Raw genomic sequence first — 57,671 nt, forward strand, 5'->3', positions numbered from 1 at the left:
CGTCATGTCGTCGTCTTCATCGTGCACCCACAGGATCGGGAATGTGAGGTGCGGAAGGGCCCGCGGCACGGAGAACCATTCAGCCGGATGACCGCCCTGCGTAGCGATGAATTCGTCGAAGGCGGGGCGCAGGGACCCGGGGATCTTCAGGAAATCGAAATACATATCGATCGCCGTTCGTGTCTCTGTGGCCGGGGCGATGAGCACCGCGCGGGTGTCGGCTGTGTAGCCCTGGTCTTCGAGGGCAAGGCAAACCGAGAGGCCGCCGAGCGAGTGCCCAAGGAAGCATTGTACCGGCCCGAAGCGGTCGCGGATGGCCTCGATGAACTCCATGTAGATCCGCACGTTCATCTGCTCGCCCGTGCTGCGGCCGTGTGCCGGCGCATCGAAGCCAAGCACGCAGAACCCCCGATCGACCAGCGGCTGTATGTATTGCTCGAAGTTGACGATACCCGACTCGAATCCATGCAGGATCAGCACCCTGCGTGACCCGCTTGCATTCCAGCGATAGCCCTGGATATCGAAGTCCTGGAAACGGAACTGCAGCGACTCGGCCTGGCGGTAGCGTTCCGGCAATTCCTTGCGGTTGCGGTACTGCGGTGTTGTAAAAAGCTGGAAAGCCGCCCTGGCCGCGCGCTTTTTCGAAAGCAGCGTCAGCACGCGGAAACGGAGCCGGACAAGCGAAAGGGCGAGCTTTTTCTGGAAAGACATGTAGATCGATTCGGGGCCAAAACTAAGCCTAGAATCATGGAACTTCGCAGAATGCGCATCGTCATCATCGGCACCGGCAATACAGCCACCATTCTTGGAAGAAAACTGAAGGCGGCAGGCCACCAGATCGTACAGGTCTTCGGACGAAACGCCGCGGCGGCCAGCGCACTTGCGTACGAGCTTGGCTGCGCCTCGGCGAATTACTGGACCATTGTGGACCGTACCGCGGATCTGTACCTGCTGGCCGTTTCGGACCTGGCGGTGGAAGAGCTGCGGAAGGAGCTCGATCTTCCCGATGCCACGCTGGTGCACACTGCGGCCTCGGTGCCGCTCGACACTCTGAAAGGAGCCGCCGGGCACCACGGCGTTTTTTACCCCCTGCAGAGCCTCCGGAAAAACAGCAGCCGCCTTCCCGATATCCCGGTGCTGGTGGATGCCGGCGACAGCGACACGCTGCAGCTCCTCGAGGAGCTCGCCCACAGCATCAGCGGGCAGGTAGCCACCGCCGACGACGCAGCCCGGCTCCGCCTGCACCTCGCGGCTGTTTTCTGCAACAACTTCGTCAACCATATCTATACATTGATGGAAGACTGGTGCGCGCGGCAGGGGCTTGACTTTGGCCTGCTGCGCCCGCTCATCCGCGAAACGGCGGAACGTGCGCTTGAGGGCTCGCCGCGGCAAAGCCAGACGGGGCCGGCGCTTCGGCACGATACAGCCACGATCGGGCGCCACCGGCGTCTCCTCGCCGGCGAGCCGCGGCTGCTGGCGCTCTATGACCTGTTTACGGAAAGTATCCAGGCATCCGGCCGGTAGTTTGTGACCGTAGTTCGGGAAGTGCGGCGCGGAGGGCGTACTTTTGCCGCCGAAACGAACGACTGATGTATACGATCAAATTCAACTTCGAGCAGGCAGGCCTCCAGCCGGTGACGCTGGAGAACGTACAGCCCGGGCACAGCCTGCTGGAAGTGGCCCTCATGAACGATATCGACCTGCACCATAACTGCGGCGGCGTCTGCGCCTGCAGCACCTGTCATTTATATGTGAACAAAGGAGAGGACTTCCTCGAAGAGCTGAGCGACCGCGAGGAGGATTTCATCGACCGCGCCGTCAACCCGCGCCTCAACTCGCGTCTTGGCTGCCAGTGCCTGCTGCTCGAAAACAGCGGTACCGTAGAAGTAACCCTGCCCGATCAAACCCAGTTCCTGGGCGAATAATCACCGAATCGCTATTTTCATCCCCCTGTTATGAGCCATTTCGAGCCCCCCATTAACTGGTCCGACTACGAAGACATCGCGCTGAAGCTGTACGAAAAGTTCGGCGATGACTTTACCGAGAGCAAAATCTACCGCATCCGCTTCACCGACCTGCTGGAATGGGTGCTGACCCTGCCCGGCTTCGTCGGCACACGCGAGCAATCGAACGAAGGCCACCTCGAGCGCATCCAGAGCGAATGGGTGTACGAGTGGCGCGACAACCAGAAATAGATCGCGGATCTCTGATGCAGGATGTCTGATGTAAAAGATGTCTTTCAAATCAGACACCCGACATCCTACATCCGACATTATATATGGAGCTGCTCGATCAATTCAAGACTGTTAAGACCTTTGTCTTCGACGTGGACGGTGTGCTGACCGACAGCACCGTGCTGCTGCTCGAGAACGGGCTACAGGCGCGGCGTATGAGCATCAAGGACGGCCTGGCGCTGCAGCTCGCGCTCCGTAACGGCTACCGCGTGGTGATCCTTTCGGGCGCCTACTCGGCACCGGTGGTGGAGCGGATGCAATACCTCGGGCTCACCGATATCTACACGGCGATCAAGGACAAGAAAGCCTTTCTCGAGCGCTTTGCCGCGGAGCAGGGACTTGAGCTGGGCAACCTGCTGTTCATGGGCGACGACCTGCCCGACCTGCCGGCGCTCGGGGTTGCCGGGCTGCCGTGCTGCCCCGCCGACGCGGTGCCTGAAATACGGGCCGCGAGCCGCTATATCTCCACGCAAAAAGGAGGGGAGGGCTGTGTGCGCGAGGTGATCGAAAAGGTATTGCGTCAAAACGGGCACTGGCACTACGAGGCCGGGCTCACCTCCAAATAATCCGGCATGAAATCGATCGCTGCGTTTTTCCGACTGGTGCGCTGGCAGAACCTGCTCTTCATCGTGCTGACGCAGCTGCTGTTTTATTTCTGCGTGTTCGTTCCCCTGTACCATCCTGTTGTACCGCCGGTGCGCCTTGCCTGGCTTATCGCCGCATCGGTATTCATCGCGGCCGCGGGCTACATCATCAACGATTACTTCGACCTGAACATCGACCAGGTAAACAAGCCGAATAAGAACGTCATCAACCGCATCATCCCGCGGCGCTGGGCCATTCTGTGGCATGCGGTGCTGAGCGGGCTGGGTATCGTGGCAACGGTATACGCGGTGGGCTTTCACAAAGGCTACCTGATCTTCGCCAACATCGCGGTGGTGCTGCTGCTCTGGCTTTATTCGACCTCGCTGAAGAAGAAGCTTCTCGTGGGCAACATTCTTATCTCGGTGCTCACAGCCTGGTCGATCCTCATCCTCTTTTTTGCGCAGGTTCCGTTCCGGGCTGCCTTCGGCGCCACGCAGGACGCTGCCACGGTCAAGTATTTCCGCATCGCCTTTCTGTACGCGGGCTTCGCCTTTGTGCTGTCGCTCATTCGCGAAGCCATCAAAGACGTGGAAGACATGGAAGGCGATCGCCGCTACGGCTGCCGCACGCTGCCGATCGTTACGGGTCTCGTTGCTACGAAGGTGTATACAACGGTCTGGATCGTGGTGCTGCTTGGCGCGCTGATCATCCTGCAGCTGTATATACTGCAGTTCCGCTGGTGGACCGCGGTGATTTACTCCGTTTTGTGCGTGATTTTTCCCCTGATATTCCTGTTCTTTTCCCATTTGCGGGCCAGCACGACGTCCGACTTTAGCAGCCTGAGCCGCCTGGCGAAAGGAATCATGCTGGCGGGGATCCTGTCGATGCTGTTCTTCCGTCTGTATTTTTGAGCCCTATGACGGAACGCTACATCCTGGCCTCGCAGTCGCCGCGCCGCAAGCAATTGCTGGAGTGGGCCGAGATTCCCTTCGACATCCGCGTGGCCAATACCGACGAAAGCTATCCCGAAGGCCTCGAGCCTGAGCAGGTGGCCGAGCACATCGCCCGTGACAAGGCCGCGGCCATAGTGCCCGGAGCACCCGGCCGGACCGTAATCGCCGCCGACACCATCGTGGTGCTCGACGGCGACATCATCGGCAAGCCGGCGGGCCGCGACGAAGCCATCGCCACCCTGCTGCGCCTCAGCGGCCGCACCCACCGCGTCATCACCGGCGTGGCCCTGCGCCGCGATGAGCGGGAGGAGCTTTTCCACGACGTGACCGAGGTGGAATTTCACCCGCTCACGGAGGAGATGGCGACCTTTTATGTAGACAAGTACCGCCCCTACGACAAGGCCGGCGCCTATGCCATCCAGGAATGGATCGGCGTGGTGGGGATCAAGTCGATCCGCGGTGACTTCTACAACGTCATGGGATTACCGGTAAGCCGCGTGGTGCAGGCACTCAGCTCGTTCTGAGTACCAAAGCACCCTTATATGAATGAGCGACTTCTCCACTTTTTGTGGCAGTTCGGCTATTTCAGCCAGCAGGACCTCCAAAGCATCAGCGGCGAAGCGATCCAGGTCCTCAACCGTGGCCGCTACAACGTCGATGAAGGTCCCGATTTTCTGGAAGCCCGCATCCGCATCGGGCCGGCGCTTCTCGCCGGGTCGGTGGAACTGCATCTGCGCAGCTCCGACTGGGACCGGCACCGCCACAGCGGCGATCCGAACTACCGCAACGTGATCCTGCACGTGGTGTACGAGCACGACCGTCCCGCGGGCGATCCCGCCGTTCCGATCCTCGAGTTGCAGCCACGCGTATCGACGATGCTGCTGGAGCGCTACCAACAGCTTCTCAGCCAGGAAGGTTTCATCGCCTGCGAAAAGGAGGCGCTGCTGGTGCCGGAGTTGGTCTGGACCTCTTGGAAGGACCGGCTGCTGGTGGAGCGGCTGCTGCAGAAGACCGAGCGCATAGCGGGCTTGCTGGCCGAAGCACGGAATAATTGGGAGGATGTTTTCTGGTGGCTGCTGGCACGCAACTTCGGGATGACCGTCAATGCCGACGCTTTCGAGGAGGTGGCGCGAAGCATCCCGCTGTCTTTGCTGCTTCGCTATCGGGGGAGCATACACAAGCTCGAGGCCCTGCTGCTGGGGCAGGCAAACCTGCTCCATAGCCGTTTTTCCGAAGATTACCCACAACTGTTGCAGCGTGAATACCGGTACCTGCAGAAGCTCCATCCGCTGCCACAGGTGCACCGCGCCGTGCATTTTCTACGGATGCGCCCACCCGCCTTTCCAACGCTGCGGCTTGCCCAGCTGGCGGACCTGCTCCAGCAAGGTGAGCAGCTGCTGCCACGCCTCCTCGAAATGGAAAACCTGGAATCGGCGCGGGAGCTGTTTGCCGTAACGGCCAACGACTACTGGCACTATCATTACCGCTTCGACGAGGCATCGGCCTTTGCGCCAAAGAAGCTTGGCGCGGCCATGATCGAAAGTCTTTTCCTGAATACGATCGTGCCGGTTGTGTTTGCCTATGGCCACCTGCAGGGACGTCCCGAGCTCAAGGAGCGGGCGCTCTCGGTGTTGCGCACACTGCCTGCCGAGGACAACAAGGTGCTGCGGCGCTTCGCTTCGATCGGTATCCCTGCGGCCGGCGCGGCCGATGGCCAGGCATTACTCTTCCTCGAAAAAAATTACTGCCGCGAAAAGCGCTGCCTCGACTGTGCCATTGGCTGCGCGCTGCTGAAGCGCCCGTCGGCTGTTTCAGGCTGAGCGGAAAGAGCTTATTGCGATTTGTAATGTTGAAGCCGCGAGGGATCCATCAGCTCCAGGCGCCCCAGTCGACCGTTACCTCGATATCCGGGTGCAGGCTTTTGGCTACCGGACAGGTATTGCCGGTAGTCTTCAGGATGTCGCGCGATTTGGCGTCGAGTTCTTTGAGGCTGTCGGGAATATGAAACGTGAGGTTGATGCCGCCGACGCGCCGCGGCTCGGCCTTCATGATCTTCTCCACGTCGACGGAAAGGCCATCGAGGTCGAAGCCCATGGTGCGCGCCTTGATACCCATGACGGTGGCCATGCAGGTAGCAAGCGAGGTCGCCATGAGGTCGGTGGGCGAGAAGCGCTCGCCGAGGCCGTTGTTGTCGACCGGGGCATCGGTCTCAAACGAGGAGTCGGATCGGGTGTGCGTGCAGGTGGTGCGTAATGCTCCTTCGTAGCGAACCGTTGACGTCATAATTTTTTTATACGTTTTGTACATAAATTTACGGTTACAACCGTTTTGATGACTGTGAAAAAACTGATCCCGCTCCTTTGCCTGACCCTGCTGGCCGTCAACGGCTTCGCGCAAAAGCAGCAACGTAAAGACAAGCGTACTGAGAAGTCCAAGAAGATCGATGCCATGATCAAGCAGGAAGAGGAAGGCGTGCTGGTATACCGCAAGCAAAGCGCCTTCGGCCTGCAGCTTCGCTCGAACGGCTATGGCCTGTTCTTCGAGCTGGGCCGCCGCAAAACGCCGCGCTGGACCAATGTCTATGCCGCCGAGCTCACGGAGATCAAGCATCCGAAGGAAGAAAAAGGCAGCAATAATACGGGCGCCTTCAACAGCTCGTATATCTACGGGAAGATCAACAATTTTTACCAGTTCAAGCTCGGTTTCGGGCGCGAATATATCCTCGGCCAGAAGGGCAACAAGAACGGCGTTGCCGTGATCGCCTTCGGGCAGGGCGGTCTTTCGCTCGGGCTGCTGCGTCCGTATTACATCGATATTCAGGAAGGCGCCGAAAAGCGCTCGATCAAGTACGAAAGCGCCGACAGCCTGAAGTTTCTTGGTTTTACCTCGTCGCCCATTCTCGGAAGCTCCGGCATCGGCAAAGGCTGGAACGAGATGCAGGTGCGTCCCGGCGCCTACATCAAGATGGGCCTGCGCTTCGACTTCAACCGCTATAACGAGCGGATGCAGGCTGTCCAAATCGGCTTCAGCCTTGAAGGCTATGGCCAGGGCATCGAGCAGCTCGTGTACAACGATCCGAAGAAGCTGTTCTTCCAGCTCCACCTCGCCTACGTTTTTGGGGGCCGGAAGTAGATACTGCCTATCCTCATTATTTACGGAAGCCCGGACCGCGCTGCGATCCGGGCTTTTTGCTTCAAAACGGGCCGAAAGTCAGCATCCAGTAAAATTGTCACGGGCAGGTGTCCCGGTGGGGTAAGGGGGCTTAACTTTGCACCCATGTCGTGTAATTCGGTCAGTGATCAACCCGTAAAGAGAAACAAGCCCGACTGGCTTCGCGTGAAGCTCCCGATCGGCGAAAGCTACAAGCACGTGCGCAGCCTCGTGGATACCCACAAGCTGCATACGATCTGCGAAAGCGGCAATTGCCCCAATATGGGTGAGTGCTGGGGTGCCGGCACCGCCACCTTCATGATCTTGGGCAACGTGTGTACCCGCAGCTGCGGCTTTTGCGCCGTCGCCACCGGGCGCCCGCCCGAGCTCGACTGGGACGAGCCGCAGCGTGTGGCTGAAGCCATTCACCTCATGAAGGTGAAGCACGCCGTGATCACCTCGGTTGACCGCGACGAGCTGAAGGACGGCGGCTCCACGATCTGGCACAACACCATCAAGGCCGTCAAGTCGCTCAACCCGGATACGACGCTCGAGACCCTCATCCCCGATTTTAAAGGAAAGAAAGAAGATATCCAGCGGATCATCGACGCCGCCCCCGAGGTGGTGTCGCATAACATCGAAACCGTGGAGCGCCTCACGCGGCAGGTGCGGATCCAGGCAAAATACTGGCGAAGCATGGACGTGATCCGCACGCTGAAAGCAGGCGGGATGCGCACCAAGAGCGGGATCATGCTCGGCCTCGGCGAAACCAAGGAAGAAGTGCTGCAAACGATGCGCGACCTCAAGGACGCCGGCTGCGACGTGGTCACTATCGGCCAGTACTTGCAGCCCACGCGCCGCCACCTCCCGGTGGAGCGCTTCGTGCACCCCGATGAATTCGCGGCCTACCGCGACGCCGGCTACGAAATGGGTCTCGACTACGTCGAAAGCGGCCCGCTCGTTCGCTCTTCCTACCACAGCGAGCGGCATGTATTTGCCGGCCTCGGACGGAAGGAGTGGGAGATGGCTCGCGCCAATCAAACCTTAGACAGTTTGTAGTTTGGAGTTTGGGGTTTCGAGTTTGTAGTTAACGAAGAAAGTACAAGTTCGAACTCTATAAAGAAAGGCCGCTCGATGAGCGGCCTTTCCTGTTGCCGGCGCAAGCCAACCACAAACTCCAGACTGCAAACCCCAAACTACTCTTTTATCTCCCACACAAGCGCGCTGGCGCCCAATATCGCGGCGTCGGCTTCCTTGAGCTCGCTGAAGACGAGCTTAACCTTGTTGCGGAAGATCGGGAGCAGGTTGGCTTCCATATGCTCGCGGGTGGGATTCATCAGCATGTCGCCGGCCTTGATAACGCCGCCGAAGAGGATGATGGCCTCGGGCGAGGAGAACATAACGAAGTTGGCGAGCGCCTCACCCAGCACCTGGCCGGTAAAGCGGTACACCTCCATGGCGATCGGGTCGCCCTTGGCGGCGCACTCGTATACTTTTTTCGAATCGAGATCGTCGGCTGCGATAGCGCGGAGCAGGCTATCTTCTTTTGATGCCTCAAGCAGCTCTTTGGCCGTAAGCACGATACCGGTGGCCGAGCAATAGGCTTCCAGTGAGCCGCGCAGGCCGGTGCCCCAGTGGAGGCGGCCGCCGGGACGGATACAGGTATGACCGAGCTCGCCCGCAAATCCGTCGTGGCCGAGGATCATCTGGCCGTTGGCTACAATGCCGCTGCCGACGCCGGTGCCCAGCGTGATCATGATAAAGTCCTTCATCCCGCGGGCGGCGCCGTACATCATTTCACCCACGGCGGCCGCATTGGCGTCGTTGGTGAGCGAGCAGGGCACCTTGAAGCGCTCCGTCATCAGCTGCGTCATCGGGATGATGCCGCGCCAGTGCAGGTTCGGCGCATACTCGATGGTGCCCTTGTAGTAGTTGCCGTTCGGCGCGCCGATGCCCATACCCTTGATCACCTTGCCGTCGCCGACTTCCTCGATGACGGGATGGAGAGTTTCGTAAAGTGCCTCGATAAAGTCGTTGACGTCGGCATGTGCGTCGGTGCGGAGATCACCCTTGCGCACGATCTCGCCGCGGTGATTCACAAGTCCCCATTTGGTGTTGGTACCGCCGATGTCGACGCCGATGGCCAGTTCGTGAGAAAGATCCATAATTGATTGCTGATGTTCTTGGTTAAAGTTCTGCGGAAAGTTCGGGTACCGGTGTCACGTTTTCCTCTACCGGGGGCTGATCATAATCGATGCCCTGCCGGCGCAGGATACCGCGGACGGCAAACGCGAAGAAGGCAAGATACGCAAAGCAAAGCACGGGCACCCAGTACGATTGGTGGATGCCGTAGCCGGCTTCGGTGGAGCGGCTTTGAATGAAGTCGGCGAGCTTGCCCTGGATGGGAGGAATAATGCCGCCGCCCAGGATCATCATGATCAGGAACGCGGAGCCCTGCGTGGTGTACTTGCCGAGGCCGGCGATGGATAGCGTGAAGATCGCGGGCCACATGATGGAACAGAAGAGTCCGCCGCTCAGGAAGGCGTAGATCGCCACATGACCGGTGCTGAAGAGGCCGACCAGCATCGCCACGAGACCCAGCGTCGCAAACAGCAGCAGCGTTTGCGCCGGACGGTCTTTCGAAAGATAGAAGGCGCCCATTTGCACCAGCACGCAGATGATGAAGTATTTGAATACCGCTACGTTGTAGCCCGAGAGATAGATGACGGAGAGGATGATACCGAAAGCAACCAGCGGAACCACGAACATCAGCAATTGTTTCGTGGAAGCCTTCAGGTTAAACACCGAGATGGCGCCGGTCCAGCGGCCGATCATAAGGCCACCCCAGTACATCGTAACGAAAGGCGCTACCTCCGACGACTGGAGGCCGCCGAAAGCCTTTTGCTTCAGCAGTTCGCCCATATTGCTGACCGTGGTAACTTCAACACCCACATACACGAAGATGGCGAGCATGCCGAGAACAAGTTGCGGGTATTGCATGGCGCCCCAGCCCGACGGCTTGCGGCGCGCGGCACCATTGGCAATCAGCAAGCCGGCAATCACCACGAGAAGCGCACCAAAGAGGTACTTCATTCTTGTTTCCTCGAGCGGCTTGCGGAGGCTGTTGATCTCGTCGGTCTGCGGCTTTGTCTGTGCTTCGATAGCGCTGATCTGCGCTTCATCGGCAGTCGTTGGCGCTTTGAGGTGCTGCAGCGAATCGCGCTGCGCGGTTTGCGGTGCGATCTGGCCGCTGAGGCTGTCGATACGCTTTTGCTCGTCGCTGCGGTAGGAGGCGAATACGGGCGCGAACAGTGCAAACAGCAATACGGTAATCACAAGGAGTGTGGTCAGCGCCTTACCGGCGCGCTCGATCCGCTCTTCCGAAATACCCGCGGGTACTTTTTTCGAAAGGAAAAACAGCGCCGCCGCTGCGATGAAGAGGACACCCACACCGGCATAGAGCATAATGACCTTGTTGAGGCCGAGCGACTGGATCATCTGGTCGTTGAAGGCTTTGGTGGTGCCGAAGAGCACATAGGCAACGATGATCGGTCCGATCATGGTGCCGAAGGAGTTGATGCCACCACCGAGGTTTACGCGGCTCGTGCCGGTGGCCGGGTCGCCGAGCGAGATGGCGAAGGGCTGCGCGGCCGTTTGCTGCAGCGAGAAGCCGAGGGCCACGATGAAGAGTCCAACGAGCATACCGGCGAAGGTGTTGCCGCGCACCGCGAGGATCATGGCAATGGCGCCGAGTGCCGAGAAGAGGAGTCCATATACGATGCTGCGCTTATAGCCCCAGCGGCCTACCTGGTCGCGGCCCTGGAGGGTGCCGAAGATGAACAGCAGCAGCGCGCCTACGTAATAGGCGAGGTAAAAGGCAAAGTCGACCAGCTGGCTCTGAAACTGGTCGAGCTGGAAGTAGTGCTTGCAAAATGGAATAAAGACGGAATTGCCGGCGGCGATAAAGCCCCAGAAAAAGAAAACGGTCACCAGGGTACTCAGCGCTCCGTAGTTGGTGGAGGCGGATCCCTGCACGGAGGAACCGGTGGTGTTCATTGCAGTGGCCATAGTTGCGAGCTTTCGTTGATTGTTGTGGTTTCGGGAATTGAACGCTCAAAATAAACACAATTTGCTTAGGGGGACGGGCCGTGGCAAAGCTGTTGATAAAAAGATTTTTAGCGCCGCCCGCCAAGGGCGCTGGAAAGGTTCTTATTTTGAAGCGGACAAGGAGCATATGGAAATAATACATGTATCGGCAGAATGTTACCCCGTGGCCAAGGCCGGCGGGCTCGGCGATGTGGTGGGCGCGTTGCCCAAGTACCAGGTGGCATCGGGGCACGCGGCCAAGGTGGTCATGCCCATGTACCGCACGAAGTACCTGTATAACCACGATTTCGAGCTGGTGCACGAAGGCGCGCAATTTATCGGCGGCCGCTACTTCAATTACGCCGTCATCCGCGAAAAGACCAATGAGCTTGGCTTCGAGCTGTACCTCGTTGATATCAACGGGCTCCTCGACCGCGAAAAAGTATACGGCTACGATGACGACACCGACCGCTTCGTGGCCTTCCAGATCGCCGTGTGCGACTGGATGAGCAAGTGGGATTACCAGCCCGATATCGTGCATTGCCACGACCATCACACCGGACTGATCCCCTTCATGCTCCAGTATTGTTACGCATTCCAGCGGCTCGCCAACGTGCCGACGATCTTTACCATCCACAACGCGCAATACCAGGGATGGATTCCCTGGGAGCGGAGCAACCTGTTGCCCCCGTATGATTCCTGGAAGTGGGGGATGCTCGACTGGCAGGATACGATCAACCCGCTGGCCTCGGCAGTGCGCTGCGCCTGGCGCGTAACGACGGTGAGTCCGACCTATATGGACGAACTGCGTCAATCAGCCGCGGGCCTCGAAGCGCTGATGAATTACGAGCGCGGCAAGTGCGTGGGCATTCTCAATGGCATCGACAGCGAGGTGTGGGACCCGGCCACCGATCCCATGTTGCCGGTGCATTACGATACGGCTTCTGTAATGGAGGGCAAGGCCGCCAACAAGGTGGAGCTATGCAGCCGATTCGGCCTCGACCCGGAGCGGCCGTTGTTCGGGTTCATCGGACGGCTGGTGGGAGAGAAGGCCGCCGACGTGCTGCCGGAAGCGATCCGCCAATCGATGTACCAGCACGGAGGCAACGCGTCGTTCCTTGTGCTCGGCTCGGGCGAGGGCGCCGTGGAGCAGGCGCTGGAAACCCTCGCCTACCAGTTCCCCGGTTTTGTGAACACCTATATCGGCTACCACGAGGGGCTCAGTCACCTGATGTACGCAGGCGCCGATTTCCTGATGATGCCGAGCCGCGTGGAGCCCTGCGGCCTCAACCAGCTCTATGCGCTCCGCTACGGCACCGTGCCGATGGTGCGCAACACCGGTGGGCTCCGCGATACCGTTCGCGACTTCGGCGACTGGCAGGGCTACGGCATCCGGTTCGACAAGGCCGAGGCCGGCGACATCGTGTATTCGGTTGGGCGTGCCCTTGGGTTGTACTACGACAGTCCCGAGCTGCTGCAATGGATGCGGCGCTACATGATGCGGCTCGATTTTTCATGGGATGTCTCCGCCCGTACCTATCTTGAGCTGTATGAATCGGTGCGGCGCTGAAAATATCTATCTTAACGCTATCAACAGAACCTGGCTATGAAAGAAATGCTATCCGTGATCTTAGGAGGGGGCGCCGGCACCCGATTGTACCCGTTGACCGCTACACGCTCGAAGCCCGCCGTACCTATTGCCGGCAAGTACCGCCTCGTGGATATACCGATCTCCAACTGCCTTAACTCGGGCATCAGCCGGATGTTCGTGCTCACGATGTATAACTCGGCTTCGCTGAACCGCCACATCAAGAATACGTATCACTTCAGCGCGTTCAGCAACGCCTTTGTCGACATCCTGGCGGCTGAGCAAACGCCCGACAACTTCACCTGGTTCCAGGGTACGGCCGATGCCGTTCGCCAGAGCCTGCGCCACATCCGGCCTTTCCCGGCCGACTACGTGCTGATCCTCTCCGGCGACCAGCTGTACCAGCTCGATTTCGTGCGGATGCTCGAGGAGCACAAGGAAAAAGGCGCCGACATCACCGTGGCCACCATTCCCGTTACCGCCCGCGAGGCTTCCGAATTCGGCATCCTTAAAACGCAGAACGGATTCATCAGCTCCTTCGTGGAGAAGCCCAAGACCGGCATCGAAGACTGGGTGAGCGATACCGGCGACGAAATGCGCGACAAGGGACGCCAGTACCTCGCTTCGATGGGTATCTACATCTTCAACCGCAACCTCCTGTTCGACCTGCTCGAGAAAGAGTACGCAGATGCTGCCGACTTCGGCAAGAACATCATCCCCGACTCGATCAACAAATACAAGGTCGCATCGTTCCAGTATGAAGGCTATTGGGAAGACATTGGGAACATCCGTGCCTTCTACGAGGCCAACCTGGCCCTGACGGACGACCTGCCGGCCTTCAACCTGTTCGACAACAGCAAGGCCATCTACACCCGCGCGCGCATGCTGCCGCCGGCGAAGATCTCCGGCACCCGGATGGACAAGGCCCTCATCGCCGAAGGCTCCATCATCAATGCCTCGCACATTGAGAACTCCATCGTCGGCATCCGCTCGCGTATCGGTCACGAGAGCTCCATCATCGGCACCTATATCATGGGTAACGACTATTTCGAAACGCTCGAAGACATCGCCCACGACCAGCAGCACGGACTTCCCGCGCTCGGCATCGGGAGCCGCTGTCATATCCAGAACGCCATCATCGACAAGGACTGCCGCATCGGCGACGATGTGCGGATCACCGGAGGCGGCCACCTCGAGGACGGCGATCACCCGCTTTACACGATCAAGGATGGCATCGTGGTGATCAAGAAAGGAGCGGTGCTGCCCAACGGGTTCACGCTTGGTGCGTAACGACGTTTTACGTTTTAGGTTTTGGGTTTTACGTTGCAGGATTTATGTTCCATGCTCCGTGTTCACAGGGTTTTTTCCTTGAACACGGAGCATTCTTTTTGAAATCTGACTATTGTTTTCTGCGAAATGTGTATGCCTTACACAATAGTTCCCAATAACTTATTAACTTTCGCCAATCAACGAATGATTGCTTATGGCTGCGAACACACCGCTTGCTTCGGGAACACAAAAACCCCGCCTCTCACTTTCCCAGATCATCAACATGAGCGTTGGCTTCTTCGGGATCCAGTTTGGCTGGGACCTGCAGCGGGCCAATATGGGACCGATCTATAAAGTGCTCGGTGCAAATGCCGACGACATTCCGTTATTGTTTCTCGCCGCCCCGCTAACGGGCCTCCTGGTGCAGCCGATCATCGGCTACCTGAGCGACCGGACCTGGCACCCGCGCTGGGGCCGCCGCCGCCCGTACTTCCTGATCGGCGCGATCCTGAGCTCCATTGCCCTCATCCTCATGCCGCACAGCGCCTCGCTCTGGATGGCCGCAGGCCTTCTTTGGGTGATGGATGTATTCGGCAATGTGGCCATGGAGCCCTTCCGCGCCTTTGTGGCCGACAAGCTTCCCGACAGCCAGCTGAACCGCGGCTTCGTAATGCAAAGCCTTATGATCGGGCTCGGGGGCAGTGTCGCCTCCTCGCTGCCCTGGGTGCTGCGCAATTGGTTCGGGCAGGCGAATACAGCCGAAGCCGGCATCATCGCCGACAACGTCAAATACTCCTTTTACATCGGTGCCTTCTTTTTCCTCGCCGCCGTACTGTGGACAGTATTTACAACAAAAGAATACCCGCCTTCCGACGTAGCGTATAAAGACAAAGTCCAGGAGAGCAACAAGGGATTCGGTGGCGGCTTCGGTGAGATCATCGATGCGATCCGAAACATGCCTTCGCGGATGCGTGCCGTTTCGCTGGTGCAGTTCTTCACCTGGCCCGGTCTCTTCCTCATGTGGTTTTATTACTCGCTGGCCGTGGCCTACCACGTGTTTGGCGCCAAGTCGGAAACCGACCCGGCATTCGGCAACGGCAAGGACTTCGCCGGTTTGACGCTCGCATTTTATAATGTCGTAACCTTCCTCTTTGCCTTTATTCTCCCGTCGATCGCTGATCGCCTCGGCCGCAAAACGACCCACGCGCTTTGCCTGCTCGCGGGTGCCGCCGGTCTTATCAGCGTCGCCTTCGTGACCAACAAGTACATGCTCTATGTATGTATGACCGGTGTCGGTATTGCCTGGGCGAGCATCCTCTCGATGCCCTACGCCATGCTCGGCGGCGTGCTGCCCCCGAAGAAGATCGGCATCTACATGGGTATCTTCAACTTCTTCATCGTGCTCCCCGAGATCATGGCTTCGCTTGGCTTCAAGTGGCTCATGAACAATGTGCTTAACAACGACATGCTGCTGGCCGTGCAACTCGGCGGCGGGCTGATGATCCTGGCGGCTGCGATCTGCTTCTTTATGATCAATGAAAAGAAGGGCCTGCCTGCCGGTGATCCGGAAGTAGCCGAAATGGAAATCCTCGAACAACGATCTGTTTAATATGACCAAGCAAGTACTTTTTGGTGGAACGCTGCTGCTACTCAGCAGCGTTTCCTTTGCCCAGCCTCTTCAGCTCGATGGCGTATACCCGACCAACTGGTGGGTCGGAATGAAAAATCCGAAGCTGCAGCTTATGCTGCGCGGCAAGGACGCCGGTCGCTACACCTACAGCTGCAGCGATCCGCGCGTGCAGGTAAAGAAGGTAACGCCGGCCGAAAACGCCAACTACGCTTTTATCGACCTCGTGGTGGCCGCCGGCGCGAAGCCGGGTAATGTCCGCATCAACTGGAGCAAGGGCGGCCGCAAGGGTTCCTTCGACTACACGCTGAAGGCCCGCCGCGCCGGCAATGGCACGCGCTATGCCCAGGGCGTTCGCTCCGAAGACATGATCTACTTCCTGATGCCCGACCGCTTCTCGAACGGCGACTACAGCAACGACCGCGTGGCGCATTACCGCGACCAGACCCTCAACCGCGACTCGATGTATCACCGTCATGGCGGCGACCTCCAGGGCGTCATCAATCACCTCGATTACATCCAGGAGCTTGGTGCCACTACACTTTGGATGACGCCCGTGCTGGAGAACGACATGCCCAACCGCACCGAGCATGGCTACGCCATCACCAATCATTACCAAGTGGATGAGCGCTACGGCGGCAACGCTGCCTACCTGCGCCTGAGCGACGCGGTGCACAGCCGCGGCATGAAGCTGATCCAGGACGCGGTGCCCAACCACAGCGGCCTCTGGAACTGGTTTGTGCAGGATCCGCCGATGAAGGACTGGCTCCACCAGTGGCCCTCGTACCAGCAAACCAACTACAAGGACCAGACGCTGATGGACCCCTATGGCGCACCGAAAGAAAAGCGCATCATGGAGAAAGGCTGGTTTACACGGCAGATGCCCGACATGAACGAGGACAACCCGTTCGTGGCCAACTTCCTCATTCAGCAGGCGATCTGGAGCGTGGAGAAGTTTGGCGTCGACGGCTGGCGCGTGGATACGTATATCTACAATGACCTCGCGTTCATGAACCGCTGGAATAAGGCCCTCTACGACGAGTACCCCAGGATCACCATCTTCGGGGAGACCTGGGTGCATGGAGTCGCCAACCAGGCTTATTTCGTGCGCAACAACATCACGAACATTCCGATCAAGAGCAATCTCACCGGCGCTACCGACTTCCAGACACTGTTCTATGGCATCCAGCCGGCGCTCAACCAGGCTTTCGGCTGGACGGAAGGCGTGAACAAATTGTACAGCACCCTTGCCAATGACTTCCTGTACCAGGACCCGTCGAACAACGTGGTGTTCATCGACAACCACGACATGACACGTGCCCTCTCGACCTTTGGCGATGATGTAGACAAGCTCAAGGTCGCCTATGGCTGGCTGCTTACGACGCGCGGCATCCCGCAGGTATACTACGGTTCCGAGGTGCTGATGAAGGGCGTATCCAACCCCGACGGACTCGTACGCGGCGATTTTCCCGGTGGCTGGAAAGAAGACTCGCTGAACAAATTCACCGCTGCCGGCCGAGTTGGCCGCGAAGGCGAAATGCACGATTGGGTGAAGACGGTGGCCAATTACCGAAAGAATTCATCGGCGATCAAAACCGGCGCCTTCATGCAATACCTGCCGCAGGATTGGGTGTACACCTACTTCCGCTACGACAAGAAAAGCACGGTGATGGTGATCATGAATACGAGCACCGATGAAAAGACCGTCGACCCGCAGTATTTCACGGAGCGTGTTGCCGGTTTCCAGAAGGCGAAAAGCATCGGCACGAACACAACGATGTCGCTCAACGAAAAATGGAAGGTTCCGGGAAAGAGCATCTGGATCCTCGAACTGCAATAAACAACAGCAAAGCACGAAGCCGCGGACCAATGTCCGCGGCTTTTTTATGCCCTCCCGCGCCTTACTTTTAAGCAGAAACCTTTGCACATGAGAGTTCCCCTTTTTTCCATCGCGCTGCTGGCGCAGGTAAGCCTCGCCGCACAGCAGGCTCCGCCCGGGCTGTCGCTGATCCGTACGGAAGACATTAAAAAAGACCTGTATGCGCTTGCCGATGCGCATTTCCGCGGCCGCTCTGCGGGCACGATCGACGAGCTCAAAGCTGCGGCCTGGGAGGCCGGGCGGCTGCGCGCGCTCGGCGTGGAGCCCGCCGGCGACGACAGCACCTATTTCCAGTTTTTCACCATGTGGCGGCACGAGTATGCCCCATCGAGCAGCGTAACGCTGAACGGCCGGGCACTTCAGCTTTGGAAAGACGTTTCTTCCGCGCAGCTCACCGAAGCCAGCGTGACTGCCCCGGTGCTCTTCGCCGGTTCCGTGCTCGGGTTGGATACCACCATCGATGTTCGGGGCAAGACCGTCGTTCTTGATGCCTACGCTACCGGCCTCAACCTCGATGTATCGCTGCCCACCTGGCGCTACCCGCGCCTCATGCAGCAACGCTATGCCGCGCCGCTCCTCCGGCATGGCGCCGCGGCTGTAGTCTTTATTGCCGACAGATACGGCGAGCAGGGCTGGGCCGACGCTGCCGAAAATTTCAAACGCGGCAGCTTCGACATCGATGGCGGCGCGGCGGCGGTGCTCAATCCGTCGAAACCCGTGCTCTGGATACATGCATCCGAGCGTGGCGCGCTGCAACAACCCGACGCCCGGCTGACCATCGACCTCCGTATCATTCGCTCGGCCTATCCTTCCGTAAATGTTGTGGGACGGATCCGTGGCACCGACCCGTCGCTTCGCAACGAGTACCTGCTGTACAGCGGCCACACAGACGCACACGGCATCCGAAATGCCCAGGCGGGCGACTCTATATACTATGGCGCCGACGACAACGCAAGCGTCAACGTGGCGCTGCTGGCCAATGCACGTGCCTTTGCGCGCTACCGCCCGAAGCGCTCGGTGCTCTTCGTGATCCACGGCGCCGAGGAGCGTGGCCTGCTCGGCTCGCGGTACTACGCCGCGCATCCGACCGTCCCCATAAGCTCGATCGTGGCCGTTCTGAATGGCGATATGATCGGCCGCAATGCGCCCGACAGCGCGGCCTTGCTGGGCGTTCAACCACCACACCGCAATTCGGCGCAACTGGTGCTGTGGGCGCTGGATGCCAACCGCGAAGGCAGCCGCTTTAAGCTGGATACGCTGTGGGATAAGCCGGCGCATGTGGAAGGCTGGTACTTCCGCAGCGACCACCTTCCGTACGTAAGGCTGGGCATCCCGGCGCTGATGTATACGACACTGCTGCATCCCGACTACCATACACCGCTCGACAACGCCCAACGTATCGACTACGAGAAACTGCGCCGCATGACCGAATGGATGTACCGAACCGGTTGGAAAGTTGCCAACGCGCCGCGGCGACCCGCAACCGACACCGGTTTCAAGCTGGAACGATAAAAAAAAAGCCCCTCGCCGGAAGCGAGGGGCTTTTTTCAGATGGTGAAGTTGACGACCATCTTGCTGCCATAGGTGCCCCAGTCGCGGAGCACATCGCCAAGCTGCTTCATCAGCGCAGCCCTTGTCATTTTCTTGCCTTTCGTGGCCGGCTTCACCTGGCCCATCGGGATGTCGAACACATCAACCTTCGTGGCATACCAGGTGGTATGCAGGCGCGGGATGCCCATGCCGAGGATCATGCCGGGAAGCCCGTGGATACCCTCGGGGCCGCCGGGGATCAGGATCTCGTCGGTGTAAAACGCAAAGATGGCGACGCTGTCGTCGAGGATGCCCACGGCTTTGCGGCATTCATAACCGGCGATCACGCGGGTGTCGGCCGTGATCTTCCACCGGATGTGCGACAGGCTGTCATCCATCAGGAAGGTTTCGTCGTACACCGGTTTCTGCGACACGGTGTGCTGTGCGGCGAAGTCGGTATACACAACGTTCTTGTCGGCAACCGGCCGGTAGAACAAACGGGGGTCGATGTTGGCTTCTTTGCCAGGCCGGTAAAGGCTTCGGCTGCTGTCGCCCAGAAATTCATGGTACGTCGTAACCGAAGACGGGAGGCGATCCTTGATCCGGTCAAACCATTCAGGATTGAGCTCCTTGTAATAGGCCGGCACATTAACGGTGCGCTCGAACTCGATCTTTACCTGGCCGAAAAAACGGGCCTGCGCACCGGCCGCAAGGGCTGCGAAGCAGGAGAGGAGGAGGAGTATCTTTTTCATTGTGCGGAGTTATTTGCTGGCTGCGCCGGTACCCATCTTGCTGAACTGCCACTCCACGCGCAGCATGAAGTAACGGGCGATGCGGTTATAGCGCTCTTCGTTGAGAATATTCGTGTTGAAGTTCCTGTTGAAGCCGACGTTCTGGTTGAAAAGATCGTTGACGGTGAGCTTCAGCAGGAGCGAGTTGTCCTTAAAGAACTTCCGGATGAGGCTGCCGTTGACCAGGTAGTTGCTGGGCGCACTGCTGAAGCCGGTTACGCCCTGGCGTACCTCGAAGTCTCCTTCGATATTGAGCTGCAGCTTGAAGGGCAGCTCGGCGGAGCCTTCCACGCGGCCGCCATAGGTGAAGTAGTTCGCGTCGGCGCCCGGCTGGAGCGAGGAATGCGAAATGTTGTAGTTCACCTCGGGCCCCACCTCGAAGTTGAAGTGCTCGTCCCAGCGGTAGCTCACATTCGGGTTGACGTTGATGTTGGCATAAGTGCTTACGTTGGCAAGCCCGTTGAAGAAGCTGTGGTTGCGGCTGCCATTTCCGCCGATCTGCACGGCCCGGCTCCACTTCTTGTTACCACCGTCCTTGCTGTAATTGGCCCAGGCCCACCAGCTGCGGTTGCCGTTCACGTTCACCGGCTGGTAGGTCTGTTTGCCGGTAGCGGTATCAAGCTCATTTTTAAACGCGATATCGTTCTGGTTGATGTTATAGCTGAGGCTCGCATACATCCAGATATTCTTGAGCGGCTTCGACTTGCTGAACGACGCATTGATCGAGTTGTTGAAGCCCACCTTCAGGTTCGGATTGCCGATGAATACATTCAGCGGGTCGTTGTTGTCACGGATCGGCTGCAGCTGGTCGATCGTCGGCTGCCGCGTGTTGCCGCGGTAGTTAATGCCAATGCTGGTCTGCGGCTTGGGCGAGTAGTTGATGCCCACCTGCGGGGTCACGTTGCGGAAGTGATACGCGTTGGTGCTTCCGGCAAAGAGGTTGTGCAGGCGAAGCGTTACATCCGACAGGCCCGACCCCGCCGCGACGCGCCACTTCTTGTCCACGTACTTCAGTGTCATCGAGCCGTTGTGCGAGAAGGCGTCCAGCTCGAAGTTGCTGCTGAACACCGTATCAAGGTTTTCGTATTTGCCGTTTGTGCTTTTGCTGAAAGTATTGCGGTACGACTCGGAGCGGTTGCTGTTGTAGCCGTATTCGAGCACGAGGTTCAGCGTTTTTGACAGCGGCTCGTTGAAGCTGCTTTTTACCCCGAAGCTTTGCGACTTGCCATCTACAGTCCGCATCTGGTCAACCGTCGAGTCGAGCGCGCGGTTCATGTAGAAATAATTGTCCGACCGGTTCCAGCCGCGCTGCTCGTCCTGCACGAGGCCATGGCGAAGCGTGGTGATGAGCAGGCGTCCTTTCTTCATGAACATCTGGCGCCAGGTAAGCTGCTGATCGAGCTGGTTTCGCTTCGAGTCGTTGTAGCGGTCCTGCAGGCCCACGTTGACCGTATCGCCGGCGTCATTGAGGAAATGGCTGTACGTATGGCTGTTGACCTGGGCGCTCCGGAAAGTGCCGGCCACCGTGTATTTGATCGAAGTGAGCGAGTCGATCTTCCACTCATATTTCGCATTGATGGTATGCTGCCGCGTCACGCCACGGTTGTCGACGTCGCGGTAGCGGAAGCTGCGGTTGCCCGGAAGAACGTTCTGCGAGGTCGAGACGGAATTGTTGACGTTGCCAAGCTGGTTGTAGCGGTACGACAGGTTGATGTTCTGACGGTCCCTGTTCCACTTGTCGGTGAAGAGCGCCCCGCCGATCCAGGCATCGGGATAGCCTTTCAGGTTCCAGTCGCTGAAGCCGTCGTCGGAGGAGAAGCTGTAGTAATAGCCGTTCAACTCGTCGTACTCCACGTTGTTCTCGATGCCCAGCTTGTTGCGGTCATTCCAGCTGAGCGAGCCGGTGTTGACGTTGCTGCGGTTGGCGTACACCGATACTTTCTTTTTGCCCACAAAGCGGTTCAGCATCGTACGGGCTTCGAGGAACCGGTTGAAGTCCGTGCCTACCTGCGCATTGCCGAAGCCGCCCTTTTTCTTATCCTCCTTCAGCTTGATGTTGAGGGTCTTTCCTTCGCTCGCGCTGCCTACGCTGCGCATATTCTCCTGCTCCGTCTTTGTATCATAAACCTGCACCTTTTCGACAATCTTCGCAGACAGGTTTTGTGTGGCCATCGTGGGATCGTCGCCGAAGAATTCCTCGCCGTCGACGAGCACCTTATCCACGCGCTTGCCCTGTGTTGTGATCTCACCTTTCGCGTTGACTGAAAAACCGGGCAGGCGCTTCAGCAGGTCTTCGACCGTGGCGCCGTCCTTCACGCGAAAGGAATCGGCAGCAAACTCGGTCGTATCGCCCTTGATCCGGATGGCAGCATTGGTTCGGATAATGATCTCCTGGAGCAGCCGGCTTTTGGGCGTTAAGGCGAGCTGTCCCATGCTCACATCGGCATCCCTGATCTCAACCGGTTCGGCGAGGTCAGCAAACCTGGGGTAGGTAATGAGGAGCACGTAGGACCCCGGTGGCACCTCGGCAGTCCGGAAGCGCCCGGCGCTGTCGGTACGGGTGAATGTCACGAGGGTACTGTCTTTCTTTTGGAGGAGCGTTACCGTTGCGAGGGCAGGGTTGCTGCGGGAGGTCGTGTCGCGGAGGGAGCCGGTTACCCGGAACTGTGCTCCGGATGCCAGCGCGCCGGTCAGCAACAGCAGGCTAAGCAGGATTTTTCTCATGCAGTAAGTTTTCAACAGTGTGTGATGCGGTCAGTTTAGTTGGAGGCGTTAAGGTAACTTTACCGGTAGCGTGAACCGAGTCGCCCGCTTTCCTTTACAATATTTTTAACGTATACGAAATTCTTCGCACAAGGTATCATGGAAACCCGACCCCCGAAAGCCGCTCATCACAAAGACGCCGCCACGCAGGACGCCGCGCCGCTCCCCGCAGCTGTGGCGCGCTACGAAGACGCCAATTTCGTAGACACCGGAAAACCCGTCTGGAACTATTCGATCCTCTACGACGACGACGTGGAGACCTTCGCGTCGGGCACGCATTACAACCTGTATCACAAGCTCGGTTCGCGCCCGATGACGGTGCTCGGGCAGGATGGATTTTATTTCGCGGTATGGGCGCCCAACGCCACGCTGGTCTCGGTCATCGGGAACTTCAACGACTGGCAGGAGGGAACCCACCCACTTTTCCCGCGCCTCGACCGCAGCGGTATCTGGGAAGGCTTTATTCCCGGCATTGCGAAAGGCGAGTTGTATAAATACCATATCACCGGCTACCAGGGCCGCATTACGCTGAAAGGCGATCCTTTCGCCCGCTATTGGGAAAAGCGCCCGGCCACTTCCTCGATCACCTGGGACTTCGACTACCAATGGAACGACGCGGAGTGGATGAAGAAGCGGAAGAAGCACAACGACCTCGACGCGCCCTGGAGCGTATACGAAGTGCACCTCGCGAGCTGGATGCGCCCCGATCCCTCAAATGAAGAAAGCTATAACGACTATTGGATGATCGCCGACCGGCTCGTGCCCTATGTGCAGGATCTCGGTTTCACCCACGTGGAGCTGATGCCCGTGATGGAGCATCCCTTCGACGGCAGCTGGGGCTACCAGTGCACCGGCTATTTCGCGCCCACGTCCCGGTTTGGTCCGCCCGAAGGACTCATGCACCTCATCGACCGGCTTCATAACGCCGGCATCGGCGTCATCCTCGATTGGGTGCCCTCGCATTTTCCCTACGACGCGCACGGCCTTTTTCTTTTCGACGGCACGCATACCTTCGAATATGCCGATATGCGCAAGGGCTTTCACCCCGATTGGAATTCCTACATCTTCAACTACAAGCGCGGCGAGGTAAAATCCTTCCTGATCAGCAGCGCCCGCTACTGGTTCGATCTCTTTCATATCGACGGCATCCGCGTTGACGCCGTATCATCGATGCTCAAGCTCGATTACTCGCGTGGCAACGGCCAGTGGGAACCCAATGAGTTTGGCGGCAACGGCAACCTCGAAGCGATCGCCTTTATCAAGGATCTCAACGAAACGATCTTCCGCGATTTCCCGGATGTGCAGACCATCGCCGAGGAAGCGACCGACTGGCCCGGTGTTTCAAAGCCGACATTCGCCGGAGGCCTTGGCTTCGGGATGAAATGGATGATGGGCTGGATGCACGACACGCTCGACTACTTCAAGTTCGACCCCATACACCGCAAGCACCACCAGGACAAGTTTTCCTTCAGCATGATGTATTTCTTCGACGAGAACTTCATGCTCCCGCTCAGCCACGACGAAGTGGTGCATGGCAAGAGCCCGATGATCTACAAGATGCCGGGCGATGAATGGCAGAAGTTTGCCAACCTGCGGACGCTCTACACGTATATGTGGACGCACCCCGGAGCAAAGCTGTTGTTCATGGGCAACGAATTCGGACAGACATCGGAGTGGAACTATAAGTCGGAGCTCGACTGGTTCCTGCTGGAGCATGCCCCGCACAAAGGACTGCAGCTTTGCGTACGCGACCTGAACCGAATCCTGAAGGCTGCGCCGGCGCTTTACAGCAACCAGTACCGCGTGGAAGGCTTCGAATGGATCGACCTCAGTCATCGCGATGAATGCGTGGTGGTGTACCGGCGCAGGGGAAAGAAAAAAGGGGAAGACCTTCTCGTGCTGCTTAACTTGAGCCCGGTGCCGCGCTGGGATTGGACGGTGGATGTTCCCGGGAAGTTTTATACAAAGGAGCTCTTCAATTCCGACGAGACCCATTACGGAGGCTCGGGCAACGTAATGAACCCGAAGATCCAGCGGAAGCTCATCGATAAGGAATCCAATACGTGGCGCCTGACGGTTCACTTGCCGCCACTGGCGGGGCTCATCCTCAAATAAGCCGGTTCAGCCGACGGAATCGCGGTATGGCCGTTTTTTAACAAAGACAACCACAGCCGTTTTTTTAATTTAGTGGACCCTATGAAACCCAACCGTCCCAACCTGAAAAACGACCTCCTTAAGCCCATGCGTAAATTCTTTTTGACCCTGATCGCCGTTGCCAGTTGCGTGGTGACCTTTGCCCAAACGGACAGCTCCACCGTGTATTCCGAAAAAGGAGCACAGGAGTGGCTCAAAGGCCGGGTGATGGTGGCCTACAAGTATTTCGACTCCGCTTATTCCTATAACAAGAACAGCAAGCGTACCGTTGGCGATCTTGCCAAGGCACTGATGGCCCTGCACCGCTACCCGCAGGCCCGCGAGAAATACCTGGAGCTCGAAAAGCTTAGCGACCAGACGTCCGACACCTACAATCAGCTGATGACCCTGTCGTTCAACATGCGGCAGTTTACCGATGCCGTCAAATACGCGTCGCTGCTGAAGGCGGTTGACCCGGCCGCCAAGGTTGCCTACTACATCGGCAAGGCGCACTACGAAGACGAGAACTACGGCGAAGCCATCAAGTTCCTGAACGACGCGGCGAAGGAAGACCCGACCAATGCACAGGTGCCGTACATGGTGGCCCGCGCCTATGCCGACATGAACAATAACAAGCTCGCGATCCCGTATTTCCTGAAGGCGATTGAGCTCGACCCGAAGAACACGCGCTGGATGTATGAAACGGCCCTCATTTACTACGCGATGAACGACGACAAGAATTCGCTGAAGTATTTTGAGCTCGCCATGGAGAACGGTATCCGCCAGGACAACGAATTCAAGGAAAACCTCGCCATCGCTTACCTGAATAACAAGGAAGTCGACAAAGGCCTCGCCATTCTCGAGGAAATGATCAAGCGCCGCCCGGCCGACCTGAACCTGCTCAACATGATCGCCGAAGCGAACTACGACGCCAAGCGCTACGACAGCGCGATCGATTACTGGGACAAGATGCTGGAACTGGACAAGACCAACGCGTCTGCGCTGTACATGATCGGCATGAGCTACCAGAAAAAAGGCGACAAGGGCAAAGGCCAGGCGCTCTGCGATAAGGCCATCGAAATGGACCCGCAGCTGGCCAAGAACCGGCAGAAGATGGAAATGCCCGGAATGTAACCCGCCTCACGGAATACACGGACTTCACGGAATTAATACAAAGCCCCGTCGCGATGCGACGGGGCTTTGTCATTCCGAGGAACGAAGCAAACTTCACGACCTAAGGACTGGTACCAATTGAAAGTCTTTTCAGTCGAAAATTTTAAAAGCCGCTGGCACCATGCGTAACGCAGTAGTTTGCTTCGTTCCTCGCAACCTTTTAAAACCCTTCAAAACCTTACAAAACCTCCAAAACCTACTCCACGCTGATCTCATCGGCAAACAGCCACGCTTTCGTGCCGGCTCCGGGCTGCCCTTCGGGAATGATGCCGTAATTCCTGGCAAATACGCGGATGTAGCGCGCGTTTGTTTCCGGCACTTTCACCGTGATCCAGCCTTGTGTCATAACTGGAGAATCTTTTACAAAGTCGCGTCCCTGCCCGATGCTGCGGAAGTTCTGCCCGTCATCGGATACCTGTATTTCTACGGATTGGGGCAGGTAGATCCAGGAGCCGTTCTGGTCGAGGGTATGAAGTGCTACGGTTGTAAACGTCACCGGCTTGCCCAGGTCGATCCCGGCGTCGATATCGCCTCCGAGGAAGCCGAGCCAATCGGTGCTGGCAAGTCCCTTCGAAGAAGTGATCCCGTTGACGAGGCTCAGGGCTCCGAGACCCGGGTAGTTACGGCTCGGGGCGCTTTTCAGCGTCGCCTTCTGCGCGGTAGCCTTGTTGAAGCGGAAGTTGAAGGCAATGCGCTGCACCTGCTGCTTTTCGGGAGTCAGCAGGGCCACGGAGAGGGAGTCGGTACCGTTCACGGCAATGCCGTCCGAATACGTGTGAAGCGCTACGGCGTTCTGCGCGGCATCGGAGCTGCGTGTGTACAGGATCGTGGGATTGACCAGCCGCGTGCTGAACCGCAGCCGCAGGCCACCGTTCACCGAATCGCGCTGCAGGTCGGGCTGCAGGTTGTAATAGGCATGGCTCACGGTAAGCTTCATCCGGTCGTAGCGCCGGAAGATGGCGGGCAGACGCTGCTCGAAGGAGGCCCAGCTCCGCGCTTCCCGCGGCGTCCACAAAGCTTCGCTGAGGGCGCCAAGCCGGGGAAGGAGCATATATTCAGCCTTCGCCGGGTTTGTAACGTATTCGGTCCACAGGTTGGCCTGGCCACCCAGTATGTACCTGGCCGATGCGCTGTCGAGGCCGCGGGGAACGGGCTCAAACGCATACACCGAATCCAGCGGGTTGTAGCCGCCCCAGACGAGTGAATCATCGGGCTTTGCCTGCGCATGATCGAAGTAAACAGGCTGCTGCGGCGTCATTACGGCAAAGTGTTTTTGCTTCGCTGCCTCGATGCCACCGCGCTGCCCCTGCCAGCTCATGATGACCGCATTGGGCGAGAGACCGCCTTCGAGGATCTCGTCCCAGCCGATCACCTGGCGGCCCTTGCTGCTTACGTAGCGGTCGAGACGGCGGATAAAATAGCTCTGGAGCTCGTGCTCGTCCTTCAGCCCTTCGGCTACCATGCGTGCCTGGCAGCGCGGGCAGCGCTTCCACTGCGACTTCGGTGCTTCATCACCACCGATATGCACATATTGACCCGGGAAGAGGTCCATCACCTCGTCGAGCACTCCCTCAAGGAATGTGAAGGTGGAGTCTTTACCGGCACAGAGCAGATCGTAGAAGACACCCCAGGTTTCCTGCACCTGCTTCGGCTGGCCGGCTGCCTGCGCGGCCTTGCTTCCCACGGAGGGCCAGGAAGGAATTACGGTCGGCTCTTCCGGAAAGCAGCTCAGGTAGGGGTAGGCAGCGATGGCGGCCGACGAATGGCCCGGCACATCGACTTCGGGAAGCACCGTGATGAAGCGTGCCCGGGCGTAGGCCACCACGTCGCGCACTTCGTCCTGCGTGTAGAAGCCGCCATAGCGCTCGTTGTCGTTGCCGGTGCCCGGGTAGCGGCCGATAATGGTTCCGTGACGCCAGGCTCCGCGGGCTGTGAGCTCGGGGTATTTTTTGATCTCGATACGCCAGCCCTGGTCGTCGGTCAGGTGCCAGTGAAAGGTGTTGAGCTTGTGCGCGGCAAGGAGATCGATATATTTCTTTACAAAGGAGACCGGGAAAAAGTGGCGGCTCACGTCGAGGTGCATGCCCCTGTATGCGAACCGCGGGTAATCGGCAATGGCGAGCTGCGGCAGCGAGATCTTCGGGTTTGCTGCCTGCATGTTGTAGCTCGCGTCGCCTGTTGTCTTTACTTTCTTCTTGCCGGGCTTTTCTTTCACTTTCACAGCGCTGTTTCCCACAGAAGCCTGTTGCTGTGGCGGCGGAAGGAGCTGCAACAGCGTTTGAAGCCCGTAGAAAAGTCCTGCATAGGTGTCGCCTTCAACACCTACTCCCTGGGCGTCGACAGTGAGGCCATAGCCATCCTTATCCGGCGCTTTGATAAAGCGGCGCGTGACGAAGCGCACGGCGGGCACGGTAGCTTCCTTGCGGAGCGCAAGCCGGAAGCCGTAATACTGCTGCAGGTAGTCGTTGAGAAAGGAAGCGATGCGCGCCTCTCCAGGATCGCGGGCTACGAGCGGCGTGGCGGCGCTGATGCTGAACGTACCCTTGCCCATCTGCAGGGAAACGGGCTGTGGCAGCAGCGCGGGCGGCTGGGCAAAAAGCGTTGCGGAAAGGAGCAGGGCCGCAAGGGCGAGGCAGTGCTTGATCATGGGCTACGTGGTTTCAGCACGGAAATTACCCAATTGCCGCTCACCGCCGGCCGCTCAATACCAATCGGCCCCGAAGCGACGGAAGTCTTTTTTCAGCTCGGTGTAGAGCTCGCGGAAACGATATACATCGTCGCGGAGCTTCACGTGGTTGTCCATCTTCACGCTGTCGATGCCCATGCCGCTCATGTCGCGCACGAAGGTTGCCAGCTGCACTTCGCTTCCATGGAGCTTGTGCCGGAGCTCGTCGACCACTTCCTTGTGGCGGATGAATTTATTCTGGAACTGCTCGGCGCGGGCGCATACGTTCCGGTCGCTGTAATTGCAAACGATCGGCTCGAGATGCTTTTCGAAAATGCCGATCTCCTCTTTTGCGAAATCAAGCTCGTTCATCCAGAGCTGGTATTCGAGGTGGAGGCCGCGTACTGAAATAGTGGGATACATAACCTGATGCTTTTGTATCCCAAAGAGCGCGCTTTTCCAGCCGGCGCCTGTTGACAAGCGTGCGGGCCGCCGCTGATTCCGGTCAACTTTCAAGCACGCCCATGCGCCCGGATTCATAATCGAGGATCGCCTGCCGGATCTCGCCGGGGTAGTTCATTACGAAGGGACCGTATTGTACCACGGGTTCGGCAATGGGCTCGCCGGCCAGCAGCAGCAGGTAGCCGTTTTCCCGCGCTTCCAGCAGAACGCCATCCCCATCGCCGTTAAAGACGCCCAGGTTCGCGGCGTCCAGCACCGTTTCGCCGGCAGCCACAGAGCCGGCCAGCACGTAGGCCATCGCGTTCCAATCCTGTGGCAGCGGCACTTCCAGGCGTCCGCCCGCTTCGAAAAAAACCATCAGCGCGAGCATCGGCGTAAAGGTCGATGCGGGGCCCCGCTGCCCGCCGAACTCGCCGGCAACAAGCTGCGCCCGGATACCCGGCGCCGTAACCACGGGCATCTGCCGCGACTTGATGTCCTGGTACTTCGGCGCCGTCATCTTGTGCTCGCGCGGCAGGTTCACCCACAGCTGAATAAGCTCCATGCTGCCACCCTCGCGTGCAAAATCCGCCGAAGGGCCCTCGCTGTGGATGATGCCCGAGCCGGCCGTCATCCACTGCACGTCGCCGCTTTCAAGAAAGCCCTCGCTGCCCGTGCTGTCCTTGTGATGGAGCTTGCCGCTGAAGAGAAAGGTCACCGGCTCGAAGCCACGGTGGGGGTGCGGGCTGAGCCGCGCCTGCAGTGCGCCGGGCGCATGCTGCTGCGGGCCCGCGTGGTGCAGCAGGATAAAGGGGCTGAGGCCATCGAGGCCGTCGGCGGGCAGGGGTTGCTTTACCTGGAATGCCGGGCCCACGTTCATGTGCAGCAGCTCCGTATGCCGGGTTACCGATCGAAGTTTCATAGTTGTTGCATTAAGCGGGAATATCCCGTAGTTCTACTTAGTTCATCGGCACTTCCATCAGCAGCACTTCTGCCGCAGTGTCGCCTTTGAGTGCCAGGCTGGCGGCTTCGGTAACGCCAAGGCCATCGCGCCGGTTGAGCAATACATCGTTGACGTACACATCGCCTTCCAGCACAAACACATAGACGCCGTGCGCCGGGTTCTTCAGCTCGTAGGTCAGCTCGGCACCTTTGTCGAGGCGGGCACGGTGGAACCAGGCATCCTGGTGAATCTGCACGCCGCCGCCATCGCTGCCCATCGGAGAGAGCACGGTCTGCAACCGGTTGAGACGGTCTTCGCCTTTGAAGCTTTGCTGATCGTAGCGGGGCTTAACGTTGCGCTCCTTCGGGAACAGCCAGATCTGGAGAAACTTTACCGGCTGGTTGCTGTTCTTGTTTTTCTCGGAGTGCTCCACGCCGGTGCCGGCGCTCATCACCTGTACGTCGCCCTCGCGGATGACGGTGGTATTGCCCATGTTGTCGCTGTGCTCAAGGTCGCCTTCAAGCGGGATGGAAATGATCTCCATGTTGTCGTGCGGGTGGCGGCCAAAGCCCATGCCGGCAGCTACGCTGTCGTCGTTGAGCACACGGAGCACACCAAAGTGCACGCGCTCGGGGTCGTGGTACCCGGCAAAAGAGAACGTGTGCCAGGAGTCGAGCCAACCGTGGTTGGCGTGGCCGCGCGTAGCGGCCTTATGCAGAATCGTTTTCATACAAAATGTTTGTTGTTTACGTAGTAAATGTTCCATTGGTACGGGTGCACGAACCTTCTTAAAACCATGACAACCTTACGAACCAGCAGAACCTGAAGAGACTCAAGAACCCTTCGTTACGCAACCGTAACTTTCTCTTCTACCAGCTTGTCCGAGAGCCAGAGAAACTCGCGCAGGAACAGGTCAACGCTTTTCTCAAAAGCCGGGTCGATCAGGTTGCCTTCGGTATCGAACTTCTTGTCCACCTGCGGCGTCACCAGCATATAGGGAGACGGAACACCGAAGAGGGCCATCACAAACTGCTGGAGCTGCATGGCCGCGCGAATTCCACCGAGGGCGCCGGGGGAGGCTGTTGCCAGTCCGAAGGGCTTGTGGTGCTGCTTCGGAAAATGGTCGAAGAGGTTCTGCATCGCGGGGGAGTAGGAGCCGTTGTACTCGGGCGTTACGATGATATAGGCATCGGCTGCAAACATCCGGCGCGCAATGGGCCGCAGGTGCTCAGGTGCCGATTCGGGCGTTGTGAACACCGACTCCAGGATCGGGAATACATTTTCCTTGAGATTGATGATACCGACCTCGTGCTCGCTGCGCGACCGGAGCGCCGCCTGCAGGTGCAGGGCCACGCGGTGGGTAACACTGTTTTCACGGGGACTACCGGATACGATTTCAATTTTCATACATCAAATTTACTGAATCAATGTTTAAACATCAAATATAATTCCAACCTTATTTTACTGAAAAAATGGCAGGCGTATCTTTAGCGCAAACAAAAAGGATGCTTGACCGCCGTCGATTCCTGCAAAGCTCCGTGCTGACCAGTTTAGGATTGCTTTTCCGTTCAACAAGCTTTGCGGCCCATGGTTCAGCAGCAGTGCGCAAGCCGGTGGTGGTTGCCACCTGGAAGCCGAATATGGCGGCCAATGCCGAGGCCTGGAAGGTGCTCGGCAGCGGCGGCCGCGCCCTCGACGCCGTTGAGGCCGGGGTGCAGGTGCCGGAGGCCGATCCCAAAGACCAGAGCGTGGGTTACGGCGGCCTGCCCGACCGCGACGGCAAGGTGACGCTCGACGCCTGCATCATGGATGAGGCGGGCAACTGCGGCGCCGTCTATTTCCTGGAAGGCATCATGCACCCGATCAGGGTGGCACGGCTTGTTATGGAGAAAAGCCCGCACGTGGCCCTTGCCGGCGCAGGCGCCCTGCAATTCGCGCTTGCCAACGGCTTTCACATCGAAAACCTGCTGACCCCGGAGGCGGAAGCCGCCTGGCGCCGCTGGCTCGAAAAGGCCCATTATGACCCGATGACGATCCCGCGGCTGCTCGAGCAAAAAGCCGTCGAGGACGGCAACGGGCAGCAACATAACCACGACACCATCGGCATGCTCGCGCTCGACGCCGCCGGCAACCTCAGCGGCGCCTGCACCACCAGCGGCATGGCCTTCAAGCTGCGTGGCCGCGTGGGCGACAGTCCCATTATCGGTGCCGGCCTCTTTGTCGACAACGAAGTGGGCGCCGCCACGAGCAGCGGGGTGGGCGAGGAGGTGGTGCGCGGCTGCGGCTCGCACACCGTGGTGGAATACATGCGTCATGGCGCCTCGCCGGAGGAAGCCTGCCGCAAAACGCTCGAGCGGATGATCCGCAAGCGACCCAGGCAGCTCCGCGACCTGCAGGTGGGCTTTGTGGCCCTCGACCGCCGCGGCAACTGGGGCGCCTATGCGCTTCAGAAAGGATTTACCGTGGCCGTGCACACGAGCAGCGGTCCGCAAACTTTCGAAGCGAAACACCTCTTTCCTTAAATGAATTCTTCTCCCGCTTTGGCTTTTATGACCTGGATGGTTTCCTGCGCGGCGATCGTAGCCGGCTGTGCCGGTGTCCCGCGTTCGTCGGGGCAGGCGGGCAAAGACCTGCAGGAGATCAGCTACAACGAGAACGCAGGGGAAGGAGACTACTCGGTCTCGCTGCGGGTCCGCGCTGATTCTACGTTCTACCAGTTTTACAATGTCGGCACAAGCCGCGCGTGGGCAGGCAAAACAAGCCGCGCCCGCTGGTCGCGCATCGTGCAGCTCGTGAACGTTTCATCTGTTGCGCAACTGGAACGAACGGCTACAGCGCCGGGTTACGACGGACACAGCGCATCGATTATTATTTCCCGGGGCGGCGCGACAAGACAGGTCCAACTGGATTTACTGAAAAATGGACAGGCTGTCAGCAAAGATCCGATCGTTGTCATGATGCGGCATGCAGCCGCTTATGCAGATTCCCTTTCCCGTCACTAAGAAGCAGCAATCAAAAAGGCTTATGAACTACCTGATTGAAATCGCCACAACCGACTTTGCCACGACGGAGAGCGCCGTCAAGGGTGGCGCCGACCGTATAGAGCTATGCAGCGCCCTTTCGGAGGGCGGCCTGACGCCATCGATGGGACTTATCCGCAGCTGCCGCGAAGCATTTGCGCTCCCGATCTTTCCCATCATCCGGCCGCGTGGCGGCGACTTCCGCTACAGCGATGAGGAACTTGGCATCATGGAGTGGGACATCCGTGCCTGCAAGGAACTGCAATGCGATGGCGTGGTGCTTGGGATGCTGAAAAAAGACGGAACGCTGCCACGTAAAAAGCTGGGGCGTCTCGTGGAGCTTGCCTACCCGATGGAGGTCACCTTTCACCGCGCCTTCGACCGCTGCCGCGATCCTTTCGAGGCCCTCGGGCAACTTGTCGATCTGGGTTTCCAGCGAATCCTTACTTCGGGGCAGCAGCCGGGGGCGCCGCAGGGCGCTGAGCTCATCGCCCGCCTGGTAACGGCCGCGGGTGACCGCATTACGATCATGCCCGGCTCCGGCATCCGGCCCGACAATATCCGCGCGCTGGCCGAAGCGACCGGCGCCAGCGAGTTTCATTCGTCGCTCCGGGGCCGCCGCGAAAGCAGCATGGAATTCCGCCACCCGGCTTTCCCCGACACCGATTTTACCCTCGACGCCATCGACCCCGAACAAGTGCGCGCCCTGCGCCAAAACCTTGAGTCATGAGACGAACGCTCTCCCTTTCCGCAATCCTGCTTTTCTCCCTCCAACTCCTGGCACAGCGCGATTACACGCAGCTCGTCAACCCGTTTATCGGCACCGGCGGCCATGGGCATACCTACCCCGGCGCCTCGATGCCCTTCGGGATGATGCAGCTGAGCCCCGACACGCGTATGGACGACTGGGACGGCAGCAGCGGCTACCACTATTCCGACTCGGTCATCTATGGCTTCTCGCATACGCACCTGAGCGGAACGGGCATCCCCGATTATTGCGACCTGCTGCTGATGCCCTTTACCGGCCCCGTGAAGTGGAAGAATACCGAATACCGCAGCCCGTTCTCCCATGCCGGCGAGAAAGCGGCGCCGGGCTATTACGAAGTGCTGCTGAAAAAAGGAAACATCCGCGCGCAGCTTGCAACGGCCACGCGCAGCGGCATTCACCAGTATACCTTCCCGGCAGGAACGACGGCTGCGGGTTTGCTGATCGACCTTGTACACCGCGACGAGGTACTCGATGCCGCCCTTGAAAAAGTAGATGCCTACACGCTCCGGGGCTACCGCCGCAGCAGGAGCTGGGCGCAGAACCAGGTGCTGTATTTCTACATCCGCTTCGATGCACCGATCCGTAATTATACCGTACGCCACGCGGGCCGCGAAGACAGCATGTCGGCGGTGCAGGGAAAAGACCTGCAGGCGGCGCTTCGCTTTACACCTGATGGCGCCCGCCAGCTTCGTTGCCGCGTGGGTATTTCCGGGGTCAGTATGGAAGGCGCGCGTGCCAACCTCGACGGAGAGGTCGGGCGTAAGCCGTTCGCCCAGGTGCAGGCCGAAGCCAAGGCGGCCTGGAACCGGGAGCTCGGCAAGATCGATATCAGCGGCGGCACGCGCGACCAGCAGACCAGCTTCTACACGGCACTCTATCATACGAACCTGGTGCCGAATATCTACCAGGACCTCAATGGCGACTACCGCGGCACCGACGGCAAAGTGCATAACGCGCGGCGCTTCACCTACTACAGCGTGTTTTCGCTCTGGGATACCTACCGTGCCTACCACCCGCTGATGACGATCCTTAACCCGGGTCGCACTTCCGACTGGATCAACACGTTCTTGGCGCAATACGAGGAAGGAGGGATGCTCCCCGTTTGGGAGCTGGCAGGCAACGAAACCTTTTGCATGATCGGCTACCATTCGGTGCCGGTGATCGTGGATGCCTGGCAGAAAGGCATCCGCAACTTCGACGCGCAGCTCGCCCTGAAGGCGGCCCGCAGCTATGCGGAAAGCGACCGGTTTGGGCTCGGGTATTACCGGAGCCAGGGCTACATCGCCAACAACCAGGAGCACGAGTCGGTATCGAAAACGCTGGAGTATGCCTACGACGACTGGTGCATCGCACAGCTGGCCCGCTCGCTGGGGCAGGATTCGGTATACCGGACCTACATCCGCCGGGCGCAGCATTACCAGAACCTTTTCGACCCGCAAACCGGGCATATGCGCGGCAAGATCGACGCGCGCTGGCACAGCCCCTTCGACCCGCGGGAGATCAATAATTTCTTCACCGAGGGCAATTCCTGGCAATACAGCTTCGCCGTGCCGCAGGATATCGACGGGCTGATCCGCCTGCACGGGGGCCGCGATGCCTTCGGGACAAAGCTCGACGAGCTGTTCACGACGGGTTCGCAGACGACGGGCCGCGAGCAGCCGGATGTTACCGGTCTTATCGGGCAATATGCCCAGGGCAACGAGCCGAGCCACCACATGGCTTACCTGTATAACTACATCGGCCGGCCCGAAAAAACACAGGAGCTCGTGCACCGTATTTGTACGGAATTTTACAAGAACAGTCCTGACGGCCTTATCGGCAACGAAGACTGCGGGCAGATGAGCGCCTGGTACATCATGAGCGCCCTGGGGTTTTACCAGGTCTGCCCGGGCAACAGCCAGTATGTGTTCGGCACCTCACTTTTCGACAAAGCCGTTATCCGCCTCGAGAACGGGAAGACTTTCACCATCAACACACATCGAAGCACACCTGGCGCCTATTACCTGCAATCGGCCCGCCTGAACGGGAAACCGTATTTCTACAGCTACGTGCTGCACGAGCTCCTAGCGGCCGGCGGAACGCTTGACTTTGTCACCGGGCCAAAGCCCGGCCCGCTGGGCATCCGCGGCGAGCAGTGGCCGGTTTCGCGGATCAGTGACTACCACACAGCAGCCGTGCCTTTTGTGGCTTCGGAGAGCAATAAGTTCCGCGACAGCCTCCTCGTGCGAATCGTTCGCAGCGACAGCAGTCAGCCGGTCTACTTCTCGTTCATACCCGACAGCGCCGTGGCCCTCAAAAAGCCGCAGCGTTACGAGCGCGCTTTCTGGATCCGCAAGACCGGTTCGCTGATGCTATCGGAGACGTACAGCGAAAAACAGAACCTCGTGCAGCGGCAGCGGTTCTACCGGATACCGGCTGACCGTACAATTACGGTCCGGAGCACCGTTAACCCGATGTACACGGCCGGTGGACCCGACGCCCTGGTCGACAGTATCTTCGGCAGCGAGAACTGGAAGGCCGGCGAGTGGCAAAGCTATTGGGGCAATGACTTCGAGGCGACCGTCGACCTGAAGACCGTGCGGCCGGTTCATTACCTCGGCGTGCACGTGCTGCAGGATCCGGGGCCCTGGATCCTGTACCCGAAGGAGGTGATCTTTTCTGTCTCCGATGATGGGAAGGAATTCCGCGAGCTGGCGCGTGTGCGCAACACGGTGGCGCCCGAAGCGCCCGGTGTGCAGGTACAAAGCCTGGGGCAGGAGGTGCAGGTGCAGGCGCGTTTCATCCGGGTACGCGCGGTCAATGGAGGGCCACTGCCCCCGGGGCACCTCAGCGCCGGACAGCCGGCCCACCTGTTTATCGACGAAGTGCTGGTGAACTAGGTTGCCTATTTGCGGCGCGCCAGCTCTTCGATCTTCTGCTGCATTTCGGCGACCCCTTCGTCGATCTTCGCCAGCTTGGCCAGGATCTCCGTGATATCTTTCTGGTTGGTATCAATACGCTCCTGAACGCTTTTCATGTCGGTCTCCACTTCGGCGATCCGGGCCTTCTTGCTTTCGATAGCGCCTTCCAGCCGCTCGCGCATATCGAAATTGCGCGCCGTATCGAGCCTGGCCTGCAGCTCGTCGAGGTCGTCGTACAGCTTGTTGAGGTAGTCCTGCTGGTTCAGCAGTCGCTGCTCGAGCTTCGGGGCAAAGTCGCGCTTGGCAGCGACGATCTTCTCGAGATTAGCGGCGTCGGCCCTGCGCTTCTGGAGCTTCCCGGCGAGCATGTCGGTAAACGCGCGCTGCTTCTGCGCCCACTCGTCCTGCTTCTTCTGGCGCTCCTCTTTGTACTGGCTCCAGGCCGCGTCCATTTCTTTTTGCACAGCGGTGATTAGCGCGTAAGTATCGTTGCCGTCTTCCTTCGAAAACTGGCTTCGGCTTTCCGTAAACAGGCGGCGCAGCTCGCGGAGCGTATCGCTTTTGAGTTTCAACGGCGTCCGGGCGGCAGAGCCATCAGCAATTGCTTTTTCCAGGAAACCGAAACCGGCAGCGGGTATTTCGTTGGCTGCGAAAGCCGTCTGCAACGCTCCGAATCGGGGCATGATTCCATCGAGTGGCGCAGCGGGCCGGAGCGCTTCCAGCAGGGCTTTAAACGGCGTGGTGATCGACGCGGAGCGTTCCTGGCGTAGCTGGATGCCGGCGCGGACGCGGGCAAAGAGCGCATCTTCCAGCGTCTTGATCCGGTCGCGGGCAGCGCTGAAGCGGTCCCACACCGCCGTACGCCGCTCGCGTGTGGGCCAGCGCGACTGCCGCATGAACTCGAAGACCTCGTTGGCCGCGGCGCGGAGGGCGGCGAGCTCCTCGCGGGTCCATTCCCGCTCCGGTGCCGCCTCATCGAGCGGGCGCTGGAGCGCGTCGATCTTTTCCTCCGCCTCGGTTGCAAAGGCTTCGTTCTCCACCTGCAGCAGGGCCGTTTTCTGGCGAAGCATGTCCATCCCATCCTGTAAGCGCTGCCACAGGTCTTTGCGCTCGCCGGGATCGGCAAACTCAACGGAGCGGAATTCTTCAACGATCTCAGCACGCAGGTCCCAGATCTCCCTGCCAGTAAACTTACTCACACCGTAGGCCGCCAATGCTTCTTCGAAGGCATCGAGGCGGGCCGAAAGCTCGTTTTTGGTCATCGCGCTAAGTTACGTGAATCGGCAAAGGGCAACCGGGAATCGGGCAAGGGGAAAAAGCGTCCTTGCCTCGCAATCGATCCACCTCAAGGCGAACGCGTTACACGCTGCCCCGACAGCGGCACCATGGCCTGACTTTTTCATAATTCGGAGCACCAACTTAATACCCGCAACCAGATAGCATGGAATACCGCGTTTACCCGGGAAAGCCCTACCCGTTGGGAGCAACCTGGGATGGAAAAGGAGTGAATTTCGCACTGTATGCCGAGAATGCTACAGCCGTGGAGCTCTGCCTGTTTGAGCCCTGGGGAAAGAAAACGCGCGAGAAGGCTCGCCTCCGCCTCGACGAGCGGTCGTACAACATCTGGCATTGTTACGTACCCGACATCCGGCCAGGCCAGCAATACGGCTACCGGGTAAGCGGTCCCTACGAGCCGCAAAAGGGCTACCGCTTCAACCCCAACAAGTTGCTCATCGACCCCTATGCCAAGGCGCTGTCGGGAATTGTGCAGTGGCACGACGCTGTGTATGGCTACAAACTCGGGCACAAGGATGGCGACCTGAGCTTCAGCAAGACTGACAGTGCGTCGTACATGCCCAAGTCGGTGGTCATCGACACTTCATTCGATTGGGAGGGGGATACCCCGCCACGCACCCCGTATCACAAAAGCATTATTTACGAAGCGCATGTCAAAGGGCTCACCTGGAAGCACCCGGAAATACCGGAGGCCATCCGCGGCACCTATGCCGCCATCGCCCACCCGGTAATAATCGGCCACCTGCAGAAGCTGGGCATCACGGCCATCGAGCTGATGCCGGTGCACCAGTTCGTGCGCGATCATTTCCTGCTCAAAAAAGGGCTTTCCAACTATTGGGGCTACAACACGATCGCCTATTTCACCCCCGACCAGCGTTACAGTTCCTCCGGGAAGCTCGGCGAGCAGGTGCGTGAGTTCAAGGAAATGGTCAAGGCCCTGCACCGCGCCGGCATCGAGGTGATCCTCGACGTAGTGTACAATCATACGGCCGAAGGCAATCACCTGGGCGCCACCCTGTGCTTCCGGGGTATCGACAACTCGGAATACTACCGCCTTACTGAAGATCCGCGCTACTACATGGATTACACCGGTTGCGGCAACACACTCAACGTGATGACGCCGAACACGCTGCGCCTCATCATGGACAGCCTTCGCTACTGGGTACTCGAGATGCACGTGGACGGTTTCCGCTTCGACCTGGCGGCGGCACTGGCCCGCGAGCTGCACGATGTGGACCGCCTGGGCTCCTTCTTCGATATCATCCACCAGGACCCGGTGATCTCGCAGGTAAAGCTCATCGCCGAGCCCTGGGACATCGGGGAAGGCGGCTACCAGGTAGGCAAGTTCCCACAGGGCTGGGCCGAGTGGAACGGGAAATACCGCGACACCATGCGCGACTACTGGCGCGGCGCCGAGAGCATGCTCGGCGAATTCGCCCTCCGGCTTACCGGCTCCCCCGACCTGTATTTCAACGACTACAGGCATCCCTTTGCCTCGATCAATTTCGTGACGGCGCACGATGGCTTCACGCTCGAGGACCTCGTATCGTACAATGACAAGCACAACGAGGCCAACGGGGAGAACAACAACGATGGCGAAAGCCACAACCGCTCCTGGAACTGCGGCGTGGAAGGCCCCAGCGACGACCCCGAGGTGAAAAAGCTGCGGGCGCGCCAGAAGCGCAATTTCCTGTCGACGCTGTTCCTGAGCCAGGGCGTGCCGATGCTGGCGGCGGGCGACGAGCTCGGGCGCACGCAACGGGGCAACAACAACGCCTATTGCCAGGATAATGAGATCTCCTGGATCAACTGGGAGCAAAATGACAGCGCACTGCTGGAGTTTACGCAGAAGCTGATACATTTCTACAGGCGGCATCCCTGCTTCTCGCGCAAGCGCTGGTTCAAGGGGCAACCGATCAAGGGCACGCACCTGAAAGACATCAACTGGTTCCAGCCCAGCGGCGAGGAGATGACGGACGAGAACTGGACGCACGATTTCGCCAAATCACTCGCTGTGTTCCTCAACGGCGCTGCGCTGCGTACCGTCGACGAAGTGGGCCAGCCCATACACGACGACAATTTTTACCTTGTTTTCAATGCGCACTTCGATGGGCTCGATTTCTTCCTGCCCGCGCGCTACGGCAGCGGCTGGCGCAAGGTGATCGATACCTCGGATGATTTTGTTTCGGAGGAGGGCGTGCCGGTGAATGAAAAAGATCCGCTGCATTTGTTTGGCCGCACCGTGATCGTGCTGCGGCAGCCCTGGCATGAAACACCCGCCGCGCCGCCCGAGCCCGCACCCGGAGAAAACGTAGAAACAATGAACTGAGATGGAACGTATCCCTGTAAACGAACGAAGCCTGGGCGCGGTAGTACGACCGGATGGATCCGTAGAACTACGGGTGTGGTCGCCGGGCAGCAACAGCATCGAGCTGCTCGCAAAGGGGCAATGGCTCGCCCTGGAGCCCGCCGGGCACGGCTATTGGTCGCTGCCGGATTGCCCGCTGCGGCCGGGCGACCGGTACCAGTTGCGGGTTAATGGAGGAGATCCGCTGCCCGATCCTGCATCACTCGCGCAGCCCGACGGCGTGCACGGCGCCAGCCTCGTTACAGACCTGCGGAAGCATGCCTGGAACGACAGCGGCTGGAAAAATCCTGCGCTCGACCAATACATCATCTACGAGCTTCATTGCGGCACCTTCTCACCCGAAGGCAGCTTCGCGGGCATCGAGTCGCGCCTCGACCACCTCGTCGACCTCGGGATTACCGCCATCGAGCTGATGCCCGTTGCGCAGTTTCCCGGCACCCGCAACTGGGGCTACGATGGCGTGTTTCCTTTCGCCGTACAGGACAGCTACGGAGGCGCGGAAGGCCTGCAGCGGCTGGTGGACGCCTGCCACCAGCGCGGGCTCGCTGTGGTTCTCGACGTGGTATACAATCACCTCGGACCCGAGGGCAACTACCTCGGCGCCTTCGGTCCTTACTTTACCGGCAAGTACAGCACGCCCTGGGGCGGTGCGCTCAATTTCGATGATGCCTGGAGCGATGGCGTGCGTCGCTATTTCATCGAGAACGCCCTTATGTGGCTGCGCGATTTTCACATCGACGCGCTGCGCCTCGACGCGGTGCATGCCATCAAGGATTTCGGCTCCGTGCACCTGCTCCGCCAATTGCGCGTGGCGGTCGACGAGCTCATGGAGCAAACGGGGCGCACGCACTACCTGATTGTCGAGTGCGACCTCAACGACCCGCGCTTTATCGACAACCAGGGCAACAACGGCTTCGGGATGCACAGCCAGTGGGTCGATGAATTTCACCACGCCCTCCGGGTTACGACAACGGGCGACCAAAGCGGCTACTACAGCGACTTCAGCGGTATCGGGCACCTCGCTAAGGCCTACCGTGATGCCTACGTTTATGACGGCCAGTGGTCGGAGCACCGCAAGAAGCACTTCGGGCAGCCCGCGCGCACGCAGGGCGGCGAGCAGTTCATCGTTTTTTCGCAAAACCACGACCAGGTAGGCAACCGGATGCTGGGGGAGCGAAGCAGCGCGCTGGTTTCGTTCGACATGCTGAAGCTTATGGCAGGCGCCGTACTGGCAGCACCGTACCTCCCGATGCTCTGGATGGGCGAGGAGTGGGGCGAGCCCAACCCGTTCCTGTATTTCGTCAGTCATACCGATCCAGGGCTCGCTGCGGCCGTGCGCGAGGGACGGCAACGGGAGTTCGCTGCCTTTCATGCCGATGGGTCAGCTCCCGACCCGGTAGCTGAAGAAACCTTTCACCGGTCGAAGCTTCGCTGGGAGCTGCGCAGCGAGGGACAACATGCGTTGCTGCTGTCGTTTTACAAGCGGCTTATCGCCTTGCGGAAAACGGAGCCGTCGCTGTATGTGCTCGAGCGGCGAACCGTTTCCGCCGAAGCCTCCGAAACCGACAACACACTTATCCTGCAGCGACAGGGCGCTGGTCAAAGCCTGCTCTGCCTCATGAATTTTTCGAGGAGCCTTACTCCCTTTACGCTACCGGTCTGCGACAGCTCCTGGAGCCTGCGGCTCGATTCTGCAGCACCCGAGTGGGGCGGCTCCAGCGCTGCCGCCGGCGAGGGGCTAAGCGGCGACATCGTGCTCGTTCAACCCGAATCCTTCATCCTGTATACCCACACTGATGTATAACCCGGTTTCCACCTATCGGATCCAGTTTCATAAGGACTTCACGCTTGCCGATTTCGAGCGGCATCTTGATTATTTCATTGGTCTCGGCGTGGGCAGCATCTACGCATCACCCATTTTCACGGCGGTTCCGGGCAGCACGCATGGCTATGATGCGCTCAATCCGCTCGAGATAAACCCGGAGATCGGAACGCTCGAAGACCTGCGGCGGATCAGCGCAAGGCTCCGTGCAGCGGGCATCGGCTGGCTGCAGGACATCGTACCCAATCACATGGCCTACGATACCCGCAACCCCTGGCTGCGCGATGTGCTGGAGAAGGGCCGTCATTCGGTGTACGCCAACTTCTTTGATGTAACCTGGAACGACGCCGTCGCCTCCGGGCATATCATGGCGCCTTTTCTGGGAAAGTCGCTGGAGGAAGCCGTACGGGCCGGAGAGATCACGCTCGGCTTTGCCGCTGGCCGTCTTCACCTCGACTACTTCGGAAGCCGCTACCCGCTCCGGCTGCGTTCGTACGAAGCCGTGTTGCGCAGCGATGGCGCGAGCGATGCGCTCCGCCAGTGGCTGCAGCAGGCTGCTGAACTCGGATCCTCGGAGGAAGCGCATCAATATGAAACGCGGTTCGAAGAGCTCATGCAACAGCTCGCAGGACTCGCGAAAAATGAAGCGGTGCACGCCGGGATCGAACGGCAGCTGGCCGCATGGAATAGCAACAAGGACGATCTCATCGGGCTTGCCAACGACCAGGTTTACCGGCTTTGCCACTGGCAGGAGACCGACGGCCGCATCAACTACCGCCGCTTCTTTACCGTCAACGGGCTCATCTGCCTCAACATGCAGGACGAGCATGTGTTTTCCAGTTTCCACGAGCTTATCCGGCAGCTCGTGACCGAAGGCGTCTTCCAGGGAGTGCGCGTGGACCACGTCGATGGTCTTTACGATCCATCGGCATACCTGGAGCGGCTCCGCGCGCTGCTGGGACCCGACTGTTATATCGTGGTCGAGAAGATACTCGCGCTGGACGAGGAGCTGCCGCAGCAATGGCCGATCGAAGGCAGCACGGGCTACGATTTTCTCGCGCAGGTGAACCAGCTGCTGACCGACCGCGACAGCGAAGCCGACTTTACCCGCTTTTACTACAGCCTCGTGCCCGACCACCGCAGCGTTGCGCAACAGGTTCGCGATAAGAAAGCGCATATCCTGTACCGGCATATGGGAGGCGAGCTCGAGAACCTGTACCAGTTGCTCATGCAGCTGCTCAGGCCCGAGGAGTATGCGCAGATGCGCAGCAAGGACCTCAAGACAGCCGTTGCGGAGTTTCTGCTGCACCTCCCCGTTTACCGCTATTACGGAAACGCGCACCCGCTGCCCGATAGCGAGCGGCCGCTTGTACACGAAACATTTGAAGGAGCCCGCACGAGCCGGCCCGACCTGGCACCTGCGCTCGGGCTGCTCGAGCATACACTGCTGCAGGAAGAGCCGGATTCGGCGCGGGCGGGCGCGATTGCCCACCTGTACCGGAGGCTGATGCAACTGAGCGGGCCGCTGATGGCAAAGGGCGTGGAAGACACGCTGATGTACACCTTCTTCCGGGCGATCGGGAACAACGAGGTGGGTGACACGCCCACCCGCTTTGGCTGGACAACCGGCGAGCTGCACCGGGCCCTGAAAGAGCGCCGGGCCGAATGGCCATTGGCGCTCAACGCCACCTCGACCCACGACACGAAGCGTGGCGAGGATGTACGCGCCCGCCTGCAGGCGCTGTCGGCACTGCCCGGGCCCTGGCTGGACCTCGTACGCCGCTGGCGCGAAACAAACAGCGAGCCGGCACCCGATGCCAACGATACCTACCTGCTGCTGCAGACGCTGATCGGTACGGCACCCTTCGCCGACGAGCCGGGCTATGGCGATCGCCTGGAGGCCTACCTGGAAAAGGCCTTGCGCGAAAGCAAGCGACGCTCCGACTGGGCACAGCCCGACAGCGACTACGAAGCAGCGGCGAAAAGCCTGGCCCGGAAGCTTGCCGCGCCGGGAAGTGATTTCTGGACGCTGGCATCGGGCTTACGGCAACGGGTAACCGAAGCAGGGATCGTCAATTCGCTGGCGCAGCTGCTGCTCAAATGCACAGCCCCGGGCACTCCGGATATTTACCAGGGCTGTGAGGGTTGGGACCTTAGCCTCGTGGACCCGGACAACCGGCGTCCGGTGGATTACGACCGTAGAAGGGATTGGCTTGAGACCCTGGCGGAGGGCAACGAATCAAAAGGGTCGGAGCTCTGGGCGGCGCGTACCGATGGCCGGGTCAAGTTCTGGCTTACGCTTCGGTTGCTGCAATTGCGGCGCGAGGACCCGCGTTTTTTTGCGGAAGCGGATTACGAGCCGGTGGCGTTGGAAGGTGCCTTCCAGCGACACGTCTTTGCCTTCCTGCGACGCCACGGCAACCGGGCCCTGCTCGTGCTGCTGCCCCTCCACAGTGCGGCGCTTGCCGAAGACATCACGGATTTCGATTGGAAAGATACCCGCCTCGTGTTGCCCACGGAGCTCGGAAGCGGATGGAAAAACCTGTTTGTCAACAAGCAGGTCGAGGCGGGCCGTCAATTACGCGTTGGCGACGTGCTGCGCGGATTTCCGGTCGCGGTACTCGACGGCATTTCCCTGCATCGGCGAACCCGCGGCGCGGGGCTGCTCCTGCACATCAGCTCACTGCCCGGGCGCTTTGCCATTGGCGACCTTGGCCCGGAAGCATACCGCTTTGCCGATTTTCTCGCGAAGAGCCGGCAAGCCTGCTGGCAGCTGCTCCCGATCAATCCTACCGAGAGCGGGCAGGGCCATTCGCCTTACAGCAGCACCTCGAGCCACGCGGGCAACCGGCTCCTCATCAGCCCCGAGCTGCTGCTCGCAGAAGGCTTGCTGACAGCGGAAGACCTGCACCCGTACGAAGTACAAACCGGCGACCAGGTTGATTTTGCCGCTGCGGAAACTGCCAAGGACAAGCTGCTTGCAACGGCCTGGGCGCGCTTTCGCGGGCGTGGCGACAACGCTGCCTTCGATGCGTTTTGCTTGGCGCAGAAAGACTGGCTTGACGATTTCGCTTCCTATACACTGTTCAAGCGGGAAAGTGGCGGCAAGCCCTGGTACGAATGGCCGGAGCCCTGGAAGCGGCGCGACGCTGCTGCACTGGCCAGCCTTGACAGGGAAGCACTTCAACAGGTACGCTGGGAGCAGTTCGTGTTCGACCAGCAATGGGAGGCGCTCAAGCGCTCCTGCAACGAGCGCGGGATCCGGCTTATCGGCGACCTTCCGTTTTACGTGAGCTACGATTCGGCCGACGTATGGGCCCACCGCGACATCTTCCGGCTCGACGCTTCCGGCGCGCGGTTAGGACTCGCCGGGGTGCCGCCCGATGCCTTCAGCGACGACGGGCAGCTCTGGGGCATGCCGGTGTTCGACTGGGAAAAGCTCCGCGAAACCGGGTACGCCTGGTGGCTGCGCCGCCTGCGCCGCAACTGCGCGCTCTTCGACCTGGTACGGCTCGATCACTTCCGCGCATTCGCCGCATATTGGGAAGTGCCACCGGGGGCCAGCACCGCCCGCGAGGGGGAATGGAAACCCGGACCGGCTGCACACTTTTTTGAAACGATCCGGTTGGAGCTTGGCGACCTGCCCTTTGTTGCCGAAGACCTGGGCGATATCGACGACGCGGTGCTCGACCTGCGGGATTCCTTCGGTCTCCCCGGGATGAAGGTGCTCCAGTTTGCTTTTGGTGACGATATCGCGACGTCGCCGCATATACCGCACAACTACGGGCGCCCATTTTTTGCGTACAGCGGCACCCACGACAACAACAGCTCAAAGGGCTGGTTCCGCCAGGATATCGACGATGCTACCCGCAAGCGGCTGCAGGCCTACGCGGGCAGATCCCTGACCGAAGATGAAGTTCCGGAATACCTGTGCCGCCTTGCCCTATCTTCCGTGGCCGAAACCGCCATCCTTCCCGTGCAGGACGTTCTTGGCCTCGACGAGTCGGCCCGCATGAACCGGCCGGCTTCCACCGAAAACAACTGGACCTGGCGGCTCCTGCCGGGGCAGTTGGGCAAGGAAGTCAGGCGACGGCTCCGCCAATGGACCGAATGGTATGGCCGGGGGTAGTCTGCGAATGAGTTAGTCTGCTGGTCTGCTAATGAATAAAACAAATACAAGAAAGAAAGGTCGGCCGGATACGCCTTACCAATAAACCACTTTACCAATCCCACTTTACCAATCCACCAATGTCCGAAGATCGAAACAGCCAGCTGGCGCCGAACGTATATATACTGGACACCGCTTTTTACATGCCGCAGCTGGGGCGCTACCGGCGCATCTGGCTATACCTGCCGCCCGACTATCATGAGAGCGACAAAAGCTACCCGGTGCTGTACATGCACGACGGGCAGAACCTCTTTGAAGAATGGAGCGCCTTTGGCGAAGAATGGCAGGTGGATGAAACGATCGACGAGGCCGAGCGCAAGTGCATTGTAGTGGGCATCGACAACGGTGGCGAGCACCGCCTCCGTGAGTACAAGCTCCATGATGACCCCGAGTTTGGAAAAGGAGAGGGGCGGCCCTACCTCGCCTTTCTGACCGAAACCCTCAAGCCCTTTATTGATCGCACCTACCGTACGAAATCCGGGCGGGAGCACACCTGGATCGCGGGCTCGTCGATGGGCGGGCTGATCTCGTACTATGCCGCCCTGGTGCACCCCGAGGTGTACGGCAAGGCCGGGATCTTTTCGCCTTCGTTCTGGCTGCAGAACGACCTCGAAGCGCAAACAACCTCATTGGCCGCGCGGAGCAAGCTCCCGGTGCAATTGTATTTCTACGCGGGTGAAAAAGAGGGCGCGCAGATGGCGGAGCGTGTGCGGCATATCTGCGCCGTGCTGCGGCAATACCCGCGCTTCGATCTCCACGAGGTGTACAACCCCGAGGGCGAGCACAGTGAAGCCGCCTGGCGCGCCTCCTTCCGCGATTTCTACCACTGGCTCTGGAAGCGCCCGCAGCGGATATTGATCTGAGCTCGTGAAGCGTGAGCTCCGGGGCGTGAATCCTGAAGCGCATTAACGAAAGAACGGATGCCTTTGGCATCCGTTCTCGTATCATTAGTCGTCAGCGCGCAGGCTTGCCGCTTAATCCACCTTCGTGATCTTCACCACGTTGGTCGGCAGGTGCAGGTGCACCGGCGTTGACCCGGTGTTGACCACTACGTCCCCGCTTTTCAGGAAGCCGCGCTCCTTCAGGATCTCGTGCTGATCGTCGACAATATCGTCGAGGCTGTTCTCTTCATCGTAGAAGAAGGCACGCACACCCCAGCTGAGGCTCAACTGGTTTACAAGCGAGCGCTCCTTGGTAAATACATAGAGCGGCGACTTCGGGCGGTACGAGCTCAGCATGAAGCCGGTATAACCGCTCTGCGTCATCCCGATGAGGGCATCGGCATTAACGTCGGAGGCGAGCTTGCAGGCATTGTAGCAAACGGCATCGCTGAGGAAAGAGGGGGAGTGGGGCTGCGGCTGCAGCGACTCCTCGCGGTCGTAGCGGTACTCGGTACGCTCCACTTCCATGATGATCTTGCGCATCGTTTCCACAACGAGCTTCGGGTGGTTGCCCGTGGCGGTTTCGCCACTGAGCATCACGGCGTCAGCGCCTTCAAGAACGGCGTTGGCCACGTCGGTGATTTCCGAGCGGTTCGGCTTGCTGCGGTCGATCATCGACTCCATCATCTGCGTGGCCACGATCACCGGCTTGGCGCGGTGCAGGCACTTGCGGATCAGGTCGCGCTGGATCAGTGGGATCTGCTCCACGGGAAGCTCAACACCGAGGTCGCCACGGGCGATCATGATGGCGTCGGACTCAACGATGATGTCGCGGATATTGTTCAGCGCCTCGGGCTTTTCGATCTTGGCGATGATCTTTGTTTTGCTCTTGCGCTCCTGGAGCTTGCTGCGCAGGATCACGATGTCTTTCACGCTCCGTACGAACGAAAGCGCCACCCAGTCGAGCTCCTGGTCGATGATGAACTCAAGGTCGACGAGGTCTTTGTCGGTAATGGCCGGCAGCGAGATCTTGGTATCGGGCAGGTTCACGCCTTTTTTGGAGGAAAGAAATCCGCCGAGCACGACCTCGACCTGTACGTCGTTGTTGCGCAGCACATTGGCCACTTTTACCTCGATCTTTCCGTCGTCGATCATGATCGTGTTGCCCACCTTGACATCGGCGTGGAGGTTCGGGTACGAAACGTAGATCCGCTCCTTGTTGCCGATCAGTTTCTCGTTGGTGAAGGTGAGGATGTCGCCCGGCTTCACGTCCATGCCGCCGTTTTCCATCTCACCCACGCGCAGCTTTGGGCCCTGCAGGTCGCCAAGAATGGCGATGTTGTACGGCTCGGTCTTGTTGATCTGGCGGATAAAGTCGATGATCTTCGCCTTGTCTTCGTGCGTTCCGTGCGAGAAATTGAGACGGAACACGTTGACGCCGCACTTGATCAGCTCAAGAAGCTTCTCGTAGGTATCGCAGGCCGGGCCCACGGTCGCCACGATCTTCGTGCGGTGATAGGTGTGCTCGATACCCGCGGTGCGGTCCATTTGCTTGTGGTAATATTTTCCGACGTTCTTGCTCATAATATCTTGTTGATGTCTGATCTCTGATATCGGATGTCTGATTTAGAATACGTCAGCCATCCTACATCCTACATCAGCGATTAGGAAGCGAGTATTTTGACGATCTTCATCCACTCCTGGCTGATGGTGCCTTTCTTCTTGCCCACCTGCTCCAGGGGAACGTAGTTCATGCGGTTGTTCTGGATGCCGACAAACACGTTGTGGCGGCCTTCGATCAGGCATTCGACGGCGTGGTAGCCCATACGGCTCGCGATGAGGCGGTCCATCGAAGTGGGCGAACCGCCGCGCTGGATATGCCCGAGAATGCACACGCGCGTCTCGGCTTTCGGCAGTTCGGCCTTGATCACTTCGGCCACCTTGTTGGCGCCGCCGAACTCATCGCCCTCGGCCACCACGATAATGTTCACAAGCTTCTTGCGGCGCTCCTTTTCCTTGAGCGATGCCACCACGGCGTTGATATCTGTCTTTTGCTCGGGCACCAGGATGTGCTCGGCACCGGTGCCGATGCCGCTGTGCAGGGCGATATAGCCCGCATCGCGGCCCATCACCTCCACGATAAAGAGACGGTCGTGCGCATCGGCGGTGTCGCGGATCTTGTCGATCGCCTCGATAGCGGTGTTGACCGCGGTATCAAAGCCGATGGTGAAGTCGGTGCCGACGATATCCTTGTCGATGGTGCCGGCGATACCGATGCAGGGAATGTCGAACTCGCGGCTGAAGTGAACGGCGCCGCGGAAGGAGCCGTCGCCGCCGATGACGACGAGGCCGTTGATGCCGTGACTCTTTAGTACTTCGTAGGCCTGGGCGCGGCCTTCCTTTTCATAAAAGGCTTTGCAACGGGCGGTCTTGAGGATCGTACCGCCACGCTGAATGATATTGGCTACGGAACGGTTGTCCATCCGCACAATGTCGTTCTCGATCAGACCCTGGTAGCCGCGCATAATGCCGAACACCTCCAGTCCATAATAATTTCCGGTACGCACCACCGCACGGATCGCGGCATTCATTCCCGGGGAATCACCTCCGGACGTGAGCACGCCAATGCGGGAAACTTTTTTTTCCATTCCAGATAATCGTTTCGGTTCGTTTAACGCAAGCAAGTCGTCACGGTCGCGCCAAAATTAGGGTTTTGCCGGCATTGTGTCCCTACGACACAGTAATTCGGTCGAAACCCTTAGGGGGCGGAAGGTAGTTTGTTTTAGAAAGCGAACATCATGGCATGAATTGTGATTTTTTAACAAAAGCTAACCTCAAAAACACACTACATATGAAAAGGGTACTTTTTACCATGCTCAGTTTCGGGCTGCTCCTGAGCGCCTGCCGGAAAACCGACCTCGCTGCCCCCGCGGAGGCCGAGGCTGCCGACAGCACTTCGTTCCCGGCGACACCGCCGCCCGCGCATCCCGAGCGGGGCCTCGTATCGAGTATCCATACCGCCAACGTCGTGATCACCGACTGGGAAAGCGCCGGCACCTGGTCGCGCCAACCCGGAGAAGCCAACACGGTCAAGTACGGGATCAGCCGCAGCTTCCACGAGATGACCCAGGACATGCTGGACAACGGGTCGGTACTCGTGTTTGTCAAAGGCTACAACTTCGCCGACAGCAGCACCGAGATGCGCGCCATGGGGATGCCCTTTTACTTTTACCTGCCGATCGAGCGCATGAACTTCCCCGTGTACTGGGAGTACCTGAAAAAGATCGGCGGCGTGGACATCAGCCTGAAATTGCTTTCGGATGCCAACGCCTTTTACCTGGCCGGCCGCGACCGGGTCCGCCTCCGCTACTTCCTGCTCACACAGGCTGAGCTTGCGCGCCGCGGCTTGACGCCCGAAGCGCTGCACAACATGACATACCAGGAGATCAGCACGATGTATGGACTGACGCCCTGACGTCGTCGCTATATTTGGCCCATGCAAAAGGTGCTCATCACCGGGGCCAACGGGTTTGTCGGCAATTATCTTTCAGAGCGGCTCGCCGGTACCTGCCAGGTACAGGCCACCGGGAAAGGTGATTGCCGGCTTTCGGTTGCGCACTCCTCCCTGAATTATACAGCACTCGACATCACCGATGCCGCCGCAGTCCGCGCGTTGCTGGTTTCCGACAAGCCCGGTTGCATTGTTCATGCCGCGGCCATCTCGCAGCCCGATCGCTGCGAGCAGGACCGGTCACTCGCCGACGCCGTTAACATCGGGGCCACGCGGAATATTCTTGAAGCCGCAAGCGGGGCGCATGTTGTATTTCTATCCACGGATTTCGTGTTCGACGGGGAAACGGGTTTTTACCGCGAAGACGACCCCGTGGGCCCGGTGAATTATTACGGGGAAACGAAGCGCCGCGCCGAAGAGCTCGTGCGGGCGTACAGCGGGCCCTGGTCGATCGTTCGGACCGTGCTCGTATACGGCGCGCCGCGCGCCGGCCGCGGCAACCTCCTCACGATGGTCGCCGAAAACCTGCGCGCCGGAAAACCGCTGCGGATCTTCCACGACCAGCTGCGTACGCCCACCTACGTCGGTGACCTGGTTTCAGCCATCGCCCGAATCGTGGAGCGGCGCGCCACCGGCACCTGGCACATCTCCGGCGCCGACCCCAAAACACCTTACGAGATGGCGCTCGACACGGCCAGCTTCCTCGGGCTGAACGCCTCCCTGATTACGCCCGAAACAGAGCAAAGCTTTGCGCAGCCTGCCCGGCGCCCGCTGCGAACGGGCTTTGACATCAGTAAGGCAAAACGGGAATTAGGCTATGAGCCAACGTCCTTCGAAACGGGTCTCCGGAAAACATTCGCCAGCCAGGAGAGAAAGAACGCAGATCTTTTATGATCGTTACGATTTACACGGATTATCTTTTGCGGCAACGCGTCAGCAAATCATGATAAGTCTTAAAGATCTGCGTATCCGCCGGCTGGCGGATCTGCGTTCTTTCTCTCCGGAAAGCCGATTAGGAATACATCAGCACATTCACGCTGCGCTGCAGGATGTTGAATGCGATCTCGGCCATCAGGTTTTCCTTGTCGAGCGTCGGGTTTACCTCGGTGAGCTCGAAGCAGCATACTTTCCGGTTCTGCATGAACTTGCTCACGAGGTCTTCGGCCTCGCGCTCCCGGAGCCCATTGCTGACGGGTGTCCCGGTGCCCTTGCTGATGGAGGAGTCGAGCGAGTCAACATCGAACGACAGGTAGATGTCGCTGCAATCGGAAAGGTAGCGGGTGACCGCGCGGACGATATTCTCCGGTCCTTTGCTGCGCACTTCCTTGGTGCTGATCACCTTGATGCCGTACTTGTCGATGAGTGCCTTTTCTTCTTTTTCGTAATCACGCAGGGCGATGAATACAATGTCTTCGGGAAGCACCTTGGGTGCGATCGACCCGATGTTCTTGAGCCCGTTCCAAAGCCTGGCTGTCTCGGGGTCGAGCTCGTGCACCGCGTTCTCGGCATTGTCCTCGTTGATAGACAGGGAGAGCGGCATGCCGTGCATGTTACCCGAAGGCGTCGTGTAGGGCGTATGAAGGTCGGCGTGGGCATCGATCCAGATGACGCCCAGCTTGGCAGCGGGCTTTGCCAGCCGGATGCCCGCGATCGTGGCGCCGGCAATGCTGTGGTCACCGCTCAGCACAACCGGGAAAAAATTCGATTTGATCGTTTCCGCAACCGATTTGCTCACCTTCTCATACAGCGAGGCAATACCCTTGATCCGCTTGGCGTAGGGCGATTCGATCGGCTCGTACAGGAGTTTATTTTCAACCGGGATCCGGTCGGAGGGGAAGTGGATAAAGAAATTGCTCATGAAGTCGAGGGCAGCGATCTTGATCGCCTCGATGCCCAGCGACGCGCCGCGGGTGCCCGCACCGATTTCGGAGGGCACTTCGATCAGCTTGATATTTTTCATGCAACCGTTTATGTTTCAGCAATACACAGGTCCAAACCGCACTGTGGCGAAAATAAGGAAATCCTGATGCCGCTGGTTGCCCGCGACCATAAGCGCTGCCGGCGGGCCGTAGCCAGGTTGAACCCCGGCTGCCGCGCCGGCGCGCTTTATTGCTCACTCAATCGTGCGCGGCCAGTACCGGAATCGGGCTGTTCAGCACGAGCTTCAGCGTGTGGTGCTCGCGGAACAGGTTCGACACGAAACTGTGGTGGTGCGGAATTGTGATGAGCAGGTCGATCTTCTTCTCCTGCACGAAGAGCTGTATCGACTCATTGAAGTCGTACAGGTCGAGGAAGTCGAATTCGGGATCGTAATCGCGGAACAGCTCGGCGAGTTTCTGGCGCTGCTCTTCGTATTGCTCGCTCAGCGTGATGTAGAAATCTTTATTCACGTTCACGATATGAAGAGCGGGGTGGAACAGGTCGAGTACTTCGCGGATAGGCCCCACCGGGGTACTTCGATCCACGTGCTGGAAGTCGGAGGCGATCGCCACTGTCCGGATCTCGTGCGGCTCGATGTTCGTCGGCACGATCATGATGGGGCAGGGGTTGTTCTCCACCAGCTGCAGCGTTTTCCGCGACAGGCAGGTCATTACCAGCGACGCCCCGATACTGTTGGCATAACGGCAAACGGCCGCCGCGAAGTCATCGCCCCGCTCAACATGCGTTTCGATACGGGACAGGTACGCATCGTCGAGGCCGTATCGGATGCTATCAAAGGCGCGCTGGGCGGTTTCTTCGTTTTCGGGTGGCTGATAGAGGTAGTATAGTACAAGGCGGACATCCGTATGGTCCGCAAAAAGCCGGAGGCTATATTGCGCTGTCGCCAGCGAGCACTCCGAGAAGTCGACAGGGATGATTATGTTTTTCATATAGATATATTTGCATATGTAATTTACCCTTATTCTTTCGCAATGATTTATATTTATATGAGCGGCAGAACCGCCACTGGACCCGTTTTTGTGGCGCCGGCACCCGTAGCAAAAACGCCACGGCGAAGGCCGCTCCGGACGCTCCCGCCAAGCCCTGCCGTCGCCGGCCGCCGTATCCCGGCCGTTTGACCCCATTACGTTATATTTGTCCACTTAATCTGCTGTAGAGTGCGACTAAAATCCCTGGAAATCAAAGGTTTTAAATCCTTTGCGGATAAAACCATTGTCAATTTCGATGAGAACATCACCGGCATTGTCGGGCCCAACGGCTGCGGCAAGAGCAACATCGTGGACTCGATCCGCTGGGTGATCGGCGAGCAGAAGATCTCGCACCTCCGCTCGGAAAACCTGGAAGCCCTTGTGTTCAACGGCTCCAAGACCCGCAGCGCCTCCGGGCTTGCCGAGGTCAGCCTCACCTTCGAAAACACGAAGAACCTCCTGCCGACCGAATTCAACACCGTCACCATCACCCGGAAGTTCTACAAGAACGGCGAATCCGAGTACCGCCTCAACGATGTGCAGTGCCGACTGAAGGATATCCAGAACCTCTTTATGGATACCGGCGTCTCCACCGACTCCTACGCCATCATCGAGCTGGGCATGGTCGACGACCTCATCAAGGATAAGGACAACTCGCGCCGCCGGATGCTCGAACAGGCCGCCGGCATTTCCATTTACAAGACCCGGAAAAAGGAAGCGAAGCAAAAGCTCGACGCCACCGAGCAGGATCTCAACCGCATTGAGGACCTTCTCTTCGAGATCAACAACCAGCTGAAGTCGCTCGAAAACCAGGCGAAGAAGGCAGAGAAGTACTACGAGATCAAGAAGGACTACCGCGAGATCTCCGTGGAGCTGGCCAAGGCCGCACTGGAAGGCTTTAACCTGGCCTTCCGCGACCTCAACGAAAAGCACGAGGCCGAAACCGACAAGCGCATCGCACTCGAAGCTGATATCGCCACCCGCGAGGCCGGCCTGGAGCAGGAGCGGGTCGATTTCATCGAGCGGGAGCGTGAGCTCCACAGCCTGCAGCAGCAGTTCAACGAGCTCGTGCAGCAGGTGCGGACGAAGGAGAACGAGAAGAACCTGTCCAGCCAGCGCCTCGAGTACCTGCGCGAACGCGCCACGGGTCTGCAGGATTTCCTGCAGCGCGCGGGCGGCCAGATCTCGGGCATCGAGGAAAGCATCCAGTTTACCACGCAGCAGATCACCGACGAGGAAGAATCGCTGCAGGGGCTGACCGACCAGCTCGAATCGTTCCGCAGCAGCGTCGACGCCAGCCGCGGCATCCTCGATGAGAAGCGCAACGCGCTCAACAGCCTCCGCACCGCTTACCAGCAGGTGCAGCGCTCGCAGTTCGATGCCGAAAAGAAGGTAGCCATCGCCGATACCTCGATACAGAACCTGCAGCGCGCCATCTACCAGCTGGAGGAAGAGCGCGCCGGCCGCGAGGAGCAGATCGCACAGCTCGAAACAGAAAAGGAAACGCGGCAGAAGGAGCTCGACCAGCGCAAGGTGGACCTCGAGCAGCTGCAGCAGCATCATAACAATACCAAGGAGCAGATCCTCCAGACCCAGCAGGTGCTCGAAGGCCTCCGTGGCCAGCTTGCCGACGAAAGCCGCAAGCTCGACTCGAAGAAGAACGAGCATGCCCTGCTGAAAAGCCTCATCGACTCGATGGAAGGCTACCCCGAAAGCATCAAGTTCCTGCACAAGAATCCCAACTGGAACCACAGCGCGCCCATTCTGTCCGACATTATTTATGTGAAGGAAGAATACCGCGCCGCCGTGGAGAACGTGCTGGAGCCCTACCTCAACTACTACGTCGTCAACAACCTGCAGGAAGGCCTCCAGGCCGTGCACCTGCTCGACGACAACAAAAAGGGCAAGGCGAACTTCTTCCTGCTCGACCGCGTCAACGAAAGCGGCGGCACGGGTCATAGCGCGCCCGCCGGCACCATTCCCGCCATGGATGTAATCGAAGTGGATGCACAGTACCGCGCGCTGGCAGGTCACCTGCTGGGCAACGTGTTCATCGCTTCGGATGAATCGGCGCTGGAGCAAAGCAACGGCTCGGTCATCCTCGAAAAAAGCGGCAAGTACGTAAAAGGCAAATACACGCTCACCGGCGGATCGGTTGGCCTCTTTGAAGGCAAGAAGATCGGCCGCGCAAAAAACCTCGAGAAGCTCGCCAAGGATATCGCCGCGCAGCAGGTGGTGGTCGACGAGCTCCGCACGCAGATCCAGGCCCGCCAGAACGAGGTGGTGGCCTTCAATGCCGACCTCCGCGAGAACGTCATCCGCGATACCGAGCGCGAGATCCAGCAGCTTACCAACGGCCTCTTCGCAGTGCAGAACCGCCTCGAGAACACCCAGCACGCCCAAGCCCAGAGCCGCGTGCGCGTGGAAGACCTGCAGGGCCAGCTCGATGCAACGCACCAGTCGGTCGACGGCGTGCGCCAGGAGCTTGCGCAGCTGAACGAGCACATCGCCGACTATGCCAACCAGCTCCAGGAAGCCGAAACGGCCTACCGCGACATCGAGAACGAATACAACAACGTCAACACGCAATACAACAACGCGAACCTGAACGTCACGCGCCAGCAGAGCAAAATCTCGGCGCTGAAGCAGGAGCTCACCTTCAAGAGCAACCAGCTGCAGGACCTGCACACGCAGGTGCAGAACAGCACGAAGCAGCTTGCCGAAACAAGCCAGCAGGTTACCGAGCTCGAAACCTCGCTGAAGGATACGGAGGAAAGCCTCTATGAGCTGATGCGCCGCCGCGAAAGCGAGGAGCAGGCGCTCAACGGAAAAGACCAGGCCTATTACAACATCCGCAACCAGCTTTCGGCCCGCGAGAGCGAGCTGCGAAGCATCGTAAAGGAAAAAGAAGCGATCGAGCAGCTGCTCAGCGCGATGAAAGACAAGCTGACCGATGTGAAGCTGCAGCTGGCCGGTATGAAGGAACGTCTCAACGTGGAGTTCCGCATCAACATCGAAGACATCATCGACGAGCCCCGCAACAGCGAAACCCCGGCCGAGGAGCTGCAGGAAAAAGCCGACCGGATGAAGAAGCGCCTGGAGAACCTGGGCGAGGTGAACCCCACCGCCATCGAGGCTTTCGAGGAAATGAAAAAGCGCTACGAGTTTATCGTGGAGCAGAAGAACGACCTCGTTACCGCCAAGGAAAGCCTCCTGCAAACCATCGCCGAAGTGGAGACGACGGCCAACCAGAAGTTCCTCGACACCTTCACGATGGTGCGCGAGAATTTCATCCGTGTATTCAAAACGCTCTTCACAGAAGACGACCAGTGCGACCTCATTCTCGAGAATCCCGACAACCTCGCGGAGACGGGCATCGACATCATGGCCAAGCCGAAGGGCAAGCGCCCGAGCTCTATCGGGCAGCTGTCGGGTGGTGAGCGTACGCTGACGGCCACCGCGCTGCTCTTTGCGATCTACCTGATCAAGCCCGCGCCGTTCTGTATCCTCGATGAGGTGGACGCCCCGCTCGACGATGCCAACGTGGGCAAGTTCACCAACATGATCCGCGAGTTTTCCAACAACTCGCAGTTCATTATCGTAACGCACAACAAAACCACCATGAGCACGGTGGACGTCATCTACGGCGTGACCATGCAGGAACCCGGCGTGAGCAAGCTCGTGCCGGTGGACTTCCGCAACCTGGCCACCGCCAACTGACGAAGAAATACCGAATCCGAAGGCCCCGTTCACGCGGGGCTTTTTTTATTTTCGGGTAACCAACCAAGCGTATGAGAAAGCTATTGTACACCCTGATACTTGCCGTATCCTGCGTTGCAGCGCAAGGGCAAACTGCCGATACGGCCGGCTGGTGCCCAGCCGGTGCCACCTGGGTTTACCGCAAAACCGGGATGACGTCAACAGCCTATTACCGCTACGAGTACGTTCTGGATACACTTATCGGGGGGCATCTCGCAAAAAAGCTCAGTTGCACCGTTATTGCCTATATAGCGCCGCCCGGCTTTCCGCCCGCCGTTGGCGCAGGCTCGCCGGAATTCTATTACCGGTCGGCCGACAGCATCTTTTGGTGGAATGGCGGCCAGTTCCAGTTTCTCTATGATTTTGCCGCCCAGGCAGGGGATCGCTGGGTGGAGCGCAACAGCCGCTACGCACCCTGCGCGCTCTCTGCCTTTCCCAGCCAGGATACGCTGAAAGTA

The 57,671-nt window shown here is 59.1% G+C and carries 44 protein-coding genes (2 of these 44 running past the window's edge); 28 read left to right on the forward strand and 16 right to left on the reverse strand.

Features of this window, described 5'->3' with window-relative positions; all coding sequences use genetic code 11:
- A protein-coding gene (locus tag ACYU7Z_RS03980) for an alpha/beta hydrolase (RefSeq protein WP_460567599.1) crosses the window boundary here: on the reverse strand, nucleotides 1-711 show its 5' portion. Its footprint begins 141 nt before the window's first position; 711 of the gene's 852 nt are visible here — the first part of the coding sequence; the start codon lies at nucleotides 709-711; its stop codon lies beyond the left edge, outside the window.
- A 36-nt stretch (nucleotides 712-747) separates the two neighbouring features.
- On the opposite strand from ACYU7Z_RS03980, the gene ACYU7Z_RS03985 reads away from it, so the two are divergent.
- From ACYU7Z_RS03985 to ACYU7Z_RS04015, 7 genes are all read left to right on the forward strand, one after another.
- Nucleotides 748-1,524: a Rossmann-like and DUF2520 domain-containing protein gene (locus tag ACYU7Z_RS03985; protein WP_460567601.1), complete on the forward strand. Its 777-nt coding sequence runs from the start codon at nucleotides 748-750 to the stop codon at nucleotides 1,522-1,524.
- A 65-nt stretch (nucleotides 1,525-1,589) separates the two neighbouring features.
- Nucleotides 1,590-1,925: a 2Fe-2S iron-sulfur cluster-binding family protein gene (locus ACYU7Z_RS03990; RefSeq protein WP_460567603.1), complete on the forward strand. Its 336-nt coding sequence runs from the start codon at nucleotides 1,590-1,592 to the stop codon at nucleotides 1,923-1,925.
- 30 nt (nucleotides 1,926-1,955) lie between these two features.
- Nucleotides 1,956-2,195 carry a Fe-S cluster assembly protein IscX gene (iscX, locus tag ACYU7Z_RS03995; RefSeq protein ID WP_460567605.1) on the forward strand — a complete coding sequence of 80 codons (240 nt, stop codon included), beginning with the start codon at nucleotides 1,956-1,958 and terminating at the stop codon, nucleotides 2,193-2,195.
- 83 nt (nucleotides 2,196-2,278) lie between these two features.
- Nucleotides 2,279-2,800, forward strand: coding sequence for a KdsC family phosphatase (locus ACYU7Z_RS04000; RefSeq protein ID WP_460567607.1), 522 nt, complete (start codon nucleotides 2,279-2,281; stop codon nucleotides 2,798-2,800).
- Nucleotides 2,801-2,806: 6 nt separating this feature from the next.
- On the forward strand, nucleotides 2,807-3,730 hold the full coding sequence (locus ACYU7Z_RS04005; RefSeq protein WP_460567609.1) for a geranylgeranylglycerol-phosphate geranylgeranyltransferase: 924 nt from the start codon (nucleotides 2,807-2,809) through the stop codon (nucleotides 3,728-3,730).
- A 5-nt stretch (nucleotides 3,731-3,735) separates the two neighbouring features.
- The gene (locus ACYU7Z_RS04010; RefSeq protein WP_460567611.1) at nucleotides 3,736-4,296 is read left to right on the forward strand and encodes a Maf family protein; all 561 of its coding nucleotides are present in this window, start codon (nucleotides 3,736-3,738) and stop codon (nucleotides 4,294-4,296) included.
- Nucleotides 4,297-4,314: 18 nt separating this feature from the next.
- Entirely contained in the window at nucleotides 4,315-5,592 is a 1,278-nt protein-coding gene (locus tag ACYU7Z_RS04015; protein ID WP_460567613.1) for a DUF2851 family protein, read from the forward strand.
- A 49-nt stretch (nucleotides 5,593-5,641) separates the two neighbouring features.
- On the opposite strand, the gene ACYU7Z_RS04020 is transcribed toward ACYU7Z_RS04015, so the two are convergent.
- A complete protein-coding gene (locus tag ACYU7Z_RS04020; RefSeq protein WP_460567614.1) occupies nucleotides 5,642-6,055 on the reverse strand; it encodes an OsmC family protein in 414 nt (137 codons plus the stop codon).
- Nucleotides 6,056-6,109: 54 nt separating this feature from the next.
- On the opposite strand from ACYU7Z_RS04020, the gene ACYU7Z_RS04025 reads away from it, so the two are divergent.
- Both ACYU7Z_RS04025 and lipA read left to right on the forward strand, forming a co-directional pair.
- A complete protein-coding gene (locus ACYU7Z_RS04025; RefSeq protein WP_460567616.1) occupies nucleotides 6,110-6,904 on the forward strand; it encodes a hypothetical protein in 795 nt (264 codons plus the stop codon).
- Nucleotides 6,905-7,048: 144 nt separating this feature from the next.
- Nucleotides 7,049-7,981 (forward strand): lipoyl synthase, encoded by a 933-nt coding sequence (gene lipA, locus ACYU7Z_RS04030; RefSeq protein ID WP_460567618.1) that lies wholly within the window; start codon nucleotides 7,049-7,051, stop codon nucleotides 7,979-7,981.
- 137 nt (nucleotides 7,982-8,118) lie between these two features.
- Here the strand turns inward: lipA and ACYU7Z_RS04035 are convergent, their stop codons facing one another.
- Both ACYU7Z_RS04035 and ACYU7Z_RS04040 read right to left on the reverse strand, forming a co-directional pair.
- Entirely contained in the window at nucleotides 8,119-9,087 is a 969-nt protein-coding gene (locus ACYU7Z_RS04035; protein WP_460567620.1) for an ROK family protein, read from the reverse strand.
- A 22-nt stretch (nucleotides 9,088-9,109) separates the two neighbouring features.
- Entirely contained in the window at nucleotides 9,110-10,990 is a 1,881-nt protein-coding gene (locus ACYU7Z_RS04040) for an MFS transporter (RefSeq protein ID WP_460567622.1), read from the reverse strand.
- 166 nt (nucleotides 10,991-11,156) lie between these two features.
- On the opposite strand from ACYU7Z_RS04040, the gene ACYU7Z_RS04045 reads away from it, so the two are divergent.
- The 5 genes from ACYU7Z_RS04045 to ACYU7Z_RS04065 all read left to right on the forward strand — a co-directional run bounded on the left by ACYU7Z_RS04045 (nucleotide 11,157) and on the right by ACYU7Z_RS04065 (nucleotide 18,883).
- Complete coding sequence (locus ACYU7Z_RS04045; RefSeq protein WP_460567624.1) at nucleotides 11,157-12,578, forward strand: glycogen synthase; 1,422 nt, start codon at nucleotides 11,157-11,159, stop codon at nucleotides 12,576-12,578.
- A 36-nt stretch (nucleotides 12,579-12,614) separates the two neighbouring features.
- Nucleotides 12,615-13,886, forward strand: a complete 1,272-nt coding sequence (locus ACYU7Z_RS04050) for a glucose-1-phosphate adenylyltransferase (protein WP_460567626.1) — start codon at nucleotides 12,615-12,617, stop codon at nucleotides 13,884-13,886.
- Nucleotides 13,887-14,079: 193 nt separating this feature from the next.
- Nucleotides 14,080-15,474: an MFS transporter gene (locus ACYU7Z_RS04055; protein WP_460567628.1), complete on the forward strand. Its 1,395-nt coding sequence runs from the start codon at nucleotides 14,080-14,082 to the stop codon at nucleotides 15,472-15,474.
- Between the two features lies 1 nt (nucleotide 15,475).
- Nucleotides 15,476-17,332 carry a glycoside hydrolase family 13 protein gene (locus tag ACYU7Z_RS04060; RefSeq protein ID WP_460567630.1) on the forward strand — a complete coding sequence of 619 codons (1,857 nt, stop codon included), beginning with the start codon at nucleotides 15,476-15,478 and terminating at the stop codon, nucleotides 17,330-17,332.
- A gap of 87 nt (nucleotides 17,333-17,419) precedes the next feature.
- Nucleotides 17,420-18,883, forward strand: coding sequence for a M28 family peptidase (locus ACYU7Z_RS04065; protein ID WP_460567632.1), 1,464 nt, complete (start codon nucleotides 17,420-17,422; stop codon nucleotides 18,881-18,883).
- A gap of 35 nt (nucleotides 18,884-18,918) precedes the next feature.
- Here ACYU7Z_RS04065 and ACYU7Z_RS04070 read toward each other — a convergent pair whose 3' ends face one another.
- Nucleotides 18,919-19,653: a GLPGLI family protein gene (locus ACYU7Z_RS04070; protein ID WP_460567634.1), complete on the reverse strand. Its 735-nt coding sequence runs from the start codon at nucleotides 19,651-19,653 to the stop codon at nucleotides 18,919-18,921.
- Nucleotides 19,654-19,662: 9 nt separating this feature from the next.
- Nucleotides 19,663-22,416: an outer membrane beta-barrel protein gene (locus ACYU7Z_RS04075; protein WP_460567636.1), complete on the reverse strand. Its 2,754-nt coding sequence runs from the start codon at nucleotides 22,414-22,416 to the stop codon at nucleotides 19,663-19,665.
- A gap of 138 nt (nucleotides 22,417-22,554) precedes the next feature.
- Between ACYU7Z_RS04075 and glgB the strand changes: the two genes are divergently transcribed.
- Together glgB and ACYU7Z_RS04085 are read left to right on the forward strand one after the other, a co-directional pair.
- On the forward strand, nucleotides 22,555-24,570 hold the full coding sequence (gene glgB, locus ACYU7Z_RS04080; RefSeq protein ID WP_460567638.1) for a 1,4-alpha-glucan-branching protein: 2,016 nt from the start codon (nucleotides 22,555-22,557) through the stop codon (nucleotides 24,568-24,570).
- Between the two features lie 81 nt (nucleotides 24,571-24,651).
- A complete protein-coding gene (locus ACYU7Z_RS04085) occupies nucleotides 24,652-25,722 on the forward strand; it encodes a tetratricopeptide repeat protein (protein WP_460567640.1) in 1,071 nt (356 codons plus the stop codon).
- Nucleotides 25,723-25,957: 235 nt separating this feature from the next.
- Here the strand turns inward: ACYU7Z_RS04085 and ACYU7Z_RS04090 are convergent, their stop codons facing one another.
- The 5 genes from ACYU7Z_RS04090 to ACYU7Z_RS04110 form a co-directional block, all read right to left on the reverse strand.
- Complete coding sequence (locus ACYU7Z_RS04090) at nucleotides 25,958-28,408, reverse strand: glycoside hydrolase family 20 protein (protein WP_460567642.1); 2,451 nt, start codon at nucleotides 28,406-28,408, stop codon at nucleotides 25,958-25,960.
- 54 nt (nucleotides 28,409-28,462) lie between these two features.
- On the reverse strand, nucleotides 28,463-28,849 hold the full coding sequence (locus ACYU7Z_RS04095; protein ID WP_460567644.1) for a hypothetical protein: 387 nt from the start codon (nucleotides 28,847-28,849) through the stop codon (nucleotides 28,463-28,465).
- Between the two features lie 82 nt (nucleotides 28,850-28,931).
- Nucleotides 28,932-29,789, reverse strand: coding sequence for a pirin family protein (locus ACYU7Z_RS04100; RefSeq protein ID WP_460567646.1), 858 nt, complete (start codon nucleotides 29,787-29,789; stop codon nucleotides 28,932-28,934).
- Nucleotides 29,790-29,826: 37 nt separating this feature from the next.
- A complete protein-coding gene (locus ACYU7Z_RS04105; RefSeq protein ID WP_460567648.1) occupies nucleotides 29,827-30,540 on the reverse strand; it encodes a pirin family protein in 714 nt (237 codons plus the stop codon).
- Between the two features lie 116 nt (nucleotides 30,541-30,656).
- On the reverse strand, nucleotides 30,657-31,217 hold the full coding sequence (locus ACYU7Z_RS04110) for an NADPH-dependent FMN reductase (RefSeq protein ID WP_460567650.1): 561 nt from the start codon (nucleotides 31,215-31,217) through the stop codon (nucleotides 30,657-30,659).
- A gap of 98 nt (nucleotides 31,218-31,315) precedes the next feature.
- Between ACYU7Z_RS04110 and ACYU7Z_RS04115 the strand changes: the two genes are divergently transcribed.
- Genes ACYU7Z_RS04115 through ACYU7Z_RS04130 form a run of 4 tightly spaced genes read left to right on the forward strand, consistent with a single transcriptional unit; the run spans nucleotide 31,316 to nucleotide 36,478 of the window.
- Nucleotides 31,316-32,332: a N(4)-(beta-N-acetylglucosaminyl)-L-asparaginase gene (locus tag ACYU7Z_RS04115; protein ID WP_460567652.1), complete on the forward strand. Its 1,017-nt coding sequence runs from the start codon at nucleotides 31,316-31,318 to the stop codon at nucleotides 32,330-32,332.
- The gene (locus tag ACYU7Z_RS04120; RefSeq protein ID WP_460567654.1) at nucleotides 32,333-32,812 is read left to right on the forward strand and encodes a hypothetical protein; all 480 of its coding nucleotides are present in this window, start codon (nucleotides 32,333-32,335) and stop codon (nucleotides 32,810-32,812) included. It abuts the gene before it with no gap.
- 22 nt (nucleotides 32,813-32,834) lie between these two features.
- The gene (locus ACYU7Z_RS04125; RefSeq protein ID WP_460567656.1) at nucleotides 32,835-33,560 is read left to right on the forward strand and encodes a copper homeostasis protein CutC; all 726 of its coding nucleotides are present in this window, start codon (nucleotides 32,835-32,837) and stop codon (nucleotides 33,558-33,560) included.
- Nucleotides 33,557-36,478, forward strand: a complete 2,922-nt coding sequence (locus ACYU7Z_RS04130; RefSeq protein WP_460567658.1) for a GH92 family glycosyl hydrolase — start codon at nucleotides 33,557-33,559, stop codon at nucleotides 36,476-36,478. Before ACYU7Z_RS04125 ends, ACYU7Z_RS04130 begins: the two co-directional genes overlap by 4 nt.
- 5 nt (nucleotides 36,479-36,483) lie before the next feature.
- Here the strand turns inward: ACYU7Z_RS04130 and ACYU7Z_RS04135 are convergent, their stop codons facing one another.
- Nucleotides 36,484-37,761 carry a hypothetical protein gene (locus ACYU7Z_RS04135; protein ID WP_460567660.1) on the reverse strand — a complete coding sequence of 426 codons (1,278 nt, stop codon included), beginning with the start codon at nucleotides 37,759-37,761 and terminating at the stop codon, nucleotides 36,484-36,486.
- 179 nt (nucleotides 37,762-37,940) lie between these two features.
- Between ACYU7Z_RS04135 and glgX the strand changes: the two genes are divergently transcribed.
- From glgX to ACYU7Z_RS04155, 4 genes are all read left to right on the forward strand, one after another.
- Entirely contained in the window at nucleotides 37,941-40,124 is a 2,184-nt protein-coding gene (glgX, locus tag ACYU7Z_RS04140; RefSeq protein WP_460567662.1) for a glycogen debranching protein, read from the forward strand.
- 1 nt (nucleotide 40,125) lies between these two features.
- On the forward strand, nucleotides 40,126-41,967 hold the full coding sequence (gene treZ / locus ACYU7Z_RS04145) for a malto-oligosyltrehalose trehalohydrolase (RefSeq protein WP_460567665.1): 1,842 nt from the start codon (nucleotides 40,126-40,128) through the stop codon (nucleotides 41,965-41,967).
- On the forward strand, nucleotides 41,960-46,114 hold the full coding sequence (gene treY / locus ACYU7Z_RS04150; RefSeq protein ID WP_460567667.1) for a malto-oligosyltrehalose synthase: 4,155 nt from the start codon (nucleotides 41,960-41,962) through the stop codon (nucleotides 46,112-46,114). Before treZ ends, treY begins: the two co-directional genes overlap by 8 nt.
- A gap of 119 nt (nucleotides 46,115-46,233) precedes the next feature.
- Nucleotides 46,234-47,016 carry an alpha/beta hydrolase gene (locus ACYU7Z_RS04155; RefSeq protein WP_460567669.1) on the forward strand — a complete coding sequence of 261 codons (783 nt, stop codon included), beginning with the start codon at nucleotides 46,234-46,236 and terminating at the stop codon, nucleotides 47,014-47,016.
- 111 nt (nucleotides 47,017-47,127) lie between these two features.
- Here the strand turns inward: ACYU7Z_RS04155 and pyk are convergent, their stop codons facing one another.
- Together pyk and pfkA are read right to left on the reverse strand one after the other, a co-directional pair.
- Nucleotides 47,128-48,618, reverse strand: a complete 1,491-nt coding sequence (pyk, locus tag ACYU7Z_RS04160; RefSeq protein WP_460567671.1) for a pyruvate kinase — start codon at nucleotides 48,616-48,618, stop codon at nucleotides 47,128-47,130.
- A gap of 80 nt (nucleotides 48,619-48,698) precedes the next feature.
- Nucleotides 48,699-49,682 carry an ATP-dependent 6-phosphofructokinase gene (gene pfkA, locus ACYU7Z_RS04165; RefSeq protein WP_460567673.1) on the reverse strand — a complete coding sequence of 328 codons (984 nt, stop codon included), beginning with the start codon at nucleotides 49,680-49,682 and terminating at the stop codon, nucleotides 48,699-48,701.
- Nucleotides 49,683-49,885: 203 nt separating this feature from the next.
- Between pfkA and ACYU7Z_RS04170 the strand changes: the two genes are divergently transcribed.
- Both ACYU7Z_RS04170 and ACYU7Z_RS04175 read left to right on the forward strand, forming a co-directional pair.
- Nucleotides 49,886-50,509, forward strand: a complete 624-nt coding sequence (locus tag ACYU7Z_RS04170; protein WP_460567675.1) for a hypothetical protein — start codon at nucleotides 49,886-49,888, stop codon at nucleotides 50,507-50,509.
- A gap of 21 nt (nucleotides 50,510-50,530) precedes the next feature.
- On the forward strand, nucleotides 50,531-51,439 hold the full coding sequence (locus ACYU7Z_RS04175) for an SDR family oxidoreductase (protein ID WP_460567676.1): 909 nt from the start codon (nucleotides 50,531-50,533) through the stop codon (nucleotides 51,437-51,439).
- A 118-nt stretch (nucleotides 51,440-51,557) separates the two neighbouring features.
- Here the strand turns inward: ACYU7Z_RS04175 and ACYU7Z_RS04180 are convergent, their stop codons facing one another.
- Nucleotides 51,558-52,505, reverse strand: a complete 948-nt coding sequence (locus tag ACYU7Z_RS04180) for an arginase (RefSeq protein WP_460567678.1) — start codon at nucleotides 52,503-52,505, stop codon at nucleotides 51,558-51,560.
- Nucleotides 52,506-52,662: 157 nt separating this feature from the next.
- Nucleotides 52,663-53,415 (reverse strand): hypothetical protein, encoded by a 753-nt coding sequence (locus tag ACYU7Z_RS04185; RefSeq protein WP_460567680.1) that lies wholly within the window; start codon nucleotides 53,413-53,415, stop codon nucleotides 52,663-52,665.
- A 228-nt stretch (nucleotides 53,416-53,643) separates the two neighbouring features.
- Here ACYU7Z_RS04185 and smc point away from each other — a divergent pair, with 228 nt between their 5' ends.
- Both smc and ACYU7Z_RS04195 read left to right on the forward strand, forming a co-directional pair.
- Entirely contained in the window at nucleotides 53,644-57,174 is a 3,531-nt protein-coding gene (gene smc, locus ACYU7Z_RS04190) for a chromosome segregation protein SMC (protein ID WP_460567682.1), read from the forward strand.
- A gap of 71 nt (nucleotides 57,175-57,245) precedes the next feature.
- Nucleotides 57,246-57,671, forward strand: partial view of a T9SS type A sorting domain-containing protein gene (locus ACYU7Z_RS04195; protein WP_460567684.1) — the 5' end (the start) only. The gene runs 540 nt beyond the window's last position; only the first 426 of its 966 coding nucleotides appear in the window; its start codon is at nucleotides 57,246-57,248; its stop codon lies off the right edge, out of view.

Source organism: Flaviaestuariibacter terrae (assembly GCF_054777635.1).

Bases quoted from the DNA above. Each gene is read 5' to 3' on its own strand.
- ACYU7Z_RS03985 (WP_460567601.1), top strand. From the start codon at position 748: ATGGAACTTCGCAGAATGCGCATCGTCATCATCGGCACCGGCAATACA.
- ACYU7Z_RS03990 (WP_460567603.1), top strand. From the start codon at position 1,590: ATGTATACGATCAAATTCAACTTCGAGCAGGCAGGCCTCCAGCCGGTG.
- iscX (WP_460567605.1), top strand. From the start codon at position 1,956: ATGAGCCATTTCGAGCCCCCCATTAACTGGTCCGACTACGAAGACATC.
- ACYU7Z_RS04000 (WP_460567607.1), top strand. From the start codon at position 2,279: ATGGAGCTGCTCGATCAATTCAAGACTGTTAAGACCTTTGTCTTCGAC.
- ACYU7Z_RS04005 (WP_460567609.1), top strand. From the start codon at position 2,807: ATGAAATCGATCGCTGCGTTTTTCCGACTGGTGCGCTGGCAGAACCTG.
- ACYU7Z_RS04010 (WP_460567611.1), top strand. From the start codon at position 3,736: ATGACGGAACGCTACATCCTGGCCTCGCAGTCGCCGCGCCGCAAGCAA.
- ACYU7Z_RS04015 (WP_460567613.1), top strand. From the start codon at position 4,315: ATGAATGAGCGACTTCTCCACTTTTTGTGGCAGTTCGGCTATTTCAGC.
- ACYU7Z_RS04020 (WP_460567614.1), bottom strand. From the start codon at position 6,055: ATGACGTCAACGGTTCGCTACGAAGGAGCATTACGCACCACCTGCACG.
- lipA (WP_460567618.1), top strand. From the start codon at position 7,049: ATGTCGTGTAATTCGGTCAGTGATCAACCCGTAAAGAGAAACAAGCCC.
- ACYU7Z_RS04035 (WP_460567620.1), bottom strand. From the start codon at position 9,087: ATGGATCTTTCTCACGAACTGGCCATCGGCGTCGACATCGGCGGTACC.
- ACYU7Z_RS04040 (WP_460567622.1), bottom strand. From the start codon at position 10,990: ATGGCCACTGCAATGAACACCACCGGTTCCTCCGTGCAGGGATCCGCC.
- ACYU7Z_RS04045 (WP_460567624.1), top strand. From the start codon at position 11,157: ATGGAAATAATACATGTATCGGCAGAATGTTACCCCGTGGCCAAGGCC.
- ACYU7Z_RS04050 (WP_460567626.1), top strand. From the start codon at position 12,615: ATGAAAGAAATGCTATCCGTGATCTTAGGAGGGGGCGCCGGCACCCGA.
- ACYU7Z_RS04055 (WP_460567628.1), top strand. From the start codon at position 14,080: ATGGCTGCGAACACACCGCTTGCTTCGGGAACACAAAAACCCCGCCTC.
- ACYU7Z_RS04060 (WP_460567630.1), top strand. From the start codon at position 15,476: ATGACCAAGCAAGTACTTTTTGGTGGAACGCTGCTGCTACTCAGCAGC.
- ACYU7Z_RS04065 (WP_460567632.1), top strand. From the start codon at position 17,420: ATGAGAGTTCCCCTTTTTTCCATCGCGCTGCTGGCGCAGGTAAGCCTC.
- ACYU7Z_RS04070 (WP_460567634.1), bottom strand. From the start codon at position 19,653: ATGAAAAAGATACTCCTCCTCCTCTCCTGCTTCGCAGCCCTTGCGGCC.
- ACYU7Z_RS04075 (WP_460567636.1), bottom strand. From the start codon at position 22,416: ATGAGAAAAATCCTGCTTAGCCTGCTGTTGCTGACCGGCGCGCTGGCA.
- glgB (WP_460567638.1), top strand. From the start codon at position 22,555: ATGGAAACCCGACCCCCGAAAGCCGCTCATCACAAAGACGCCGCCACG.
- ACYU7Z_RS04085 (WP_460567640.1), top strand. From the start codon at position 24,652: ATGAAACCCAACCGTCCCAACCTGAAAAACGACCTCCTTAAGCCCATG.
- ACYU7Z_RS04090 (WP_460567642.1), bottom strand. From the start codon at position 28,408: ATGATCAAGCACTGCCTCGCCCTTGCGGCCCTGCTCCTTTCCGCAACG.
- ACYU7Z_RS04095 (WP_460567644.1), bottom strand. From the start codon at position 28,849: ATGTATCCCACTATTTCAGTACGCGGCCTCCACCTCGAATACCAGCTC.
- ACYU7Z_RS04100 (WP_460567646.1), bottom strand. From the start codon at position 29,789: ATGAAACTTCGATCGGTAACCCGGCATACGGAGCTGCTGCACATGAAC.
- ACYU7Z_RS04105 (WP_460567648.1), bottom strand. From the start codon at position 30,540: ATGAAAACGATTCTGCATAAGGCCGCTACGCGCGGCCACGCCAACCAC.
- ACYU7Z_RS04110 (WP_460567650.1), bottom strand. From the start codon at position 31,217: ATGAAAATTGAAATCGTATCCGGTAGTCCCCGTGAAAACAGTGTTACC.
- ACYU7Z_RS04115 (WP_460567652.1), top strand. From the start codon at position 31,316: ATGCTTGACCGCCGTCGATTCCTGCAAAGCTCCGTGCTGACCAGTTTA.
- ACYU7Z_RS04120 (WP_460567654.1), top strand. From the start codon at position 32,333: ATGAATTCTTCTCCCGCTTTGGCTTTTATGACCTGGATGGTTTCCTGC.
- ACYU7Z_RS04125 (WP_460567656.1), top strand. From the start codon at position 32,835: ATGAACTACCTGATTGAAATCGCCACAACCGACTTTGCCACGACGGAG.
- ACYU7Z_RS04130 (WP_460567658.1), top strand. From the start codon at position 33,557: ATGAGACGAACGCTCTCCCTTTCCGCAATCCTGCTTTTCTCCCTCCAA.
- ACYU7Z_RS04135 (WP_460567660.1), bottom strand. From the start codon at position 37,761: ATGACCAAAAACGAGCTTTCGGCCCGCCTCGATGCCTTCGAAGAAGCA.
- glgX (WP_460567662.1), top strand. From the start codon at position 37,941: ATGGAATACCGCGTTTACCCGGGAAAGCCCTACCCGTTGGGAGCAACC.
- treZ (WP_460567665.1), top strand. From the start codon at position 40,126: ATGGAACGTATCCCTGTAAACGAACGAAGCCTGGGCGCGGTAGTACGA.
- treY (WP_460567667.1), top strand. From the start codon at position 41,960: ATGTATAACCCGGTTTCCACCTATCGGATCCAGTTTCATAAGGACTTC.
- ACYU7Z_RS04155 (WP_460567669.1), top strand. From the start codon at position 46,234: ATGTCCGAAGATCGAAACAGCCAGCTGGCGCCGAACGTATATATACTG.
- pyk (WP_460567671.1), bottom strand. From the start codon at position 48,618: ATGAGCAAGAACGTCGGAAAATATTACCACAAGCAAATGGACCGCACC.
- pfkA (WP_460567673.1), bottom strand. From the start codon at position 49,682: ATGGAAAAAAAAGTTTCCCGCATTGGCGTGCTCACGTCCGGAGGTGAT.
- ACYU7Z_RS04170 (WP_460567675.1), top strand. From the start codon at position 49,886: ATGAAAAGGGTACTTTTTACCATGCTCAGTTTCGGGCTGCTCCTGAGC.
- ACYU7Z_RS04175 (WP_460567676.1), top strand. From the start codon at position 50,531: ATGCAAAAGGTGCTCATCACCGGGGCCAACGGGTTTGTCGGCAATTAT.
- ACYU7Z_RS04180 (WP_460567678.1), bottom strand. From the start codon at position 52,505: ATGAAAAATATCAAGCTGATCGAAGTGCCCTCCGAAATCGGTGCGGGC.
- ACYU7Z_RS04185 (WP_460567680.1), bottom strand. From the start codon at position 53,415: ATGAAAAACATAATCATCCCTGTCGACTTCTCGGAGTGCTCGCTGGCG.